Source organism: Embleya sp. NPDC020630, assembly GCF_044334985.1.
Classification (GTDB): domain Bacteria; phylum Actinomycetota; class Actinomycetes; order Streptomycetales; family Streptomycetaceae; genus Embleya.
In genome coordinates this window covers 516,461-573,764 of record NZ_JBIRUB010000001.1, presented here as the reverse complement: position 1 = coordinate 573,764, position 57,304 = coordinate 516,461, and the positions used below count along the sequence as shown (strand labels likewise).

At 72.4% G+C, this 57,304-nt stretch carries 49 protein-coding genes (2 of these 49 cut by a window edge); 28 read left to right on the top strand and 21 right to left on the bottom strand.

Annotated features, from left to right (window positions below; translation table 11 throughout):
- Positions 1–1,192: the 3' portion of a class I SAM-dependent methyltransferase gene (locus tag ACH4XV_RS02390; protein WP_395786336.1), read on the top strand. It extends 149 nt beyond the left edge of the window; only the last 1,192 of its 1,341 coding nucleotides appear in the window; its start codon lies off the left edge, out of view; its stop codon occupies positions 1,190–1,192.
- Between the two features lie 15 nt (positions 1,193–1,207).
- Here the strand turns inward: ACH4XV_RS02390 and ACH4XV_RS02385 are convergent, their stop codons facing one another.
- Together ACH4XV_RS02385 and ACH4XV_RS02380 are read right to left on the bottom strand one after the other, a co-directional pair.
- Entirely contained in the window at positions 1,208–1,603 is a 396-nt protein-coding gene (locus ACH4XV_RS02385) for a hypothetical protein (RefSeq protein ID WP_395786334.1), read from the bottom strand.
- Positions 1,604–1,915: 312 nt separating this feature from the next.
- The gene (locus tag ACH4XV_RS02380) at positions 1,916–3,136 is read right to left on the bottom strand and encodes a helix-turn-helix domain-containing protein (protein ID WP_395786332.1); all 1,221 of its coding nucleotides are present in this window, start codon (positions 3,134–3,136) and stop codon (positions 1,916–1,918) included.
- 128 nt (positions 3,137–3,264) lie between these two features.
- On the opposite strand from ACH4XV_RS02380, the gene ACH4XV_RS02375 reads away from it, so the two are divergent.
- Positions 3,265–4,380 carry a methyltransferase domain-containing protein gene (locus ACH4XV_RS02375; protein ID WP_395786330.1) on the top strand — a complete coding sequence of 372 codons (1,116 nt, stop codon included), beginning with the start codon at positions 3,265–3,267 and terminating at the stop codon, positions 4,378–4,380.
- A 77-nt stretch (positions 4,381–4,457) separates the two neighbouring features.
- Positions 4,458–5,015, top strand: coding sequence for a hypothetical protein (locus ACH4XV_RS02370; RefSeq protein ID WP_395786328.1), 558 nt, complete (start codon positions 4,458–4,460; stop codon positions 5,013–5,015).
- Between the two features lie 36 nt (positions 5,016–5,051).
- On the opposite strand, the gene ACH4XV_RS02365 is transcribed toward ACH4XV_RS02370, so the two are convergent.
- The 3 genes from ACH4XV_RS02365 to ACH4XV_RS02355 form a co-directional block, all read right to left on the bottom strand.
- A complete protein-coding gene (locus tag ACH4XV_RS02365; RefSeq protein WP_395786326.1) occupies positions 5,052–5,840 on the bottom strand; it encodes an SDR family oxidoreductase in 789 nt (262 codons plus the stop codon).
- Positions 5,837–6,592, bottom strand: a complete 756-nt coding sequence (locus ACH4XV_RS02360; protein WP_395786324.1) for an SDR family oxidoreductase — start codon at positions 6,590–6,592, stop codon at positions 5,837–5,839. Before ACH4XV_RS02360 ends, ACH4XV_RS02365 begins: the two co-directional genes overlap by 4 nt.
- Before the next feature lie 66 nt (positions 6,593–6,658).
- The gene (locus ACH4XV_RS02355) at positions 6,659–7,882 is read right to left on the bottom strand and encodes an acyl-CoA dehydrogenase family protein (protein WP_395786322.1); all 1,224 of its coding nucleotides are present in this window, start codon (positions 7,880–7,882) and stop codon (positions 6,659–6,661) included.
- 204 nt (positions 7,883–8,086) lie between these two features.
- Between ACH4XV_RS02355 and ACH4XV_RS02350 the strand changes: the two genes are divergently transcribed.
- A complete protein-coding gene (locus ACH4XV_RS02350; RefSeq protein WP_395786320.1) occupies positions 8,087–8,719 on the top strand; it encodes a TetR/AcrR family transcriptional regulator in 633 nt (210 codons plus the stop codon).
- A gap of 43 nt (positions 8,720–8,762) precedes the next feature.
- Positions 8,763–9,404 (top strand): GNAT family N-acetyltransferase, encoded by a 642-nt coding sequence (locus ACH4XV_RS02345; protein WP_395786317.1) that lies wholly within the window; start codon positions 8,763–8,765, stop codon positions 9,402–9,404.
- A gap of 465 nt (positions 9,405–9,869) precedes the next feature.
- On the opposite strand, the gene ACH4XV_RS02340 is transcribed toward ACH4XV_RS02345, so the two are convergent.
- The 5 genes from ACH4XV_RS02340 to ACH4XV_RS02320 form a co-directional block, all read right to left on the bottom strand.
- Positions 9,870–10,523, bottom strand: a complete 654-nt coding sequence (locus ACH4XV_RS02340; RefSeq protein WP_395786315.1) for an FMN reductase — start codon at positions 10,521–10,523, stop codon at positions 9,870–9,872.
- 43 nt (positions 10,524–10,566) lie between these two features.
- Complete coding sequence (locus ACH4XV_RS02335) at positions 10,567–11,679, bottom strand: LLM class flavin-dependent oxidoreductase (protein ID WP_395786313.1); 1,113 nt, start codon at positions 11,677–11,679, stop codon at positions 10,567–10,569.
- Between the two features lie 520 nt (positions 11,680–12,199).
- Complete coding sequence (locus ACH4XV_RS02330) at positions 12,200–12,892, bottom strand: FadR/GntR family transcriptional regulator (RefSeq protein WP_395786311.1); 693 nt, start codon at positions 12,890–12,892, stop codon at positions 12,200–12,202.
- Between the two features lie 60 nt (positions 12,893–12,952).
- Positions 12,953–14,782, bottom strand: a complete 1,830-nt coding sequence (gene leuA / locus ACH4XV_RS02325) for a 2-isopropylmalate synthase (protein WP_395786309.1) — start codon at positions 14,780–14,782, stop codon at positions 12,953–12,955.
- Positions 14,783–15,071: 289 nt separating this feature from the next.
- On the bottom strand, positions 15,072–15,293 hold the full coding sequence (locus ACH4XV_RS02320; protein ID WP_026218929.1) for a hypothetical protein: 222 nt from the start codon (positions 15,291–15,293) through the stop codon (positions 15,072–15,074).
- 331 nt (positions 15,294–15,624) lie between these two features.
- On the opposite strand from ACH4XV_RS02320, the gene ACH4XV_RS02315 reads away from it, so the two are divergent.
- The gene (locus ACH4XV_RS02315) at positions 15,625–16,329 is read left to right on the top strand and encodes a hypothetical protein (protein WP_395786307.1); all 705 of its coding nucleotides are present in this window, start codon (positions 15,625–15,627) and stop codon (positions 16,327–16,329) included.
- 99 nt (positions 16,330–16,428) lie between these two features.
- Here ACH4XV_RS02315 and ACH4XV_RS02310 read toward each other — a convergent pair whose 3' ends face one another.
- Positions 16,429–17,205, bottom strand: coding sequence for an SDR family NAD(P)-dependent oxidoreductase (locus ACH4XV_RS02310; RefSeq protein ID WP_395786305.1), 777 nt, complete (start codon positions 17,203–17,205; stop codon positions 16,429–16,431).
- A 233-nt stretch (positions 17,206–17,438) separates the two neighbouring features.
- Here ACH4XV_RS02310 and ACH4XV_RS02305 point away from each other — a divergent pair, with 233 nt between their 5' ends.
- The 5 genes from ACH4XV_RS02305 to ACH4XV_RS02285 all read left to right on the top strand — a co-directional run bounded on the left by ACH4XV_RS02305 (position 17,439) and on the right by ACH4XV_RS02285 (position 22,999).
- Complete coding sequence (locus ACH4XV_RS02305) at positions 17,439–19,070, top strand: MFS transporter (protein ID WP_395786303.1); 1,632 nt, start codon at positions 17,439–17,441, stop codon at positions 19,068–19,070.
- A gap of 137 nt (positions 19,071–19,207) precedes the next feature.
- Positions 19,208–19,894: a TetR/AcrR family transcriptional regulator gene (locus ACH4XV_RS02300; protein ID WP_395786301.1), complete on the top strand. Its 687-nt coding sequence runs from the start codon at positions 19,208–19,210 to the stop codon at positions 19,892–19,894.
- 127 nt (positions 19,895–20,021) lie between these two features.
- On the top strand, positions 20,022–20,261 hold the full coding sequence (locus ACH4XV_RS02295) for a DUF5302 domain-containing protein (RefSeq protein ID WP_395786299.1): 240 nt from the start codon (positions 20,022–20,024) through the stop codon (positions 20,259–20,261).
- 154 nt (positions 20,262–20,415) lie between these two features.
- The gene (locus tag ACH4XV_RS02290) at positions 20,416–22,188 is read left to right on the top strand and encodes an FAD-dependent oxidoreductase (RefSeq protein ID WP_395786297.1); all 1,773 of its coding nucleotides are present in this window, start codon (positions 20,416–20,418) and stop codon (positions 22,186–22,188) included.
- Positions 22,189–22,351: 163 nt separating this feature from the next.
- Entirely contained in the window at positions 22,352–22,999 is a 648-nt protein-coding gene (locus tag ACH4XV_RS02285; RefSeq protein ID WP_395786295.1) for a maleylpyruvate isomerase family mycothiol-dependent enzyme, read from the top strand.
- Positions 23,000–23,026: 27 nt separating this feature from the next.
- On the opposite strand, the gene ACH4XV_RS02280 is transcribed toward ACH4XV_RS02285, so the two are convergent.
- Positions 23,027–23,614, bottom strand: a complete 588-nt coding sequence (locus tag ACH4XV_RS02280) for a hypothetical protein (RefSeq protein ID WP_395786293.1) — start codon at positions 23,612–23,614, stop codon at positions 23,027–23,029.
- Between the two features lie 54 nt (positions 23,615–23,668).
- Positions 23,669–27,238, bottom strand: coding sequence for a BTAD domain-containing putative transcriptional regulator (locus ACH4XV_RS02275; RefSeq protein ID WP_395786291.1), 3,570 nt, complete (start codon positions 27,236–27,238; stop codon positions 23,669–23,671).
- Between the two features lie 183 nt (positions 27,239–27,421).
- On the opposite strand from ACH4XV_RS02275, the gene ACH4XV_RS02270 reads away from it, so the two are divergent.
- Both ACH4XV_RS02270 and ACH4XV_RS02265 read left to right on the top strand, forming a co-directional pair.
- Complete coding sequence (locus ACH4XV_RS02270; RefSeq protein WP_395786289.1) at positions 27,422–28,090, top strand: hemerythrin domain-containing protein; 669 nt, start codon at positions 27,422–27,424, stop codon at positions 28,088–28,090.
- Positions 28,091–28,182: 92 nt separating this feature from the next.
- A complete protein-coding gene (locus ACH4XV_RS02265; protein ID WP_395786287.1) occupies positions 28,183–28,728 on the top strand; it encodes a YbaK/EbsC family protein in 546 nt (181 codons plus the stop codon).
- A 251-nt stretch (positions 28,729–28,979) separates the two neighbouring features.
- On the opposite strand, the gene ACH4XV_RS02260 is transcribed toward ACH4XV_RS02265, so the two are convergent.
- Together ACH4XV_RS02260 and ACH4XV_RS02255 are read right to left on the bottom strand one after the other, a co-directional pair.
- Positions 28,980–30,815 (bottom strand): NAD-binding protein, encoded by a 1,836-nt coding sequence (locus ACH4XV_RS02260; RefSeq protein ID WP_395786285.1) that lies wholly within the window; start codon positions 30,813–30,815, stop codon positions 28,980–28,982.
- A 105-nt stretch (positions 30,816–30,920) separates the two neighbouring features.
- The gene (locus ACH4XV_RS02255; protein WP_395787039.1) at positions 30,921–32,030 is read right to left on the bottom strand and encodes a glutamate--cysteine ligase; all 1,110 of its coding nucleotides are present in this window, start codon (positions 32,028–32,030) and stop codon (positions 30,921–30,923) included.
- A gap of 480 nt (positions 32,031–32,510) precedes the next feature.
- Between ACH4XV_RS02255 and ACH4XV_RS02250 the strand changes: the two genes are divergently transcribed.
- The 6 genes from ACH4XV_RS02250 (at position 32,511) to ACH4XV_RS02225 (ending at position 43,105) form a co-directional block, all read left to right on the top strand.
- A complete protein-coding gene (locus tag ACH4XV_RS02250; RefSeq protein ID WP_395786283.1) occupies positions 32,511–37,157 on the top strand; it encodes a hypothetical protein in 4,647 nt (1,548 codons plus the stop codon).
- A gap of 959 nt (positions 37,158–38,116) precedes the next feature.
- Entirely contained in the window at positions 38,117–39,115 is a 999-nt protein-coding gene (locus ACH4XV_RS02245; protein WP_395786281.1) for an ABC transporter ATP-binding protein, read from the top strand.
- Between the two features lie 34 nt (positions 39,116–39,149).
- Entirely contained in the window at positions 39,150–39,944 is a 795-nt protein-coding gene (locus ACH4XV_RS02240; RefSeq protein WP_395786279.1) for an ABC transporter permease, read from the top strand.
- 99 nt (positions 39,945–40,043) lie between these two features.
- Positions 40,044–41,402 (top strand): sensor histidine kinase, encoded by a 1,359-nt coding sequence (locus ACH4XV_RS02235; protein WP_395786277.1) that lies wholly within the window; start codon positions 40,044–40,046, stop codon positions 41,400–41,402.
- The gene (locus ACH4XV_RS02230; protein WP_395786275.1) at positions 41,399–42,058 is read left to right on the top strand and encodes a response regulator; all 660 of its coding nucleotides are present in this window, start codon (positions 41,399–41,401) and stop codon (positions 42,056–42,058) included. Before ACH4XV_RS02235 ends, ACH4XV_RS02230 begins: the two co-directional genes overlap by 4 nt.
- 96 nt (positions 42,059–42,154) lie before the next feature.
- A complete protein-coding gene (locus ACH4XV_RS02225; protein WP_395786273.1) occupies positions 42,155–43,105 on the top strand; it encodes an ATP-dependent DNA ligase in 951 nt (316 codons plus the stop codon).
- A 24-nt stretch (positions 43,106–43,129) separates the two neighbouring features.
- Here ACH4XV_RS02225 and ligD read toward each other — a convergent pair whose 3' ends face one another.
- Entirely contained in the window at positions 43,130–44,011 is an 882-nt protein-coding gene (gene ligD, locus ACH4XV_RS02220) for a non-homologous end-joining DNA ligase (RefSeq protein WP_395786271.1), read from the bottom strand.
- Positions 44,012–44,114: 103 nt separating this feature from the next.
- Between ligD and ACH4XV_RS02215 the strand changes: the two genes are divergently transcribed.
- Positions 44,115–45,044 (top strand): Ku protein, encoded by a 930-nt coding sequence (locus ACH4XV_RS02215; RefSeq protein ID WP_395786269.1) that lies wholly within the window; start codon positions 44,115–44,117, stop codon positions 45,042–45,044.
- Between the two features lie 93 nt (positions 45,045–45,137).
- On the opposite strand, the gene ACH4XV_RS02210 is transcribed toward ACH4XV_RS02215, so the two are convergent.
- A complete protein-coding gene (locus ACH4XV_RS02210) occupies positions 45,138–45,410 on the bottom strand; it encodes a hypothetical protein (RefSeq protein ID WP_379998208.1) in 273 nt (90 codons plus the stop codon).
- A gap of 187 nt (positions 45,411–45,597) precedes the next feature.
- Positions 45,598–47,088: a pyridoxal phosphate-dependent decarboxylase family protein gene (locus ACH4XV_RS02205; protein WP_395786267.1), complete on the bottom strand. Its 1,491-nt coding sequence runs from the start codon at positions 47,086–47,088 to the stop codon at positions 45,598–45,600.
- Positions 47,089–47,241: 153 nt separating this feature from the next.
- Here ACH4XV_RS02205 and ACH4XV_RS02200 point away from each other — a divergent pair, with 153 nt between their 5' ends.
- The 5 genes from ACH4XV_RS02200 to ACH4XV_RS02180 all read left to right on the top strand — a co-directional run bounded on the left by ACH4XV_RS02200 (position 47,242) and on the right by ACH4XV_RS02180 (position 52,338).
- The gene (locus ACH4XV_RS02200; protein ID WP_395786265.1) at positions 47,242–47,787 is read left to right on the top strand and encodes a GNAT family N-acetyltransferase; all 546 of its coding nucleotides are present in this window, start codon (positions 47,242–47,244) and stop codon (positions 47,785–47,787) included.
- A 96-nt stretch (positions 47,788–47,883) separates the two neighbouring features.
- Positions 47,884–48,315, top strand: a complete 432-nt coding sequence (locus ACH4XV_RS02195) for a nuclear transport factor 2 family protein (RefSeq protein ID WP_395786263.1) — start codon at positions 47,884–47,886, stop codon at positions 48,313–48,315.
- Positions 48,316–48,480: 165 nt separating this feature from the next.
- Positions 48,481–49,950, top strand: a complete 1,470-nt coding sequence (locus tag ACH4XV_RS02190; protein WP_395786261.1) for an SDR family NAD(P)-dependent oxidoreductase — start codon at positions 48,481–48,483, stop codon at positions 49,948–49,950.
- 242 nt (positions 49,951–50,192) lie between these two features.
- Positions 50,193–50,807 (top strand): hypothetical protein, encoded by a 615-nt coding sequence (locus ACH4XV_RS02185; protein WP_395786259.1) that lies wholly within the window; start codon positions 50,193–50,195, stop codon positions 50,805–50,807.
- An 85-nt stretch (positions 50,808–50,892) separates the two neighbouring features.
- Complete coding sequence (locus ACH4XV_RS02180; protein WP_395786257.1) at positions 50,893–52,338, top strand: CHRD domain-containing protein; 1,446 nt, start codon at positions 50,893–50,895, stop codon at positions 52,336–52,338.
- 165 nt (positions 52,339–52,503) lie between these two features.
- Here ACH4XV_RS02180 and ACH4XV_RS02175 read toward each other — a convergent pair whose 3' ends face one another.
- Together ACH4XV_RS02175 and ACH4XV_RS02170 are read right to left on the bottom strand one after the other, a co-directional pair.
- Positions 52,504–53,523, bottom strand: coding sequence for an NADP-dependent oxidoreductase (locus ACH4XV_RS02175; RefSeq protein WP_395786255.1), 1,020 nt, complete (start codon positions 53,521–53,523; stop codon positions 52,504–52,506).
- A gap of 55 nt (positions 53,524–53,578) precedes the next feature.
- Positions 53,579–55,054 (bottom strand): MFS transporter, encoded by a 1,476-nt coding sequence (locus ACH4XV_RS02170; protein ID WP_395786253.1) that lies wholly within the window; start codon positions 55,052–55,054, stop codon positions 53,579–53,581.
- 147 nt (positions 55,055–55,201) lie between these two features.
- On the opposite strand from ACH4XV_RS02170, the gene ACH4XV_RS02165 reads away from it, so the two are divergent.
- On the top strand, positions 55,202–55,669 hold the full coding sequence (locus ACH4XV_RS02165) for a MarR family winged helix-turn-helix transcriptional regulator (RefSeq protein ID WP_395786251.1): 468 nt from the start codon (positions 55,202–55,204) through the stop codon (positions 55,667–55,669).
- A 151-nt stretch (positions 55,670–55,820) separates the two neighbouring features.
- On the top strand, positions 55,821–56,372 hold the full coding sequence (locus ACH4XV_RS02160; RefSeq protein ID WP_395786249.1) for a hypothetical protein: 552 nt from the start codon (positions 55,821–55,823) through the stop codon (positions 56,370–56,372).
- A gap of 13 nt (positions 56,373–56,385) precedes the next feature.
- Here the strand turns inward: ACH4XV_RS02160 and ACH4XV_RS02155 are convergent, their stop codons facing one another.
- A complete protein-coding gene (locus ACH4XV_RS02155; RefSeq protein WP_395786247.1) occupies positions 56,386–56,994 on the bottom strand; it encodes a TetR/AcrR family transcriptional regulator in 609 nt (202 codons plus the stop codon).
- A gap of 118 nt (positions 56,995–57,112) precedes the next feature.
- Here ACH4XV_RS02155 and ACH4XV_RS02150 point away from each other — a divergent pair, with 118 nt between their 5' ends.
- On the top strand, positions 57,113–57,304 hold the start of the coding sequence (locus ACH4XV_RS02150; protein ID WP_395786245.1) for a CDGSH iron-sulfur domain-containing protein. Its footprint extends 1,584 nt past the window's final position; the window shows 192 of its 1,776 coding nt (coding positions 1–192); the start codon lies at positions 57,113–57,115; its stop codon lies off the right edge, out of view.

Below are 57,304 nucleotides of genomic sequence, written 5' to 3'. Positions count from 1 at the left end.
CCTGTTGTGGTCGCCGGGCGAACTCGGCTTCGCCCGTGGCTGGGTGTCGGGCGACCTCGACGTGGACGGCGACCTCTACGACGCGCTGACCCGGCTGTCCGGGCTGGCGCTCAACCGCGAGGAGCCGGTTCCGGCGGGGCCGGTGGCCGGGGTCGCCGGGGCGGCCCGGCTCGGACCCGTCGCCCGGCTGCGCGAGGCCGGGCGTATCGCGCGCGACGCGGTCCGCCCGATGGGCACGATGCTCTCCCTGACCGGGCTGCCGGTGCCGCCGCCGGCGCCCGCCGAGGAGGTCCGGCGCCGCCGGGGCGTGCTGCACAGCGTGCGCCGCGACCAGGAGGCGATCCGGCACCACTACGACGTCGGCAACGACTTCTACGCCCTGGTCCTGGGTCCGTCGATGGTCTACTCCTGCGCCTATTGGGATCGCCCCGAGGCGACGTTGGAGGACGCCCAGCGGGCGAAGCTGGACCTGATCTGCCGCAAACTCGCGCTCGGCCCCGGCATGCGGCTGCTCGACGTCGGCTGCGGGTGGGGCTCGATGGCGCTGCACGCCGCCGAGCACTACGGCGTGGAGGTGGTGGGGATCACCATCTCGCACGAACAGGCCGACCTGGCCCGCAAACGTGTCTCCGAGGCCGGTCTGACGGGGCGGGTGGAGATCAGGATCCAGGACTACCGCGAACACGCCGACGGCCCCTACGACGCGATCTCCTCGATCGGCATGGCCGAACACGTGGGCCGCGTGCAGTTCCGCGCCTACGCCGACACGCTGTACGAACTCCTGCGCCCCGGCGGCCGGTTGCTCAACCACCAGATCTCCCGCCGCCCGGTACCGAACGAAGAGGCCTACCAGGTCGACGAGTTCATCGACCGCTACGTCTTCCCCGACGGCGAACTGGCCCCGATCGGCACCACGGTGTCGGTCCTGGAGGAAGCCGGCCTGGAGGTCCGAGACGTACACGCGCTCCGCGAGCACTACGCGACCACACTGCGCGCATGGGTAACCAACCTCGAATCCAACCAGGACGAAGCAGCCCGCCTGACCACCCGGGGCAGAGCCCGCGTCTGGCGCCTGTACATGGCCGCCTCGGCCCTGGCCTTCGAACAGAACCGAATCGGCGTAAACCAAATCCTCGCCGTCAAAACCCCACCCACAGGCCACTCCGGAATGCCCCCCACCCGCACCCTGTAGCCCCGGGCCGGGGGCCTATCGCCCCCGCACCCACCATGCCTCCTGAGCGGCCTTGATCCTCTCCCACACATCCCCAAACGGGTCCCCTGGGTCCGCCCCGGCCACAAACGGCGGCTCCCCCCACTCCGCCACCGCCCCCATCGGACAATCGACCCGCTCCAGATCCGACACCAACGCGAACCACGCCGCCCCTTCGGGCGGCTGAACAGTCGCCAACATGCCGCACTCCACGGCACACAACTCCATCAGCGTTCCCTCCGGCCGCAAGTCCGCCTCTCCCCCACCCACGTACCGCACCTCACGCCCCAAAGTCGGCGGCGGCAACCGGAGAACCACCAGGTCCCACACATCGGAAACGAATTCGATCCCGGTTCGCAGCCGCAGATACACCTGTCGCCCGTACACATCCATGAGCACACCTTCACGCCCCGAATACGCGTCCCGACACCACGCATACCGGTAACCCTCAAGGAACTCCCGCCCTTTGGCGACGTCTTCCTGCGTACTTCCCGAAACCCACCGCCGAGCCGTCGATCGATATGCCATCGCGTGCACGCGTCCCTTCTCGTGAGTGCGGCCGACGCCGACGTCCCCACCCCGCGCGGTCGCGGTGGGGACGCGATGTGCGTGGGCGGCTTGCCGCATCTGTGACCGTAGGGACGGTGCCGGGGGTGGGCCAGGGGCGGGGTGGGCGACTTTGTCTGCGGGGTGGGACGTCGTGTCCTACTCGGTGGCGATTTGCAGGCGGTCGGCGAGGGCGAGGATCGGGGCGCAGCGGCGGTGTTCGCGGGCGGTCAGGTCGGTGATGACTCGGCGGGATGTGGCGTGGTAACGGAGCCATTCCGGGGCGGTTTGTTCGGCTTTGAGGATGGCTTGTGTGGCTCTGGGGTCGTCGGCAAGGTCGATGTGGGCAAGGGCGCGGTCGACGTGGTGGCGGGCCTGCCAGGTGGGTGGGAGGTGGTGGAGGCCGGTGATGCGGCGGGCCTCGGTCAGGGCCTTTTCAGGGCGGTCCATTTCGACGTAGGCGTTGACCGTGGCGACGCCCGCGTTGGTGGGGCCGAACGGTGTGGCGTAGTCCGTGCGGTCCGTGCCGATGCGGGCTGCGGCGGCGTTGGCGAGGCGCAGGAACTCGGCGGCGGTGTCTTTGCGTTCGGCGCGCACCGCGGCCGAGGCGGCGCGTAGGAGGAGGATGCCCCACAGCGCGACGTCGATCAGAGGTGTCTTCGTCAGCGACGGCTCGATCTTCTCCGCCGTTGCCTGGGCGACCCGTTGGGCGTCGTCTATCCGGCCCTGCTTGCTGAAGATCCAGGACAGCGTGGACATGCCGATGACTTCGAGGCGGGGGTCGTCGGAGTTCCGGGCCGCCGCGCCGGCGCGTTCCATCGCCGTGTACGCCGCGTCCTCCTTGCCGAGCGCAGCCAACGTGGTTGCCGCGACCTGGTATGCCTCGGCCAGTACGGCGAACGACGCGGCGCGGTCGGCGCCGGCGTGTTCGCGCGTGGCGGATCGGGCGTCCGCGATCAGGCGGGGCAGGATCGTGGCGATCTCCGACAACCTCCCCTCGCGGCGGATCGCCTCCGTCGACCGCAACGCCTCGCGCAGATCGTGCACGGACGGCGATTCACCGTCGGCGACCGCCGCTTCGTCGTCGAGCAGTTCGGCGACGGGAGTCACCGCCCGGCGCAGTGCCAGCAGGCTCGGGGACGGATCCCGGTCCGCCGCCGCCCCCTGGAACGTGGTCGGCTGCCCGATCAGCGTCGACGTCTCCACGTCGAGCGCACCCGCGAGCGCGTTGAGTGTCGAAAGCCGGGCCGTGAGGCGCTGGTTCTGCTCCAGTTTGCGGACCACGTCGACGGACACCCCCGCGACGGCGGCGAGCGATTCCTGTGTATGCCCCCTCCGCAGACGCAACCGCGCGATGCGGTCCCCGATGCTCTCTCGCATGGTCAGACTCCCGGCAGGTTGGGCGCTGCCCACTACGGTACGCCCCGATACGCGCGGGTCGGCAGCGCAAGCCGTCGGCGGGCGGCGTGCTTGACCCTCACGTGGCGTCATGGCGCATTGTCGGGGGTGTGGAGGAGCACCTGACTGTGGGGCGTGTGGCCGAGTTGGCCTGTGTGAGCGTGCGGACGCTGCACCACTACGACGAGATCGGGCTTGTGCGGCCGTCCGCGCGGATGGGGGCCGGGTACCGGGCGTACGCCGCCGGGGACGTGGAGCGGTTGCGGGAGGTGCTCGCCTATCGGCGACTCGGCTTCGGGCTGCGCGAGATCGCGGATCTGGTCGACGACCCCGACACCGACGCGGTCGCGCACCTGCGCCGATTGCGCGGTCTGCTCCTTGAACAGCGCGACCGGGCCGCCGCCATGGTGACGGCCATCGACACGGAACCGGAGGCACGGGCGAGGGGGATCAGAACCACCTCGGAGGACCAACTGAAGGTATTCGGCGCGCAGTTGTACGACACGATCGGATCCGCGTACCCGGTGACGCGCCGCACCGAGCCGCGCATCGCCGCGCGGGTCTGGGAAGCACTCGGCGACGCCCGAACCGTCCTGAACGTCGGCGCCGGCACCGGCTCGTACGAACCCCCGGACCGCGACGTGACCGCGGTGGAGCCGTCGGCGGTCATGCGGGCGCAGCGTCCCGCCGGCGCGGCGCCGTGCGTGGCGGCCGAGGCGGAGAGCCTCCCGTTCCCGGACCAGTCCTTCGACGCGGCCATGGCCTTCAGCACCATCCACCACTGGCGGGACCCGATCGCCGGGCTGCGCGAGATGCGGCGGGTGGCCCGGCGCGTGGTGGTGTTCACGCACGACGCCCACGACACCGCGTGGCGGGACCGGTTCCGGCTCATCCGCGACTACCTGCCCGAGGTCACCGGACTCGTCGCCGGCCGGCCCTCGGTGCAGCGGTTGGCCGGCACGATCGGCGCCCGCCTGGAACCGGTGCTCATCCCGTGGGATTGCGCCGACGGCTTCTTCGAGGCGTACTGGCGCCGCCCCGAGGCGTACCTGGACGAACCCGTGCGCCGCGCGATCTCGCTGTGGACCCGCGTCGGGCCGGAGGTCGAGCAGCGGGCGGTGGACCGGCTCCGCGACGACCTCTCCTCCGGCCGATGGTCCGAGCGCAACGGCGACTTGGCCGACCTCGACGCGGCGGAGCTGGGCCTGCGTTTGCTCGTGGCCTGAACACGACCGCCGGGTCGGCGAATTGGTTGTCGACAGCATTTGATGGAAAGGCCCCCGGGTGAACGGGAGGGGGACCGATGGCCGTTCGTGGTGCGGCGCCCGTACGGCGGAAGGTCGCGGCGGTCGCGCTGGGGGTGCTCGCGATTGTTTCGGCGGGCTGCGGCGGCGATGGCGGCAATGCGGCATCAAGCTCTGCGGAGCAGGACTCCGTACCGGATGAAGGGCGACTGCGGAAGTACCTGGACGGCTACGTCGCATTGCTCAACGCGGGCGACGTGTCGAAGTTGGCCCGGCATCTCGACATCGGCGGTGACCGAGGCAAGCAGGACGCCGAACTGCGGATGAAGGAGCACGGCCGGCAGCAATGGCGCGACGTCACCTACACGTGGAATCAACCGGTCTCCGTCGACCTGTACGACGTCAAGATCAAGGCATTCGCCGCCGCCACGTCCTCGTGGGTGCACGTCGACGAGAAGGTGGTCTGGAAGCGTTCCCGCGATCGGTGGGTGATCGTGTCGCACATTCCGGCGACAGCCGACCCGAGGAAACCGCACTCGGTCACCGGGCTCAGTCCGGTACCCGACCTCGACCCGAAGAGCCTCGCGCCGAAGGCGTGGCGTCCGAACTCCGGTTGAGTTCGCGGCGGTTCCTTCGACGCGATGGCGGTTTCCTCAGTCCTCCCGGGCCTGGTCCAGTCTGCCCTGGAGTTTGCGCATGCCGGCCAGCCAGCGGTCCGGGTCGGCCGCTCGGCTTGCATACATGCGGGCCACGTCCGGGTGGGGCAGGATCAGGAACGGGGCGCCCGCCGCGACCGCGTCGACCACCATGTCGGCGACCTGCTCCGGCTCCACGGCGTCGTCGTCCAGGAGCAGGCGGGCGGCCGGGCCGGAGGCGTCCAGGAGGGCCGTACGCACGCCTCGAGGGCAGATCGCCTGGACCGTGATGCCCTTGGCCCCATACGTGATCGCCATCCACTCGGCGAACGCGTACGCCGCGTGTTTGGTGACCGCGTACGCCGACGCGTCCAACATGGTGAGCAGCCCGGCGGCGGAGACCGTGGTGACCAGGTGGCCGCGACCGCGCGCCAGCCAGGCCGGGGTGAGCAGTCGCGCGGCGCGTACGTGTGCCATCACGTTGACGTCCCAGGACTGCTCCCACGCCTCCTCGGGCGCGTCCAAGCCGACGCCCGCGCCGATGCCGGCGTTGGCGCAGTAGACGTCGATCTCGCCGCCGAGCGCCGCCCGGGCCCCGGAGACCAGCGCCGCGACGCCCGCCTCCGTGGCCGCGTCGCCCGGCAACGCGACGGCGTCGATGTCGGCGGCCACCGCGTGGCACGCGTCCGGGTCGAGGTCGTTGACCACCACCCGCGCGCCGCCGGCGGCGAAGCGGCGGGCCAGGGCCGCGCCGATCCCCGCGCCGCCCCCGGTGACCACCACGCCCGCCCCCGCGAGCACCGTCACCCCACACCGCCGGACAGGCTCACGCCGCCGTCGACCAGCAGCGTCTGGCCGGTGATCCACCCCGCCTGCTCGGAGAGCAGGAACGCCACCGCGCCGGCCACGTCCTCGGGCACGCCGAGCCGGCCCATCGGGTACGCCGCCGCGACCTCCTCCTCGCGCCCCTCGTACAGCGCGGTCGCGAAGACGGTCTTGACCACGGCCGGCGCGACCGCGTTCACCCGTACGCGGGGCCCGAGTTCGCTCGCCAGCTGCGCGGTCAGGTGGGTCAGCGCGGCCTTGCTCACGCCGTAGAAGCCGATCCCGTGCGCGGGCCGCTCGCCGGCCATCGAGGACATGTTGACGATGGCGCCGCCGTGTTCGCCCAGCCACGCCTTGTACACCCGCTGGGTCCAGGCCAGCGCGGCGAGCAGGTTGACCTCCAGGATCTTGCGCCCGGCATCGAGGTCGAGTTCGACCAGCGGGCCGTAGACGGGGTTGATCCCGGCGTTGTTGACCAGCATGTCGATCCGGCCGAACGCCTCCAGGGTCGCGGCCACGGCGGCGTCCTGGTGGGCCGGGTCGTGTGCCTTGCCCGCGACGCCGATGGCATGCTCCGGGCCGCCGAGCGAGGCGACCACCTCGGCCAGGGTGTCCGCGCCGCGCGCGGTCACGCAGACGCGGTCGCCGCGCGCGACCAGCGCCTGGGCGATGCCCAGGCCGATGCCGCGGCTGGCGCCGGTGACGATGGCTACGGGGCGGGAGGTGTCGGTCACTGGGCGGCTGCCTCTCGGTCGGAACGGGGTGCGCGGGTCATGGTCCGCGTCAACGGGGTGCGCGGTTCACTGGCCCGCGTCTCGGTAGGGCTTGAGTTCGCGGTGGGCGAGCGAACGACGATGTACCTCGTCCGGCCCGTCGGCCAGGCGCAGCGTGCGGGCGTGCGTCCACAGCGAGGCGAGGACGAAGTCCTGGGACAGGCCGCCGGCGCCGTGCGCCTGGATGGCCTTGTCCAGGATCCATTCCACGGTGCTCGGCGTGGCGATCTTGATCGACTGGATCTCGCGGTGCGCGCCGCGGTTGCCGACGGTGTCCATCAGCCACGCGGTCTTCAGCACCAGCAGCCGCAACTGCTCGATCCGCACCCGGGATTCGGCGATCCACTCCTGGATCACCCCCTGCTCGGCCAGCGGTCCGCCGAACGCCTCGCGCGCCAGTACCCGACGGCACATCAGTTCCAGGCCGCGCTCGGCCATCCCGATCAGCCGCATGCAGTGGTGGATCCGCCCGGGGCCCAGCCGGGCCTGGGCGATCGCGAAGCCGTCGCCTGCGTTGCCGACGAGGTTGGTCGCGGGCACCCGTACGTCCTCGAAGACCACCTCGGCGTGTCCGCCGTGCGGGCCGTCGGTGTAGCCGAAGACGTGCATCCCGCGACGGATGTCCACCCCCGGGGTGTCGCGCGGCACCAGGATCATGCTCTGCCGGCGGTGGCGCGGCGCGTCGGGGTCGGTACGCCCCATCACGACCAGGATCTCGCAGGTGGGCGCCATCGCCCCGGAGGACCACCACTTGCGGCCGTTGATCACGTAGTCGTCGCCGTCGCGCACGATGCTCGTGGTGATGTTGGTGGCGTCGGAGGAGGCCACGTCGGGCTCGGTCATGCAGAACGCCGAGCGGATGGTGCCGTCGAGCAGTGGCCGCAGCCAGCGCTCGCGCTGCTCCGGGGTGCCGAAGTCGTGCAGCAGCTCCATGTTGCCGGTGTCCGGCGCGGCGCAGTTCAGCGCCTCCGGGGCCAGGTGCGGACTGCGCCCGGCGATCTCGGCCAGCGGCGCGTATTGCAGGTTGGTCAGCCCCGCGCCCTCCTCGCCCGGCAGGAACAGGTTCCACAGACCCCGTTTGCGCGCCTCGGCTTTCAACTCCGCCAGCACCGGCGGGCGGCCCCACGGGTCGGCGCCCGGAGCGGCCACCTGTTCGTCGAACACGGCCTCGGCGGGGTAGACGTGTTCGGTCATGAACGCGAGCAGCCGCTCGCGCAGTTCCTCGGTCCGGGCGTCGTAGCCGAAGTCCACCGGCGTGTACCTCCTCCTGGGTCGTCACCGAGTCGACGGCGTCGAGTCCGTAGGGTTTCGCGAAACGTGCGCGAGACGTGCGCGGGACGTGCCCGAGACGCGTACGAGGCATGCACGGAACACGACGCACCCGATTCACGGTACCGACCGGTCGGTATCTTGGCTAGACTGGCGTGCGTACGCTCCCGCGAAAGGTTGAACATCATGGCGGCAAGAGGTCGCGGAAACGCGGCGCCGGTCGAGTCCGACGCCGACGGGGCGTCGCTGCCGCAGCGGTTGGTGCGCATCGCCTCCCGGATGTTCGCCGAGCGCGGCTTCGAGAGCACCTCGGTACAGGAGATCGTGGCCGCCGCGGGGGTCACCAAGGGTGCGATGTACCACTACTACGCGTCCAAGGACGACCTCCTCGTCGAGATCTACCACCGCATGCTGGCGATGCAGACCAAACGCCTGAACACCATCGCCGACGGACCCGAGCCGGTGCTCGACCGGCTGCGCGAGGCCGCCGCCGACGTGGTGGTCACCACCCTCGGCAACATGGACGACGCGGTGGTCTACTTCCGCTCGATGCACCTGCTCGCGCCCGACAAGAGCGCCGAGATCCGGGCGGAGCGTCGGCGCTACCACGAGCGGTTCCGCGCGCTGATCGAACAGGGCCAGCGCGAGGGCCTGTTGCGCCGGGACGTGTCGGCCGACATCGCCACGCACAACTTCTTCGGCGGCGTGCACCACCTGAACAGCTGGTACCAGTTCGACGGGCCGATGTCCCCGCGCGAGGTCGGCGACGCGTTCGCCGACCTGCTGCTGCACGGGCTGACGCCGACGGCGACGCGCTGAAAATCCCGTGGCATCGGCGTCCCGGCAGCGCCCACAATCGAACATGCTCACCGATCATTGGCCGGTATTCGGCATCCGCGTGACCACGCCCAGGCTCGAACTGCGCCCGGCGACCCAGGACGACCTGGTGGCGCTGGTGGAACTGGCGGAGCAGGGTGTGCACGCTCCCGACTACATGCCGTTCAGCCTGCCGTGGACGCGCGAGCCGCAACCGGCGAAGGCCCGGAACGCGCTGCGGTTCTACTGGGGTACGTGGGCCAACTGGCAGCCGGACGACTGGCGCCTGCTGCTTGCCGTCGTGCACGAGGGCCGGGTGATCGGGACCCAGGAGGGCTGTGCCAAGGACTTCGCCCACCGGCGCGAGATCGGCTCGGGCTCGTGGCTGGGCCTGGCCCACCAGGGGCAGGGCTTCGGCACCGAGATGCGCGCGGGGTTGTTGGAACTGGCCTTCACCGGCCTCGGCACACGATGGGCGATCTCGGCCGCCCGGTTCGACAACGCCCCGTCGCTGGGGGTCTCGCGCCGCCTGGGCTACGTCGACGACGGCATCGACGTCCTGGCACACGACGGCGAGCCCCGCCCTTTCCAGCGCCTGCGGCTGACCCGCGAGGCGTGGTCGGCGCACCGCACCATCCCGGTCGAGGTCACGGGCCTGGACGCCTGCCGGGACATGTTCGGCGCGTAGCCTTCCGGCGGCGCCGACCGGTGGCGCCGACCCGTGCGACGCTCGTCGCGGCGTCGCTCAGGCGGGGTCGAAAACCGGTTGTCTGCTCAGCGTGGAGCGTACGGGCGAGCGTTCGACACGCTCCACCACCGCTTCCCGATGGACCTCCAGGGCCGGGTCCAGCACGAGTTCGTAGCGGCCGCATCCCGGCCGAGCCGCCGATGCCCCCCTTGAGGGTGTCGGCCACGCCCTCGTTGTCGTCGGTCCGAAACCTGACCTGCCAGGGGGTCGGTAGCGCCGTCGCGTCGATCATGGTGCCTCGCAACCACCTCTCCGTAGGAATCCGATCAGGATCAGGAGGGAAACGACAAGCCCACATACCGAGAACGGGATTCCGAATGTCGGACCCGCCATCGGCACGCGCCGGGTTCGACCGGCGGACGTCGACGGGCCCACCCCGTCGACGGCCGCCTTGCCAGGGCCCGCTCAGCCCTGTCCGAGCGCCGCCAACTGCTCGGCGAAGGGCACGACTTCGTCGATCGCGACGGTCGCGGACGACGACGGCCGGGTCGCCGGGTGTGGCGGCGACCCAGCCACCAAGTCGGCCAGTTCGCCGCCTGCGCGAGCGATCCGCGTGCCCACTCCCTCGACGCCTTCCCCGGCCGCCGCGCCCCATTCGTCGGTGGCCACGTACACCGAGGTCGGTACGACCGTGGCCCGCAGGTAGGCGAACAGCGGGCGCAGCGCGTGCTCCAGGGCGAGCGAGTGCCGCGCCGTGCCGCCGGTCGCCGCGATCAGCACCGGCTTTCCGATCAGCGCGGTGTTGTCCAGGACGTCGAAGAACGACTTGAACAGCCCGCTGTAGGACGCGCTGAAGATCGGCGAGACCACGATCAGCGCGTCGGCCGCGACGACCGTGTCGATCGCGGCCCGCAACCCGGGCGGCGGGAAGCCGGTGACCAGGTTGTGCGCGATGTCGACGGCGAGGTCGCGCAGTTCGATCGTGTGCGCCTCGACCGCGACCTCCCGCTCGTCCAGGCGCCGGCGGGTCGCCTCGGCGAGCCGGTCGCCGAGCAGCCGGGTGGACGACGGTTTGCCGAGTCCGGCCGAGACGACGACGAGCTTCAGCGGTTCTGCCATCACTGTTACCTTCTCCCTTTCCACGCCGGTGGGTTCGCTGCCGTCAGGACGTCTGCGGGACGGCTTCCGCCGACACCGCCGCCGCGTCGCGCCGGGCGACCAGCGCCGCGTGGGTGGGGCCGTCCGGCACCTGGGCCGGCCGTCGGGCGGCGAACTCCTCGCGCAGCACCGGCAGTACCTCCTCGCCGAACAGGTCGAGCTGTTCGAGCACGGTCTTCAGCGGCAGGCCCGCGTGGTCCATCAGGAACAGCTGGCGCTGGTAGTCGCCGAACGAGTCGCGGAAGGTCAGCGTCTTGTCGATGACCTCCTGCGGGCTGCCCACGGTCAGCGGCGTCTGGTCGGTGAACTCCTCCAGCGACGGACCGTGCCCGTACACCGGCGCGTTGTCGAAGTAGGGACGGAACTCGCGCACCGCCTCCTGCGAGTTGCGCCGCATGAAGATCTGTCCGCCGACGCCGACGATGGCCTGGTCCCGCGTACCGTGCCCGTAGTGCTCGAAGCGGTCCCGGTAGAGGTTGATCAGGCGCACGAAGTGGTCGCGCGGCCAGAAGATGTTGTTGGCGAAGAACCCGTCGCCGTAGTAGGCCGCCTGCTCGGCGATCTCCGGGCTGCGGATCGACCCGTGCCAGACGAACGGCGGCACGCCGTCCAGCGGGCGCGGCGTCGACGTGAAGCTCTGCAGCGGGGTACGGAAGCGGCCCTCCCAGTCCACCACTTCCTTGCGCCACAGCTCGTGGAGCAGCGCGTAGTTCTCGATCGCCAGCGGGATGCCCTGGCGGATGTCCTGACCGAACCACGGGTACACCGGCCCGGTGTTGCCACGGCCCATCATCAGGTCCACCCGGCCGTCGGCCAGGTGCTGGAGCATCGCGTAGTCCTCGGCGATCTTCACCGGGTCGTTGGTGGTGATCAGCGTGGTGGAGGTGGAGAGGATGATCCGCTCGGTCCGCGCGGCGATGTAGCCGAGCATCGTGGTCGGCGAGGACGGCACGAACGGCGGATTGTGGTGCTCACCGGTGGCGAACACGTCCATGCCGATCTCTTCGGCCTTGAGCGCGATGGCCACCATCGCCTTGATCCGCTCGTGCTCGGTCGGCTCCCGACCGGTCGTGGGGTCGACGGTGACGTCACCGACGGTGAAGATCCCGAACTGCACGATGACCACTCTCTCAGTAGTTGAACTCTCAATCACCCCGTCCAAGCAGAATCCCACGCCGGGTATTCCCACCCCACCCGCACCCCCGGGGCAGCCCGGGCGCTGGGCGGCCCGGGGCGGGCGGGGCGGAGGCGACAGGGCCGACCGGAGGCTCCGGGCGGCCCTACAGCGAACGCCCGTCGCGGGTGGCGATCGGAAACGAGGGGCACGGGGGCATGGCCCGTCCGGCGTGCGGAGCCCACCCACGCACGATCCGCACGCCGGCCCCGGCCTCGCAGGCCGGACCGCGCCGAGCCAGGCGGTATGAGGTGCGTCCGCTCGCGCGGGATCCGCGTGCGGACCCGCGGGACAGGGCCCAGGCCCTGTCCGGCGGATCTTGCCGGGGCCGCGCCGCCCGGCACCGCACCTCGCCGCACCGGAGAAACAGCCGAAGAGAACCACTATGCGGCTGCTTCTCCGGCACGCCGATGCACGGCACCGGACGACGCGGCCCGATCCACCAAGATCCGCCGGACAGGGCCTAGTCGCGGAGGATCCGCAGGCCGATCTCGAGTTCCGTCTCGGTTACTCGGCCGGCTGCTGCCGGGTCGCCTGCTCGGATTGCGGCGACCATGGCCGCGTGGGCGTCGGCTCCCGGGTCGGGTGCGGCGGTTCGTAGGCCCTTTGCGTCCATCGCTGCCAGCAGGTCCAGGAGGCCGGGGCGCATGGTCACCTGGAATACCGCGAACAGGTCCGTGAGCACCTCGTTGTGTGCCGCCGCGACGATCGCCGCGTGGAACGCGATGTCGGCGTCGATGTACGCCTCGTCGTCGCCGAGCGCCGCGGCCCGTGCGCGCAGTCGGGCGTCCAGGACCGCCAAGTCCTCGTCCGTGCGCCGCTCCGCCGCCAACATCGCGGCCCGCACCTCGATCAGGTTGCGCACCTCGTACACCTCGACCGCCGACGCCCGCCGCAGCCGCGCGGTCAGGTCCTCCGTCGGCTCGGTCGCGATCACGAAGACGCCGGACCCCTGCCGCGACTCGACCAACCCGGCGCCGGCCAGCGCCCGGATCGCCTCCCGCACGGTCGACCGGCCGATGCCGAGTTCCCGGCCGAGTGCCACCTCGCCGGGCAGCTTCGTCCCGATCGGCCAGCGCCCGGCGGCGATCTGGTCCCGAAGCCGTTCGGCCGCCTGGCCGACCAGCGGGTTGCGGCGCAGGGGGCCGAACGTCATCGTGTGTGCCTTACGTCATGGCTGGTACATCTCAGGTTGTCTGAGAAATCCTATCCCGCGTCAACCCCGCGCCCGGTTCACCGCCGACAACGTCGCCTGCACCGAGGCCGCCAGGATCGACGTGTCGATCCCCACGCCCCACCGGGTCACCCCGTCCACCCGGCACTCGACATACGCCGCCGCCTGCCGATCCCCGCCCGCGCCGATCGAGTGCTCGACGTAGTCCAGGATCTCGACCCGGATCCCGGCCGTACCCAGCGCGGCCGTCAGGGCCGACAGCGGCCCATTGCCCTCCCCGACCACCGCCCGCGACTCCGCACTCGACCCCACACGCGACCCCGAAGGCGACCCCGAAGGCGACCCGACGAGCGTCCCGCTGAATCGGTGCCGCCCCGCCGCCGGCTCCTCGGCGCGCCACCCGGTGACCTCCACCGGCGTACGCCGCTCCAGATACTCCCGCCCGAACAGCGCCCCCAACTCGGCCGCGCCGATCTCCTCGCCGCTGTCGTCGGTGGCCTCCTGGACGACCCGGGAGAACTCGATCTGGAGCCGACGCGGCAGGTCCAGGCCGTGTGCGCTCTGCATCAGGTAGGCGATGCCACCCTTGCCGGACTGGCTGTTGACCCGGATCACCGCCTCGTAGTCGCGCCCGAGGTCGGCGGGATCGACCGGCAGATACGGCACGTTCCACGGCGCGCGGTCCTCCCCCACCCCCAGCCGCTCGGCCTCGCGCGTGTGGTGCGCCAGCCCCTTCCTGATCGCGTCCTGATGCGTACCGGAGAACGCGGTGTGGACCAGGTCCCCGCCGTACGGATGCCGGGCGTGCACATCGATCCGGTTCGCGTACTCCACCGTGCGCCGGATCTCGTCGATGTCGGAGAAGTCGATCATCGGGTCGACCCCCTGCGTGTACAGGTTCAGCGCCAGCGTGACCAGGTCCACGTTGCCGGTCCGCTCGCCGTTGCCGAACAGGCAGCCCTCGATCCGCTGCGCCCCCGCGAGCAGCGCCAATTCGGCGCACGCGACGCCCGTCCCCCGATCGTTGTGCGGATGCACGGACAGCACGACCGCGTCCCTGCGCGCCAGGTGGCGGTGCATGTACTCGATCTGGTCCGCGTACACGTTCGGCGTGGCGATCTCGACCGTGGCCGGCAGGTTGTGGATGACCGGCCGGTCCGGGCTCGCGTCCCACAGTTCGGTGAGGCTGTCGCACACCTCCAGGACGTAGTCGGGCTCGGTCAGGTTGAACACCTCCGGCGAGAACTGGAACCGGATGTCCGCCCCGGGTCGCGCATCGGCGCCGCGCGCCACGTCCTTCGCGCCGGCCAGGATCAGCGCGTGCAGCGCGGCCCGGTCGTGGCCGAGCACGACCTCGCGCCAGGTCGGCGCCGTCGCGGTGTACATGTGTACGACCGCGTGCGGCAGACCCTCGATCGATTGGTGCGTACGTTCGATCAGATCGGTCCGCGCGGCGGTGAAGACGACGACGGTGACGTCGTCCGGCACCGCGTCGCTCTGCGCCAGTTGCCGGACGAAGTCGAAGTCGGCGCGGCTCGCCGAGGGATAGCCGACCTCGATCTCCTTGTAGCCCATCGCCACCAGCAGATCGAACATCCGGCGTTTGCGTACGGGATCCATCGGCTCGGCCAGCGCCTGATTGCCGTCGCGCAGGTCCACCGGGACCCACAGCGGCGCCTGCTCGATGCGATTGTTCGGCCAACTCCGCCGGGCCGGGTCGACATCGACGCGGACCCGCTCGTGCGCCGGGCGGTAGCGGTGGTGCGGCATCGTGCCGGGACGCTGCCGATTCCAGTGCGGGCGGCCCTCGGGGATCGGGCCGGCGGGGGTGCGCAGGGTGGGGAAGGTGTGGTTGGTCATGCGGTCGGTCATGGTGCGGGATCGTCCTCGCCGCTCGGAGGGGTCGACCGGCGACACCGAACCCCGCGGCGGGGTGCCGGTCGGATCAGGCCCCGCCGCGGCGGCCGAGAAGAAGGACCACGCGCAGCTTCATGTCCGGGACGGTATCACAACTTGTCTGACAACCTGATGTCTTGGCGCATGGCAGGATCCGAAACAAGCCGCGCCCCACGACGCAAAGGAGGCGCCGACCCGGTTGCCCGGGGGCGCCTCCTCGTACCGACCGCGTGGTGTCGGGACGTGCGCAACGGTGTCGCGTGGTTCAGAGATTGCTCAGCTTCGCGTAGGGACGGCAGATGCGTTCCTGGCGCGATCCGAAGTCGACAGTGACCGCGATGTCCTCTTCGACACCGACGATCCGACCGAGTCCGTACTGATCGTGCGTCACTCGGGCACCGAGTTCGAAATCCTCGATGATCGGAGCGACCGGGACATTGAAGGGACTGGTGGGCAGAATGCGCCGGGTCACGGCTGAGGTCGTCATCTCCCTCAGTATGCGCCTGTCGGGTGACGCGTGGGGCGTTCCGGGGCGGTATAGGCGAAGCCGTAACCGGAAAGTGTCCCCACGATATGGCGGCTCGAATCCCCCATGCGCCCGCCGAACCGGACCGAAATGCCACATCGGCGCCGCTCCCGCAGGTCACGCGGTACCCGCCCGCCGGCACCCGCGGGGCGCGCTTCGCGCACAGCGCCCCGCAACTCCCGATTGGGCCGAGCGGGGGAATCCCGAACGGATCGCCGAGGCGGGACACGGGGTATCGGGCCCGCCGGCGGGGCGCCGGGCCTCGCGATGCCCCGGCGATAGGGTCGCCCACATGAGCGACAGCACTGCCCCGGTGGCCATCGAGCTGGTCAGGCCGCCCGAGATCCTGCTCGCGCACGACGAGGTCCGGGTCTTCCACGGCGGGATCCTGCGTACGCCGGCCGGCCTGTATACGACCATCGGCATGGAGGCCCTGGCCCGCCCGACCGGCCCGCGCCCGCCCGCGCCGCAGGTGTTCGGCCGATACGGGGTGTCGGTGACCCGGTCGGGCGACCGCTTCGCCCACTCGGCGCTGGCCACGACCCTGTCCGCCGGGCCGATCCGGTTCACCTCGTGCCTGTTCGGCCACGTCCCGGACGGCGACCTCGTGTTGGACGTGGTGTTGCCGACCATCCCGCGCCGACTGGTGCTGCGCTTCGACTCGGAACGCCACGACGGCACCGGGCTCACCCTGCGCACGCCGCCCGCGATCGTGCATACCGACGCGGGCGTGACGCTGTGGCACGCGGGCGTGCTGGCCACGGAGGCCGGCCTGCTCACCCATGTCGAGGCGACCTCCTCCGACGACCGCGCGCTCGGCGGGGCCAAGTGGGACGTCGAGCACAACCCGCTCGCGGTGACCTGGGCCGACCCGACCCCGGCCCGCGAAGCACACCAGCGCGGGCGGGACTTCGTCAGCGCCGACACCTGGATCGCCGCCCCCGCCGCGCACGGCAGCCTGCACTGTGCTCCGCTGGGCGTGACGCGGGACCTGTAGCGCGGCGATCGCGGCTCCGAAGTCGGCGGCCCCGGGCGGCAGTCGCCGGGCATACCGGGGGCCGGACACCACCCCGTTCGGCCCGCACCCGCCGCGCCGCTACAGCTCCGACCCGCCCGTGGCGTCCAGCGTCGTACCCGTCACCCACCGGGCGGCGTCGGAGGCCAGGAAGGCCACCGCGTCGGCGATGTCGTCCGGGCGGCCGACCCGGCCCAGCGCCGCGCGGCTCGCCGCCTGCGCCTGCGCCTGTGGGTTACCGCGCAGCCAGGACGCGTTGACGTCGGTGTCGACGATGCCGGGGGCGACGTTGTTGACGGTGATCCCGCGCGGGCCCAGGTGTTTGGCCAGGGCCAGGGTGAACGTGTCGAGGGCGCCCTTGCTCATGGCGTACGCGATCGACTCGGGGAACGCGATCCGGGTCGCCCCGGAGGTGACGGTCACGATCCGGCCGCCGTCGCGCAGCAGCGGCAGCATCCGCTGGGTCAGGAAGAACGGGGCCCGGGTGTTGACCGCGAACACCCGGTCGTAGCCGGCCTCGGTCTCCGCCTCGATCGGCCCGGTCGAGCCGATGCCTGCGTTGTGCACCAGGACGTCCAGGCCGTCCACCCCGAACTCGGTCCAGCCGGCCCGCAGCCCGTCGACGACGGTGTCCACGTCGCCCGGTACGCCCAGTTCGGCCCGTAGCGCGAAGGCCCGGCCGCCGGCCGCCTCGATCGTCGCGACCACATCCTTGGCGGCCGGCTCGTCGCGGCCGTAGTGCACCGCGACCAGCGCCCCGTCGGCGGCCAGCCGCTCCGCGACGGCGCGGCCGATCCCCCGGCTCGCCCCGGTGACGAGTGCGGTCTTGCCGGTGAGCGTGTGGGTGAGCGTGCGCATGATGGCGCCCCTTCCTCTCGTGTGTGCCGCTTCGTACGTCTCTTTCCGCGGCACATCTTTAGTGATCGCTACAGATTCTGCCGGGCAGCACCGTAGCGCAGGTTTATTAGCGATCGCTACAGAAGAGCCCGCGCCCGTCGATCGACTTTGCCACCCCTTGGCTTTACAGCTGTATGTCGAAGCTCTAGATTTACAGCCGTAAGGAAACAGGCGTTAATCAATGGGGGTAGCTCGTGAGCGGCACCGCATCGACCCGAACCACCGCATCACCGACACCGACCGACGTTCCCGATACCGCGGGGCATCCCCGTCGGTGGGCCGCACTGCTCGTGTTGTGCTCGACCCTCGTCGCGGTGACGCTGGACAACTCGGTGCTCAACACCGCGCTGCCGTCCCTCGCCAAGGGCCTGGACGCGTCGACCGCCGACCTCCAGTGGATCACCGACGCCTACACCCTCGTCTTCGCCGCCCTGCTGCTCCTGGCCGGCAGCCTCGGCGCCCGGTTCGGCGCCCGCCGCGCCCTCCTCGGCGGCCTGGCCCTGTTCGGCGGCGGCTCGGCCGTCGCCGCGGTGTCCACGACCGCCGGCGAACTGATCGCCTGGCGCGCGGTGATGGGCCTGGGCGCGGCCTTCGTGATGCCCGCGACGCTCGCGATCATCATCCGGATGTTCCCGCCCGTCGAGCGCGCCAAGGCGTTCGCCGTCTGGTCGGCCTCGGCCGGCGTGGGGGTGCTGATCGGCCCGGTTACCGGCGGCGCGCTGCTGATGCACTTCTCCTGGTCCAGCGCGTTCTGGATCAACGTCCCGCTGGTGCTCGCCGCGCTCGTCGGCGTCCTGCGGATCGTCCCGACCATCCCGCGCCAGGGCACCGCCCGACTCGACCTGCCCGCCGCCGTGTTGTCCGTGATCGGCCTCGGCATCCTGGTCGACGCGATCATCGAGGCGCCCGAACGCGGCTGGACCGACGCCGTCACCCTCGTCGAACTGGTCGTCTTCGTCGTGGTCGCCGCCGCGTTCGTCGTCTGGGAACTGCGTCGGGACGAACCCATGGTGCAGGTACGGCTGTTCGCCAACCGCGGCTTCGTGCTCGCCGCCGGCACGCTGGCGATCACCTTCTTCGCCCTGTTCGGCACGCTGTTCGTACTCTCCCAGTACTTCCAACTCGTCCACGGCTACAGCACGCTGAAGGCCGGGCTCGGCGCGATGCCGTTCGCCGCGGCGATGGCGGCGATGTCCGGACTGTCGCCGATCGTCACCGCCCGACTGGGCATTCGGGGCACCCTCACCACCGGGCTCGGCGCGATCGCGCTCGGTCTGGGCGTGATGGGCCTGACCACCGCCACCGACACCCCGTTCGTCGCCCTCGCCGGCGAAATGATGCTGGTGGGCGCCGGGATGGGGATGATGATGGCGCCCGCGAGCATGGAGATCACCGCGTCCGTACCGGCGCGCTTCTCGGCGATGGCCGGCGCGCTCAACAGCGTGGTCCGCGAACTCGGCGGCGTACTGGGCATCGCCGTGGTCGGCACGCTGGTCTCCTCGCACTACCGGAGCGAGATGGGTGACCAACACCTGACCGGCCCCGCCGCCATCGCCGGGCACGACCTGCCCAGCGCCCACGTGGTGGCCGGGCACCTGTCCCCGGACGCGGCCGGCCGACTCACCTCCGCCGCCGACCACGCCTTCACCACCGCGATGAACAACGGCGCGCTCGTCGCCGCCGCGGTCGCCGCGCTCGGTGTCCTGCTGGTCGGCTTCGGCCTCCCCCGCCGGGCCACACGGGCCACCACCCCCGCCGGCAAGCCCGCCGAATCGGTCGACGCCCCCGCCGAACCGATCAACGCCCAAGCGGTACAAACCGTCTGATGAAGCCTCAGTCCGCCACCCGACGACCGGCCCCCGCCGGCCGCCGGGTGGCGGACGTCATGCCATGCGCCGTCGACAACCCCCGAGAAGGCCCCATGCCGAACAACGCCGCTCCCACGCCTCGTACGCTGAGCGCCATGGACGACGACCACGGGCCGAATCGCCGACGCAATCGCCGCGGCCAAGGGGCGCTGCTCCGCGAGGACATCCTCGCCGCCGCGACCGAGCTGATCGAGCGCGACGGCCACTCCGGCGACGTGACGCTGCGCCGGATCGCCCGGGAGGCCGCGATCACCGCGCCGTCGATCTACGCGCACTTCGCCGATCTGGACGACATCCTCGACACGGTCCTCAACGGCTACTTCGACGACCTGCGCGCCGCCATCCTGGCCGCCTCGGAGGCCGAGGACACGCAGGCCCGCTCGCTGCTCGCGGGCTGCCGCGCCTACGCGCGGTTCGCGATGGAGCGCCCCGGCCGCTATCGGGCGCTGTTCCACCGGATGCGCCCGGGGTCGGAGGCATCGGGGGGGTCGGAGACGTCGGACGCGCCGAACCCGCCCGAGGCGCCGGTCGCACCCCCGCCGCTGCCCAGGCTGCCCAGCCGCATGGACGTCTTCCAGACCCTCATCGACGCGATCGCCCGGACCCAGGCGGCCGGCCAGGCCGCCGGCACCGACCCGTTCCAGGACGCGCTGGCGGTCTGGGCCGCGATGCACGGCGCGGTGCTGCTGCGGATGACCGCGCCGGTCTTCGAGTGGCCGGAACTGGACACGTTCATCGACACCCTGGTCATCCGAACGGCGCAGGTCACCCAGGTGGGCTGAACCGGTCCGACACGGTCCGAACCGACCGCCGTTGTGGCCGTTACCGCAACCGGGCGTGCCATCGCGGGCCCCGACATGGAAGGGTGGTCCTCACGGATCGCATCCAGTTCGAGAGCAGGAACGCACCATGGCTGACGAGACACCCGCGAACGAGACACCCGAGGAGACGGCCCCCGAGGCCGGCGAGGTCGCCGAGCCCGAGAGCGCCGAGGACGAGACCAAGCGCAAGTTCCGCGAGGCACTGGCCCGCAAGCGCGGCACCAAGACCGACGGCGCCGGTGAGAACCCCGGTGGCGACGGTTCGAAGATCCACGGTGCGCACGGGCCTGCGGCACAACAGCGCTCGTTCCGGCGCAAGAGCGGCTGACTCGACCCGCCCCCGAAACCGCGTCGGGCACGGCTCGACACACGGGTCGTCACCCGACCGGACACTCGGGTCGACACACGAGTCGGCTCGTCGAGGGGCTGCCTTCGCCGGGTTACCGGGGAGTAGGATCGCCGGGATCGCGAGATTTCACGGCATGCCTACTGCCCGCCCGGCGAAGGGTCCCCTCGTGTTCGACTACGACGTTCTGGTCATCGGCTCCGGATTCGGCGGCTCGGTCGCGGCGCTGCGGCTGACCGAGAAGGGCTACCGGGTCGGCGTACTCGAAGCCGGCCGACGGTTCGCCGACGCGGACTTCCCCAAGACGTCGTGGCAGGCCCGCGACTTCCTGTGGGCGCCGGCGATCGGGCTGACCGGCATCCAGCGCATCCATGTGCTCAAGGACGTGGTGGTGCTGGCCGGGGCGGGTGTGGGCGGTGGCTCGCTGAACTACGCGAACACCCTGTACCAGCCGCCCCAGCCGTTCTTCGACGATCCGCAGTGGGGCCACATCACCGACTGGCGCGCCGAACTCGCGCCGTTCTACGCCCAGGCCGAACGTATGCTCGGCGTGGTGCGCAACCCGCACATGACACCCGCCGACGAGCACATGAAGGCCGTCGCCGAGGACATGGGCGTGGGCGACTCGTTCCATCTCGCGCCGGTCGGCGTGCTGTTCCCCGAGGAGGGGCAGCGGCCCGGCGAGGAGGTGCCGGACCCGTACTTCGGCGGGGCGGGCCCGAGCCGGACCACCTGCACCGAGTGCGGTTCGTGCATGACGGGGTGCCGGGTCGGGGCGAAGAACACGCTGCTCAAGAACTACCTCCACCTGGCCGAGCGGGCGGGCGCGGAGGTACACGCGGAGCGCACCGTGCGCCGGGTGCGCCCGCTGGCCGCCGGTCCGGACGGAGCGCCCGGCGGCTACGCGGTGGAGACGATGCGCAGTGGGCCGCCGACGACCGCCCGCGCGCCGCGTACCTGGACCGCCGAACAGGTCGTGTTCGCCGCCGGCACGCTCGGCACCCAGCGGCTGCTGCACCGGATGGCGGCGGACGGTACGCTCCCGCGCCTGTCCCCGACGCTCGGCCGGTTGACCCGAACCAACTCCGAGGCCCTGGTGGGCGCGGTCGCGCCGACGACCGGGGTGATCGACGCGACGCGCGGGGTGGCCATCACGTCCTCGTGGCACCCGGACGCGGACACCCACATCGAACCGGTCCGCTACGGCAAGGGCTCGAACGCGATGGGGCTGTTGCAGACGTTCCTGACCGACGGGGACCGGCCCCGGGTACGGCAGTTGCTCGGCACGGTGTTGCGGGACCCGGCCAAGCTGAGGTTCCTGAGCGTGCGCAAGTGGTCCGAACGCGCGGTGATCGCCCTGGTCATGCAGTCCCGGGACAACTCGCTGACGGTGTACCGGAAGCGGGGCCTGTTCGGCCGCACCCGGATCACCACGCGCCAGGGCCACGGCGAGCCCAACCCGAACTGGATCCCGGCCGGTCACGAGGCGGTCCGCCGTATCGCGACCCGGCTCGGCGGCATGGCCGGCGGCTCGTGGGGCGACCTGGCCAACGTCCCGATGACCGCGCACATCCTGGGTGGTTGCGTCATCGGCGACTCGCCGGCCACGGGTGTGGTGGACCCGTACCAGCGCATCTACGGCCACCCGGGCCTGCACGTCCTCGACGGCTCCGCGGTCAGCGCCAACCTCGGCGTGAACCCGTCACTGACCATCACCGCCCAGGCCGAACGCGCGACGGCCATGTGGCCCAACCGCGGCGAGCCCGACCAACGCCCGGCGTTGGGCGAGCCCTACCGACAAGTCCCGTACACCGCACCGGTGTCCCCGACGGTCCCGGCGGACGCCCCGGCGGCCCTGCGGCTACCGATCGTGGAGATCCGCTCGGGCCCTCGGCCGACGAAGGACTGACGGCGGGTCGGGCATCGGGCATCGGGCATCGGGCATCGGGCATCGGGCATCGGGCATCGGGCATCGGAAAAGAATCTTTCGCGGGCTGTCGATCCGGGTGTCGCGCGTTCGTCGTGTTGATGTACGCGCCGAACGAGACGACACGACCCGAGGAGAGCCGGACATGGATCGCGACAGGATTCTTGCGTGGGTACGGGACGAGCGGCTCGGCCTCGCCGACCTCCTCGACGACCTCGGGCCGGACGACTGGAGCGTGCCCTCGCTCTGCTCCGATTGGACGATGCACGAGTTGGCCGCGCATCTGACCACGTCGACGCGTACGACGGTGATGAGCATGATCCGAGGCGCGATCCGGGCCCGGGGCGACTTCGACCGGATGACGTCGCAGGAGGCCCGGGCGCTGGCCGTCAGGTTCACGCCGGCGGAGTTGATCGCCCGACTCCGCGAGACGGCCGGCTCACCGCGTCGTGCGCCCTTGACGTCCCCGCTCGACCCGCTCGTCGACGCGCTGGTGCACGGACAGGACGTGGCCCGGCCGCTGGGTCGAAGCCGCGAGATGCCCACGGAACAGGCGGTCGCGGCCGTCGGCCATGTGTTGGCCAGTCCGTTCTACGGCGCCCGGAAGCGGTGTCGGGGCACCCGCCTGGTGGCCACCGACGCGGACTGGTCGGCGGGTACCGGGCCGGACGAGGTCCGCGGCCCGGTCTCCGAGCTTCTCCTGCTGAGCACGGGCCGCCCGGCGGGCCTGGCAGCCGTCACCGGCCCGGGCCGCGCCCGCATCGCGAGCGCGCTGTCGGGTGCGTCCGCCTGACGCGGCGCCGGTGGGACCGCGGCCGGGTCAGCCGCGGGCGATGCGGGCGCGGCGGGCCCTGGCCGCCTCCTCCTCGGAGTCGGTGTGGCGGGGGATCTTGACCCGCTTGAACACGTTGAACTCCCCGCCGTCGGGCAGCCGCAGGACGCCGCCGTAGACGGGATTGCCCGCGAACAGCACCAGTTCGCTCACGGGGTTGCCGGTCGCGTCGACCAGGTACCGCGCGGCCCCGACATACGAGCCGATCGCGCGTCGGGTCACCGGATCGACCAGCACGAGCCGAAGCGTCGCGCGCACGCCCTCGCCCTGCCGCTCCAGGCGGTAGCCGTAGCGGCGCCACGGGTATTCGCGCAGTATCCGCTTCACGGCCCGGACCGAGGCGTGCCGCCGGGACAGCAAGAGGCCGAGGTACACCGGAATCCCGACCAGAGCAAAGAGCAGGCCGAACGAGTCGTGAAAGACGACGGTCACCGCCACGATCACCGCCGCGCCGAACAACCCCGCCGCGTCGCGGCGGAGTTGCCGACGCCGTCGCCGCTCCAAAGCCACCCGCGTCGCCGAGTCGGCGAGCGCCGGCTGCTCGTCCTCCGCGCGCGGTTCTTCCGATTCCGACACCCTCGTCCCCCCGTCGACAGGACTTCGGATTCTGCCGGCAGCCGGGGCGACGCTTCAGCCGATCGGCGGCCCTCCTTCCGGCCGGCGCAGGGCCGAACGTGCCTGGGCGGCCCAGTCGTTGGCTCCCCAGATGTCGGCGATGGCGACGGCGCGGGTGAAGTGTTCGGTTGCTTCCTGTTCTCGGCCGAGGAAGCGGGCCAGCTCGCCCAGGGTCAGGGCCGGGGGGCGGATCGCGATGGACAGGCCCGCGCAGGCCGGGGGTGCTTCGGCCAGCGGGAGCAGGGTCGGGTAGAGCGCGGCGGCCTCCTCTCGTTCGCCGAGGGCGATCGCCGCCGTCGCGCGGAGCACGGACATCGGGGTGTGGAAGAAGTCGGGGCGGATCGGCTCGTTCAGCGCCCGCATCGCGCGGGCCTCGTCGATCCGGCCGGCGGCGGCCATCGCGAGCGCGCACAGGTCCGCCGCGAACGGGCCGAACGTCGCCAGCATCTCCGGGGCCTCTGCGGCGAGTTCGCCGATCCGGCCCTGGCCGAGCCGGATCGTGGACATGGCCACCCACCGGAACCCGAACGCGTGCGGCGAACCCTGGGCGATCATCGGCTCGATGGCCCGGTGGTAGCGCTCCTCGGCCTCCTCGTGGCGCCCCGCGATGTGCGCGAGGGTGGCGTGTGCGAGGGCGCCGACGCCGATCGCCTCGGGCATCCGGTACGCCTCGGCGATCGCCGCGCTCTCCTCGACCAGGCGCCGCGCGGTGGCGGGGTCGTTGCGGTCGGCCGCCGTCGTGGCCAGGTTGAACCGGGCGTACCAGCCGTAGACGGGCAGGTCGTATTCGTCGGCCAGGTCCCTGAGTTCGGTCGCCGCCGCGTTCCGGGCGGCCTCTTCCCGTAGCCGGCCCAGATTGGCCGCCAGCGTGGCCAGGGTCAGGCCGCGCAGGTCGGGGTCGCCGAGTTCGCGGGCGAGCACCACGGCCTCCTCGGCGAGGGCGCGCGGGTCGGGGACGATGCGTTCCTCGGATACCTCGGACGCGTATGCCTCCAACAGCCGGCAGCGGATCTCCGGGGTCGAATCGGTACGGGCCGACAGCCGGCGCAGCGCCGCCACGACGGGCTCGTCCAGGACGCCGTACGGCCGGCGCTGCCAGGGGGTGGGCACGGTCCAGGCGGTGAACGCGGCAACGACGAGATCGTCCCGGCCCGCAGCCTCGGCCGCCTCGAAGGCGAGTTGCCGGGTGCGCCGGGCGCCCGAGACGTCGCCGGCGCGGACCCGGGCGCGCAACAACCGGCCGTACAGGTCGGCCCGTTCGGCGTCCCGATCACCGGGGGCCGCCGCCGGGACGCGGTCCAGGCATTCCAGGGCGCGGGCGAGCAGGTCGGCGGCGGTGTCGTGGGCGAAGCGACGTTCGGCCAACTCGGCGGCGGCGATGTGTACTTCGACGGCCCGAGCGGCGGTGGCGGCGCCGACGCCGTGGCCGTAGTGGTGGGCGAGGGCCGACACGTCGGGGGTGCCGAGGCGTTCCAGGGCGGCGGCGATCCGGGTGTGCATCCGGGTCCGGCGCAGGCCGCTGAGGTCGGCGGCCATCGTGTCGCGGACCAGCGCGTGCACGAACCGGACCCGGCCGGGGGCGGGTTCGGTGAGCAGGCCGGCGATCAGGCCGGCGTCGAGCGCGTCCAGCACGCCGCCCTCGTCCACCTCGGCCGCGTCGACCAGGACGTCCACGTCCGCCTCACGGCCGACGACCGAGGCCAGGCGCAGGACGGCGACGGCGGGATCGGGCAGCCGCGCCAGCCGGCGGCGCAGCACGTCGCGAACCCCCTCGGGGACGTCCGACAGCGCGACGAGGGCGCCCTCGCTGTCCAACAGGCGGGCGCTCTCCCGGAGATAGAAGGGGTTGCCGCCGGTACGCTCGGCCAGCGCGGTGAGGGTGGCGGGGTCGACGGCGGTCTGCGACACCGAGGCCACCACGCGGGCGGCGGCGTCCGCCGACAGCCCACCCAGCGCGAGCCGCACCGGCGACCGGCGGGCGAGATCCGCCAGCGTCTCGGTCAGCCTGCCGTCGACCTCGTCGGGCCGATAGGCGGCGACGACGAACAGCCGTACCGGCGCGTGCTTTCCGTCGGCCGCCCCCATCGGTCCGGCCTCCGCCCGGACGCCGGCGGCGAGCAGGGCCAAGGTCTCGGCGTCGGCCCGGTGCAGGTCGTCGAGCACGACAGTCAGCGGCCGGCGTCGGGCGACGTCCGCCAGCCAGGCCCAGACCGCGCGGTGCAACCGGAATCGCCCCGCCGAGGTGTCGGGACCGGGCCCGCCGGCCGCGTCGTCGGCCAGCAACGGCGCGAGCGCGTCGAGGAGTTCGTCCGGCGGCGGCTCGATCGCGGCGACCGCGCGCAGGGCCTCGACCCAGGCCCACGCGGGCGGCGCACCGTCGACCTCGGGGCAGCGGCCGGTGGCCACGAGGCCGCCGTCCCGCTCCAGTTCCGCACCGAGTCGGCCCAACAGCGCGGACTTCCCCAGTCCGGCCTCACCGGTGACCAGCGCGGCCCGAACCCCACCAGCCGCGGCCTCCCGAGCCGCCCGGAGCAACGCGGCCAACTCCTCGTCCCGCCCGACGAAGGTCTCCCCGGGGCCCGAGCCGGGACCCGAGCCGGGACCGATTTCGGAACCGAAGCCGGAGCGGATCTCGGAACCGAAGCCGGAACGCATCTCGGCGCCGGGATCGAAGCCGATGCCGGAACCGCCCCCGGAGCCCAGACCGGGTCGAGGAGTGGACGCGGAGCCGGTCCCGGCCCCAGCCCCGGTCCCAGCCGCCGCCCCGGCCTCCACCGATGCGCCGACACCGAGACCCTCACCCCCCGACCCCACCGCCGCCCGCAGTACCTCCATCCGTTGCCCCAGGATCGCCTCCTCGACCTCCGTCAACGCCGGCCCCGGGTCCAGGCCGACATCGTCGGCCAGCACCGCGCGGGCTCGCCGCAGCGTCGCCAGCGCGTCGGCCTGGCGGTGGCCCGCCCACAGCGCCAGCGCATGCAGCCGCCAGCCCTCCTCGCGCAGCGGCGCCTCGCGGGTGAGGCGTTCGGCGTCGACCGCCGCGCCCGCCGGGTCGCCGGTGCGGAGGCCGGCGGTGATGTGCAATTCGCGCGCGCTCAGGTGCAGTTCATCCAGCCGCGCGGCCTCGGCGACGGCCCACGGCTCGTCCGAGGCGGCGGCGAAGGCCGGTCCGCGCCACAGCGCCAGCGCCGTTTCGACCAGCTTGCGGGCCTCGGCGGGCTCGGCCTCGACCCGCTCGCGCGCGGTGTGGAGCAGGTGTTCGAAGCGCCACGCGTCCACCGCGTCGTCCGGCAGTCGCAGTGCGTAGCCGGGTGCCGCGCTGACCAGGATCGTGGCCGGCGCCCGGCGCGGCCGACCGGGTTCGAGCAGTCGGCGCAGGTTGGACACGTACGCCTGGAGCGAGGTGACCGCCTGCGTGGGCGGCTCGCCGCGCCACAGGTCCTCGACCATGCGGTCGATCGACACGACCCGGCCGCGCGCCACCGTCAGGAGCGCGAGTACCGCACGCTGCCGCGGACCGCCCAGGGGCACGGTCACGTCCGCCACTTCGGCCTCGAACGGGCCGAGCACGCGCAGGTACACCATTCCAACCCCAACCCGAATTCGTCGACGTCCGCCCGGTGACCGCCCGTACCGGTCCTGGGACAACCCGGCCGGGCCGCTCCATGTTCCTTCCAGGTGCCTTCCAGGATTGTTCCAAGACGGCGGGACGAGGCTTGCACCACTCCCCACGACGACGGGTCGGGGGTCGCCGAAGGGATCATCGCCATGACCACCACGCCCATCACCCCCGCGCAGGCCGGCTTCGACACCCGCGAGATGGTCGTCGTGCACCGCGGGTTGCGGCGCGAGTCGCGGCTGCTGATCGAGCTGATCGGCGCGGTCGAGCCGGGCGACACCGCCCGTGCCAAGGTGCTCGCCGAGCACTTCGACCTGTACCGCCTCGGCCTGCACGGCCACCACACCGGCGAGGACGAGCTGCTGTGGCCGCCGCTGCTGGCCCGCGTCGACCTGGAGGCCGAGCTGGTGTTGCGGATGGAGGCCCAGCACGAGCGGGTCGCCGGTTCGCTGGCCGTCGCCGAGCAGATGGCCGGCGCCTGGGCGGCGGGGGCCGGGGTCACCGAACGCGACGCGCTGGTCGCGGCACTCGTCGAACACCGCGCGGCGCTGATCGAACACCTGGACGACGAGGAGACCGAGCTGCTGCCGCTGGCCCAGCGCCTGCTCACCGCGGCGGAGTGGCATGCCCTGGGCGAACACTTCGTCGAGTCGACGCCCAAGCCGCAGATCCTGCTGCTGCTCGGCATCGTCCTGGAGGATGCGACGGAGCAGGAGCGGGCGCAGATGCTGGGCGGGCTCCCGCTCCCGGCCCGGATGATCTGGTACGTGATGGGCCGGCCGATGTACGCCCGCATGGTCCGCCGGGTCCGCGGCTGACCCGGTGCGTGGCGCCCGCCGCACCCGGGGCCGGGTGGCGCCACCGGGCCGGGGTGCGCGCGTCGCCGCGTCGGGTGCGTTTGGATGGGGTCATGACCACCGCACTCGACCTGCATCCCGCCCTGACCCGACCCGAGTTGCTCGCGGAGCCCGTGGCCCGCGCGCTGGCCGGTTGGCCGCCCGCGTCCGCCGAGTTGGTGAAGGTGGCCGCGATCGATCCGGAACTGGCCGACACCGCCGCGTTCTGCGACCGCTACGACGTGGCCCCGGCTGACAGCGCCAACTGTGTGGTGATCGCGGCCAAACGCGGCGGCACCGTCGGCTACGCGGCCTGCCTGATCACCGCCACGACCCGCGCGGACGTCAACGGCCTGGTCCGCCGCCGACTCGACGCCCGCAAGGCCTCGTTCGCGCCGGTGGACGTGGTGTTGGCCGCGACCGACATGGAGTACGGCGGCATCACCCCGATCGGCCTGCCCTCCGGCTGGCCCGTCCTGATCGACGCCGCCGTCGCCGCACATCCGGGCGTCGTGGTCGGATCCGGGATCCGCGGATCGAAGTTGTGGGTCCCGGGTCGGCTGCTGGCCGAACTCCCGGGCGCGGAGGTCGTCTCGGACCTCGGCGTCCCGATCACCTGACCGACACCGGAGCCCACGCCCTGCCCGGCCACGATCACGATCCGGGCAGGGCATCCCGCCTACCGCAGCCCGAACGGCGGCAGTGCGGCGCAAACAGGCTCAACCCCACGCCCTCCGGAATCGGGGCCGACGCCGAATCCCCCGAAGGCGGCGTCGGGTGGACCGTCCGCCCCGCCTTGATCGTCTCCTCGATCGTGATACCGCGGTTCCGGTGTCGCGCAGGACCACCGCTGCCCGGGGCCGGGTGGCGTCTACCCGGGCCCGGGGCCGCCGCTCGGCTCACGGGCGGTCCGGCTCACGTCCTCGCGCAGGAGTTCGGCCAACCCCTGGCGGGTGGCGGCCAGGACGACGCGATCCGTCGGGAGCAGCCGGTGGTCCGAGGGCGGTACGGCGACCGACCGGCCCGCGCCCGGCGACGCGGCGGCACCGGGCGCGGGTGACTCGGTGGTGTCCAGGGCCAGGACCCGCCAACGACCCGCCCGAAAGGATTCCGCGACGGTGTGGCCCTGGAGTTCCGGGTGGCCCGCGACGTCGACCGCCGCGAACAGCAGCACCTCGCGCTCGACCGAGACCGCGCCGAGGATCTGCCGCCCCATCAGCGCGCCCGCGAACGCCGGTGCGGACAGTGACGACACGCTGCGGCTGCGGGTGCGCGCGAGCGGATAGGACTGGCGCAGCGTCCCGTTCACGGACTTGGCGAAGTCGTCGTCGAACAGCCGGAGCACCACCCGCAGTTCGGGGTCCACCTCACGGGCGTACAGGACCGCCTCCAGGTTGATCGCGTCGTCGCTGGTGAGCGCGAGCAGGGCCCGGCTGGTCCCGATGTGCGCGGCCTCCAGGACGCCTTCGCGGGTCACGTCGCCGATCACCAGCGGTACCCGCCGGGCGTGTGCGGTCGCGATGCCGAGCGCCTGCGGGTCTCGTTCCACGCACACCACCGGGATGCCCAGGTCGCACAGCCGATCCAGCACCCGCGTACCGATCTTGCCCAGTCCCAGCAGCACCACGTGATCGGCGATGGCGCGCGGTGGCGGTCGCTGGATGGTCGCGGTACGGAACGTGCCCAGGCTCTCCAGCACCACCGCGAACAGCAGTGGCAGCAGCGCCATCCCGGCCATTGCGGACAGGACCTGGAGGATCTGGCGCCCGGCGTTCTCCCCGATTGCGGGTTCGTTCATCCCGAACACGTCCAGGATCGAACGGTACGCGGCGCGCATCGGCGGATCCCGGGTGACCCACCACGTCAGCCCCGCGAACACGAACAGCAGCGCCACCAGGCCGACCACGGCATAGCGCAGCCGGCGCGGGAAGAGTGTGGCCACCGGCAGCGCCTGGGGCATCCGGGGGCGGTTGACGGGCTGGCCGGCGGTCTCGGCGAGGCCGATCGCCTCCAGTACGGTCCGCCCCCGGGTGGTCCCGGCGGCGACCACGTCGGCCTCGTCCGGCAGCAGGTCGGGACTGCCGCCGGAGCCGTCGGCGGCCAGCGCGAGGGTGTGCAGGCACGGCGCCGGGTCGGGTTCGGCGGGCGGGCGCTCGGCCACCCGCAGCAGCAGTCCGTCGGCCTGAACCACCTTGTCCGCGCCGGAGATCGCCGCCGCGACCAGCGCGGGTGTGGCGGTGTCCGCGTCGGAGAGCACGGTGGTGGTCACGTCCCGGGCCGATCCGTCGTCGGCCCGGGACGCCGCCCGATCCAGCAGGTCCTCCAGATGCCGGCCCAGTTTGCGGTTGTACAGCCGCACCACCAGGCGGATCCGCGGATCGAGTCGGCGCGCCCGTAACGCCGCGTGGATGTTGGCCCGGTCGTCGCGATACACCAGCGCCAGTGCCGCCGCGCCCGGGACGCCCGCGGAGCGCAGCGCGTCGTCGTCCGGTTCGGCGGCCTCGACCACCGCCACACCGCCAGCCCGGGCCAGATCATCGATCTGGGGGCCGTGATTGCGGTGCACCGAGGGCAGCAGTACGGTCACGTGCTCCCCGTAGACGCGCGCCAGTTCGTAGGAGAGTCGTTGCGCGAGCGCGTCGTCGCCGCACACCACCAGGTGTCCGGTCCGAGGCGCGGGAGTCGGGTGGTGCGGAGGAGTCGACACACCCCCACCCTGCCCGCCGGGCCGTCCCCCCGTCAGCCCCTTTCTTCCCGGCCGTACCCACCGAGCCCCCGACCGAGCCCCCTACCACCGGCGCCGGCGCTGCTCCTACCTCGGCGAAGTGTCCGAGATCAGCAGGTCCATGACGCTCTGCAGCCCCCCGGCGGCGAACGCCGCCCGCTGGCGATCGGCCCCGGTCCCCTCCAGGATCAGCCGGTCCACCAGCGCGAACACCTGGGCGGTGTCGCCGAATTCGTCCAAAACCGGGGCGACGTGCCGCAGCAGCTCGCCGACCAGGTCCCCCGCGTCGATCCGCCGGGCGACGCCCGCCGGCCCCACCGGTCCGAACAGTTCCGCTTCCAACCCGTCGCGCGCGGCCATCCAGCAGGCGGCGCGCAGTAGTTCCTGGTCCGGCGCGGCGTACGGCGCCTTCTCTTCGTGCTGTTGCAGCGCGGTCACCACCAGGGCCCGCACCAGCCCCGCCAGCATCACCGCCTCGTCCGCCCGCAGTTGCACGTCGGGGCAGCGAATCTCGATGGTCGGGAAGCGCTCGGACAAGCGCACCTGCCAGTACACCTGCCCCCGATCCAACATCACCCCCACCGCGAGCAGCGCGTCCACCCGCCGCTCGTACTCCTCCAGGTCCACGAACACCGGAGGTTGCCCCTCCACCGGCCAGCGCGCGTAATGGATCGTTCGCCAACTGGCGAACCCGGTGTCCATGCCCTGCCAGATCGGCGAGTTGGCGCCCATCGCGACCAACACCGGCAACCAGGGCCGGATCCGGTTGACCACTTGCACGCCGGTCTCCCGATCGGGCACGGCGACGTGTACGTGCATCCCGTGGATCAGTTGCACGTCGGCCAACCGCCGGGCGTTCGCCCGGATCGCCAGATAGCGCGGGTGTTCGCTGATCTCCATCATCTTCCCGTTGCCCACGGGCGCGGTCCCGCAGGCGATCATCCGGCAGCCGCTGCGTTCGGCCGCCGCCGACAGTTCGCCGCGCATGCGCTGCAGGTGTCCGCCGATCTCGTCGAGCGAGGTGCAGACGGGGGTCGCCACCTCCAACTGCGCCTTGAGCAACTCGGGTTGTACATCGCCGACATCGAGACCAGGCCGCAGGCACGCCTCGGCGCGGACCCGTTCCGCTGCCGGCGCCGGTAGGCCGCTGACGGGGTCCACGAGCAGGTACTCCTCCTCGACACCCAGGGTGGTGATCACCGAACCGTCCTTTCGAGCGGGCGCGAACCCGCCGGGCAGGGCCTCCACCAGGACCTGACCCACCGGCGGCCGGTACGCGCCACGACCCGTGCCCCGGTACCCCGTAGCCCTCGGGAATATCCCCGAACCCCACACGGTGCGGCATCGCGACCCACGACGTGCTCGACCAAGATCCGGACAGGTCGTATTACTTGGGAGGACTCGATCGGTTGTACCCGTAACCACCACAGGTCGACACGTCCGGCCGGGGTCGGGACCGATGTGGGGCCGGGGGTGGGGGCGGTGTGGGGCACTGCTCGGGGCCGGTTCGGGGCCGCTGTCGGGGCCGGGTGTGGCGGGGTCGGCGCGCCCGATGTCCGGCCGTTGTGATGGGGTGGATGCCGGTAGCAGAACAGGTGAGTGTGGGGGCGTGTGGTGTCTGGGGTTCAGGTAGCGAACAAGGCCTTGTTGGTCGGACTTTTGTTCGAAGGGGCCGCGGTGGGCGACCTCGGCCGCGTCCGTCATCGCCTCGGCGACGAGGTGATCGCCACCCTGCTCGCCGACGAAGGGCTCACCTCGCGCCTGCGCTCGTTGGCCGCGCTCGACCCCGATCCGTGGGTCCGCCGGGCCGTCGCGGCCAACTCGTCGGCGCTGACCGCGGCCGATCTGGGCGCGCTGCTGGAACAGCCCGACCCCGTCACCGATCGCATCGTGTACGCGCACCCCGAGGCGGCCGCGTGGATGCGTCGGGTGGTGCTCACGCCGGGCCGGTATCCCGACGAGCCGCATCCGTTGGCCGCGTTGCACACGGAACTGCTCGCGTTGTCGGCCGAAAAAACCGCGCTGCCGCGCCGGTTGGGCGCCGCGGTGGTGGCCGATCGGCCGGAGTTGGTCGCGCACGCGTTGCGGGTGTGCGCCGGGGCGTTGACGGTCGCGGAGGAGCTGAGGGGGCTGCTCTCGCTGCAACGGTTCGGTGGAGAGGGGCTGTTGGCGGAGGCGGTGCGGTATGTACGGCCCGAGGTCGCCGCGCTCGCGGGGTCGGGTGCGGAGGGGGCGGGCGGCGCGGAGGGGTCGGCCGAGGCCGGAGCGGATCTGGCGGCCGCCGTTGCCGAGGCCGAGGGGGCCGTGGGGCTGATCGCCGAGTTGCGGGCCGGGATCCGGCCGACGACCTGGCGGCGCGGGGTCGACTGGGCCGCGGTGGCCGAGGCGCATCGGGACGAGCCGCTGCCGGAGGCGATCGCCGTGGTGCTGGCCGCCGACGCCGAGTGTCCGGAGGAGCTGCTCGTCGCGCTCTACACGGCGTATCCGACGGCGGTCGGCCCGGTGGCCCGGCCCGCGCCGGCCGTACTGCGCGCGGCCATCGATCTGCCCAAACACCCTGCGCTGGCCCGGATCGCCGTGCTCACCCGCGACTCGGCCGAGCCCGCCGACGTGGCGCGGATCATCCACGAGGTGACCCCCGCCCGGACCGCCGTGGCCACCCTGCTCGAACTCCCGGAGCACGCCGAGTTGCGCGATCTGCTGCACCGTCACCTGGGCGCGCACGCCGACCGCTGGCACACGCTGCGTACCGCGCTGCCCCGGTATCGCGCGACGCTGCCCGCATTGCTGGCCGAGATCGCGGCGGGAACGGTCACCGCACCGGCGGAACCGGTCGGCGGGCCGCCGCCGAGCCTGACCAAGCCGTACCGCTACCTGCTCACCTCGGCCGACCCCGACGACCTGCGCGAGGTGCTGCCCGCGCTGCCCGACGCGCTGGTCCGCGACCTGCTCTCCAGCGGCTCGCTGCCGCGGCGCGTGCACGAGGCGGCGATCACCTCCACCGACCCGCGAGCGTGGGAGGCGCTGGCCCGCAATATCGGCCTGGACGTCCGCGAACTGGCCCGCCTGGTCGACAAGCGGGTTCCGGCGGTGGACGCCGCGGCGTACATGAGCATGCGCTCGACCCCGTCGCTGCGCCGCACCATCGCCCGCCGCTCGCCGCTGGATCCGGGCCTGCGCAGGGAACTCCTCGCCGGTGGCGACCGCCGTACGCTGCTGCCGCTCGTGGCCTGCGGGGAGCCCGAACTGGCTGCGAGGGCCCTGGAGTTCGGGTGCCGCAAGATCGCCCAGCAATACGCGTACATCCAGGTCTGGGAGCGGCACGGCCCGGAAGGCGCCCGCGCGTTGCTGGCGGCGACCGGCAAGGGCACCGCCGCGCAGATCCGCAAGCGGGTGGAGGCCGCGCTCAAGGCCGAGGACGGCTTGGCCGACCTGCGCGCGAGCGGTGAGCCGTACGACGATCCGGCCACGCTGCCGAACCGCCTCCAGACCCGGACCAGTCGAACCACCGTGCGCGACCTGGTCCACGAGCCGTACGCGCACGACTTCCCGCTGCTGATGGCGGCCAACCGGACGGAGCCGTTCGCGTACGAGGCACTCGACGACCTGATCCGGCACGAGGACGCCACCGACGCGGATCGGGCTGCGCTGCAGCTGGAGTTGGTCAACTTCCTGCGCGCGTACGACCGACGCGCGGTCGACATCTCGCCGCAGGAGTGGCTGCGCACCAAGGCGTTCAACCGCGACGAGGACTGGGCCGGCGCGGCGGTCGAGAACGGCCTGCTCGACCCCGTGCACCTGGTGGACATCGCCTACCCGGCGCATGCGGTGATCGCGAGCATCAACCGGATGAGCCCGACCCTGGTCGTGGACCCGATGCGGGAGCGGCTCACCGAACTGACTCGGGATCACCTCGCGGGCCACACCGAGGCGTTGGCGATCGCGGTGGGTCTGGTCGAGGAGTTCAACGGCTCGCTCGCCGAACTGGTCACGCTGGCCGGGCAGGCGGCGGGCCCCCGACCGGACGCCGAGGAGGTGGCCCGGGCCGACGCCGCCGCGCTCGCCCGGGCCCGGCGCGAGGCGGCCGAGACCGCGCTGACCGCATCGGTGCCGGCGACCGCGGATCCGGCGACGACGCCGGCGACGAACGCGCGGCGGGGCCGGGAGCGGACGACCGAGCCGGACCGCACCTCGCGCCTGGTCGCGGTGGACCTGCTGCGCACGCTGGCCGGGGCCGCCACCGGTGATCCCGAGGCCGCGCCGGTGCCCGACGATCCGGCCGTGCTCGCCGCGCTGGCCTCGCTGTCGACGTTCGACGCCCCCGGCTACGAGTATCCGAGCTGGCTGTACGAGGCGTGCTTCGCGAGCGAGTCGGTCGAGCCGCGGGTGGCCCTGGGCCGCCGGGTGTTCGACGAGTCGGTCGCCAACGACCTGATCGACCTGGGCGAGCCGGAGGTGCTGGCCGCGCTCGGCGAGAACAAGGGCCTGGAGAAGCCGACGGCCGACCGGGTCGCCGCGATCGTGGCGGGCACGCCGACCGAGCGCCCCGCGCAGTACCCGTCCCGGGACACCTGGCCGGGCGCGGCCGCACCGGCCGCGTTCCTGCGCTGGATCCGTGAGTACTTCGAAAAAGGCCGCGGCGGTGGCGGCGAGTACCTCGCCGAGGGCGCCTACCGGCACGGCATCGTCGGGCCGACCGACATCCTCGGCATCCTCCCGACCCGGGCACTGACCCCGCTGCCCCGAAAGTGGCGACACCGAATCGTGGCGGACCCGATCAGGCGGGCGGTCGGCACGCTGGTGGCCGACCGACTGGGCGTCGACCCGGACCGGTGGTTGCGGGCGCTCACGGCGATGGGGACGGAGGGGGATCGGCCGATCACGGAACTCCTGGACGCGGCGGTGGGGTCGGGGTCCGTCGCGGAGACGGGCGCCGGTGCCGTCGCGGAGACGGAGGCGGAGGCGGATCGGGAGGCCGCTTGGCAGCGCCTCGAATCCCCGCACACGATCGAGGCCGCGGTGGTGCGGGAGGCCGAGTGGCGGATCCGGCGCGCATGGCGGTGGCCGGCCGCCGACCTCCTGCTGCACGCCTCGCCCGAGGCGCTGGTGGCGATCCTGCCGCGACTCGGCCCGCACGCCTATCCCTCGCTGTGGGCGTACTCGCGGCGCGTGGAGTACGCGTCCCGCGCGCTGGACGAGTACCCGTTCCTCGCCAACGACCACGCCGCGCTGCGCATCGTCGCGACCCACACCGAGAGTCCGGCGCTGCTGAAGCGGCTGTTGCAGCTCGACGACCCCGAACTCAACCGCGACCTGTACGGCTCACCCCTGGAGGACGAGGGCGCCTCGATCCGACGTGTGGTGCTCTCCCGAGTGCCGCAGGGCCGGCCCACGACCGGCCCCGACGATCTGCTCCCGCTCGACCCGGATCTGCGCGCGCAGTTGCTGATGGACCACCGGCCCACCGCCTCGCTCCTGCCGGCGCTGCGCCTGAAGGTGGAGGCGGCCGACCCGGAGGTGGTCGAGCACGCGCTGCGCCAACTCGGCCGAAAGCTCGCGCTGTTGGATCGGCTCATCGGCGTACGCGGCCTGCTGCGGCACGGCGGCGCGGACCGGATCGGGGCATTGGTCGAGGAGGGCGTACTCGGCGCCACGGCCGGCCGGTTGGTGGCCAAGGCCCTCACCGATGCCGACCCCGACGCGACGCTCACCGCCCGCATCGACCGCGAACGGGGCGGCGACAAGTTGGTCGCGAAGCTGCGCCGCTGCGCCGGGGTGGCCGACACGGACGAGGCACTGGACCTGCCGTACATCCAGGACTGGGACCTGATCCTGGCCGAACACGAACGGGAGCCCTTCCCCCGGCACATCCTGAGCCGCCTCGTCCTCCAGCGCGACTCCCCCGCGAGGCTCCTCGAACTCGGCCCGGTCGACGCCGGCGCCGCCCGCCGCTCCGCCCTCCTCGACCCCGCACACGCACTCGCCTCGATCGCGTCCGGCGAATCCTCCCTCGGCGACGCCACGTGGTATGCCCACATGGACGACCTGGTCACGAGGGGACACGTCACCGGAAGGGACCTGGTCCACAAGGCCAGAGGCGCGGCCACGATCCTCCGCTGGATAGCCGAGTCCACCCACCGCCTCGAGGCCCCCACCCAAATCCACACGGCCGGCCACGAAGCCGAAGCGGAAATCAATTCCATCCTGACCACCACCAAGCCCCAATGGCCCCACATCTACGCAGCCCTGACAGCCCAAGACCCGACGTGGCACCCGGAGTCCCCAACCTCAACCATCCACAACCTGCTGACGCGCACCGTGTAGCGGGAGCGGAGGGGCCGGCGGGGCCGGAGGGGCGACACGGGAGGGCAGTCGGGTCCGGTTCACCGGCCGCCTTCCCGAGTGGGCGAGGATGCTTCCGGCGAGCGTCGCGCCAGTGGCTGCGGGTGGCCGGTGCGGGGCGGGTCAGAGTCGGCGATGGGCCGCCGCCGGCGTGCGGGGCTCCGAACCCCGAAGCTCCCGACGAGACGCGCGTGTTGCTCGGCAAAAAACCGGCCGGCAGCGGGGAGCAGGGAGGGTAGTCGGGCCGGGTACCCCGGGTAGCCTTCCCGAGTGCGCCAGGCGTTCCGGCGGGCGCTGCGCCTTGGGCTGCGGGGTGCCTGGTGCGGGGCTGGTCTGAGTCGGTGACGGGCCGCCGCCGGCTCTGACCAGCCCCGCACCAGCCCACGCCACCACGAGCGCAGCGCGCGCCGGAAACGCCCAACCCACCCGGGAAGATCAGCCAGCAGACTCGACCCGAGCACCCACCCGCTCCCCCGTCGCCGGCCGGGTTTCGCCAAGCAACGCGCCCGTCTCGCCGGAAGCCCCAGATCTCGGAGCCCCGCACGCCGGCGGCGGCCCATCGCCGACTCTGACCCGCCCCGCACCAGCCACCCGCAACCACGAGCCCAACGCACGCCGGAAGCATCCCAACCCGGTCCGGCGGGTCCTCCCCTCCGCCGCCGTCACCCGGCAAGGCAAGGCAACCGGCCTGCACCGCATCGGGCGGGCCGCCCGCCGGTCGCCCGGCTCCAGGTCGCGTCGGCATTGTCCTGCGCGTCTGCCGCGACGAGAGCGTGGCGGCTCCCTTCCGCCTTCCGGTCATCCACCGATCGGTGGATGGGGGTCCACCGGTGTCTGCGCCGAGTGCGGCTCGTCGGTGGATTCGGGGGTGCCTGCCTCGGTCGCATTCTCGTAGGGGTCGGCACGAGGTCGGCTCGGAGTGCGGGGAGTGGTCGGCCACCATGGCGAATGTCGAAGCGGTGCGTGTCGAGGGGTTGAGCAAGTCGTACCCCGGCAAGTCCGTCCTGCGGGACGTCTCCTTCAGTGTCGACGTCGGCGAGATCTTCGGCCTGGTCGGTCCCAACGGAGCCGGCAAGACCACCACCGTCGAGTGCGTGACCGGGCTGCGTCGGCCCGACGGTGGTACGGCGCGCGTGCTTGGGCTCGACCCTCGGACGCAGCGCGACGAGGTGCGACACGTGCTCGGCGTGCAGCTGCAACAGAGCGCGCTGCCGGACAAGTTGCGGGTGGCCGAGGCGATCGAGCTGTACGCCGCCTGCCACCGCGCCCCGGTCGAGCCGGGCCCGCTGCTCACCCGGCTCGGCCTCGACGCGCACCTGCGCACCCCGTACGCCAAGCTCTCCGGTGGCCTCCAGCAGCGGTTGTCCATCGCCCTCGCGCTGATCGGCGCGCCGCGCGTGGTGATCCTGGACGAACTCACCACCGGACTCGACCCGCAGGCCCGCCGGGACACCTGGTCGCTGGTGGAGGAGATCCGCGATGCGGGGGTGACGGTGCTCCTGGTCACCCACTTCATGGAGGAGGCCGAACGGCTCTGCGACCGCGTCGCGGTGCTCGACGGCGGCCGGATCGTCGCCCTCGACACCCCGCAGGCGCTGATCGAACGGGTCGTCCGCCACCAGGTCGTGCGCTTCCGCCCCCGGACCCCGCTCACCCAGGAGCTGCGCGCCGACCTGGCCGCACTCCCCCAGGTCCGGGAACTGACCGAGATCGACGACCGGGTCGTGATCACCGGCGCCCCGGACGTACTCACCGGCGTCACGGCGCTGCTCGCCCGCGCCGGCGTGATCGCCGAGAACCTGCGCGTGGACAGCCCCGACCTGGACGACGCCTATCTGGCGCTCACCGACACCGAAGCCGACACCGGCACCGGCACCGGCACCAGCGCCGGCGCATACAGCGACACAGACACACGCGCCCGCACCGTCGACCACCACTGACCACCCCCACCACCACCCCCACTCGGGAGCCCGCATGTCCACCGCGACCACCCCCGCGCGCATCACCCTCACCCCCCGCCGCCCCGCACGCGGCCTCCTGGCCCAAGTCACCCGCACCGAGCTGCGGCTGTTCCTGCGCGAACCGGTCGGCCTGCTGTGGGGTCTGCTCTTTCCCGTGGTGCTGCTCATCGTGCTCGGCTCGATCCCCGGCACCCGGGGGCACAGCGACGACCTCGACGGGCAGAGCGTGGTCGAGGCGTACGTCCCGATCCTGACCGCCTTCACCTTCGCGATGCTCGCGCTGAACGCGATGCCGCCGGCGCTGGCCGGCTACCGGGAGAAGGGTGTGCTGCGTCGGTTGTCCACCACGCCGCTGCCGCCGAGCCGGGTGCTGGGTGCGCAGATCCTGATCCACGGCGCGGTCGCCACGCTGGCCACCGCCGTGATCACCCTGGTCGCGCGCTTCGCGTTCGGCGTGCACCTGCCGCGAGCGCCGTTCGCGTTCGGGGTCACCGTCGTGCTGACCGCCCTCGCGCTGTTCGCGATCGGGCTGTTCGTATCCGCCGTCGCCGCCGACACCAAGGTCGCCAACGGCGCGGGCGCGGTGCTGTTCTTCGTGTCGATGTTCTTCGCCGGCCTGTGGCTGCCCCGGGCCAAGATGCCGGACACCCTGCGCACGATCGGCGACTGCACCCCGCTCGGCGCCGGCGTCCGGGCCCTGGGCGATGCGACGGCCGGTCACTGGCCGCACGGTTCCGCGCTCCCGGTCCTGGCCGGCTACGCCCTGGTCTTCGGCATCGCCTCGGCCCGCTGGTTCCGCTGGGAGTGACCCGGCCCGGGCGAACCGCGTCCGGGCCCGGTGAGAGGATCCCGTGAGGATCCCGGTGGTACATACCCCCTCCGAGAGAGGAAGGAAGGAACGATCGACGTGGCGACGGCGGACGACACCCCCGGCCGGGTCGGCCCCGGGCACTCCGCCCTCCGGGACCGCACCGAGCGCGACGACGCGCGGATCGCCCGCTACCGCAGGTTCGCCCCGTTCTTCCTCCTCGCTGCCTCGGCCGTACTCGCCACCCTCAGCGTCGCGCACGGCTACGGCTCCACCGGCGAGTACCAGGCCGCCCTGGTCCTGACCGTCGTGGCCGGCGCCTGGTCGTGGTGGATGGACAGCCGGCGCCCGATCGGCCCGGAGCGACCGCGCCTGTTCCACCTCTACTTCTGGGTCCGGTGGGGGTTGAGCGCGGTCCTGGTCGCGCTCAACCCCTGGTACGCGGTGTTCGCCTTCCTCGGCTACGTGGACGCCCGCCGCTTCGGCTTCGGCCGACTCGGCTCGCTGGCCACCGTCGCCACCGCCGCCGTGATCACCCTGGCCCAGATGGGCGGACGCGCCGAGTTCACCGTCGGCAACCTCCCGCTCTACGTCTCGCTCACCGCGATCAACGCGATCATCGCGTCCGCGATCGTCCTGGTCGCCAACGCCGTGCAGGTGCAAAACGACGAGCGCAAGCAGGTCATCGACGCACTCGCCGACGCCAACGCGCGCCTGGAGACCGCGCTGCGGGAGAACACCGGCCTGCACGCGCAACTGCTCAACCAGGCCCGGGAGGCGGGTGTCCTGGCCGAGCGGCAGCGGCTGGCCGGCGAGATCCACGACACGATCGCGCAGGGCCTGGCGGGCATCGTCACCCAACTGGGCGCGGCGCACGAGCAGGCCCGCCGGCACGGCGGCGTACCGGCCGACTGGCAGCGGCATCTCGACCAGGCCCGCGACCTGGCCCGGGACGGCCTGAACGAGGCGCGCCGCTCGGTCGAGGCGTTGCGGCCCGCGCTGCTCGCGGAGCGGGTACACCTGCCGGAGGCGATCGCCGAGTTGGTCGCGCGCTGGTCCGAGAGCACCGGCACGCCGGCCGCCGCCGGGACCGACGGTGTCGTACGGGAGCTTCCGGTGGACTGCGAGGTGGCTCTGTTCCGGGCCGCGCAGGAGGCGCTGGCCAACGTCGCGAAGCACGCCCGCGCTATCCGCGTCGGGGTCGCGTTGACCTACCTGGACAACGTGGTCCTGCTCGACGTCCGCGACGACGGCATCGGCCCGACCCGCACCGACGACACCCGGTTCGACCGAGACGGCGGCTACGGCCTGCACGCGATGCGCCACCGGGTGGCCGGGGTCGGCGGCACCGTCACGATCGAGGGCGCCCCCGGCGAGGGCACCACGGTCAACGTGGCCGTCCCGACCGGTCCGCCCGCCGCCGGCCCCGGCACCGCCCCGAAGGAGACGCACGCATGACCGCCGCACACCCCACCCCCGGCGAGGCCCCGATCCGCCTGTTGATCGTCGACGATCACCCGGTGGTCCGGGACGGCCTGCGCGGCATCTTCGCCGGCGACCCCGGCTTCGACGTGGTCGGCGAGGCGGGCGACGGCGCGGCGGCGGTGGACCGGGTCCGGGTGGGTGGGGTGGACGTGGTGCTGATGGACCTGCGGATGCCCCGGATGGGCGGCGTCGAGGCGATCCGGGCACTGCGCGAGGTCGCCCCGGACGTCCGCGTGTTGGTGCTGACGACGTACGACACCGACCGCGACGTACTGCCGGCGGTGGAGGCAGGGGCGACCGGCTACCTGCTCAAGGATGCGCCGCGCGACGACCTCGTACGCGGGGTGCGGGCCGCGCACGCGGGGCAGGCGGTGCTCTCGCCGTCGGTGGCCGGCCTGGTGATGGGCCGGGTCCGCGCTCCCGAGCCGGCCCCGGCGGTGCTCAGTCCGCGCGAGTCGGAGGTGCTGCGCCTGGTCGCCGGCGGCGCCACCAACCGGGATGCCGCGGCGGCCCTGTTCGTCAGCGAGGCCACGGTCAAGACCCACCTGCTGCACCTGTACGGCAAGCTCGGCGTCCGCGACCGCGCCGCCGCGGTGGCCGAGGCCTACCGCCGCGGCCTGCTCGTGTGAGCCCTGCGCGCCCCGGACCGGCCCCGGTCGTCGACCGTTGCGCCGTCCGGGCGACGCCGGGTGTATATCCGCGGCGGCGCGACCACGCTCACCCCCATGCCCGAGCTGCCCATCTACCCGCCCATGCTGGCCACCCCGGGCACACTGCCGCCCCCGGCCGAGGACGAGCGCTGGGCGTATGAGACCAAACTCGACGGTCAACGCTGCCTCACCTACCTCCCGGGCGACGGAACGGTGTCGTTCCGGGCCCGTTCGGGCGCGGACATCACCGGGGCCTACCCGGAGTTGCAGGGGTTGCGCGACGTCCTGGGCGCCCGGCCGGCGATCCTGGACGGCGAGGTGGTCGCGCCGGATCGGCACGGGCACAGCGACTTCGAGCGGTTGCAGTCCCGGATGGGCCTGGTCGACCACCCCGCCGAGGCCGCCCGGATGCGCGACGTGGTGCCGGTCCGGCTGCTGCTCTTCGACGTGCTGTTCCTGGATCGGCGGACCACGGTGGACCGCCCATACCTGGAGCGGCGCCGCCTCCTCGAGGGGCTCGACCTGCACGGATCGCACTGGGCGACGCCGACCGCGCTGATCGGACACGGCGAGACCGCCCTCGCGGCCACCCGGGAGGCGGGCCTGGAGGGCCTGGTCTGCAAGCGCCTGGATTCGGTGTACACCCCCGGCGTGCGCTCGCCGAACTGGGTGAAGATCCGGCACGCACACACCCTGGACGTGGTCGTGGGCGGCTGGCTGCCCGGTCGCGGCCGGCTGGCCCACCTGCCCGGCGCGCTGCTCGTGGGGGTACGCGAGGCCGGCCTGCTGCGCTTCGTCGGCGCCGTCGGGTCCGGCTTCGCCGATCGGGAGCGGACCATGCTCGGCGAGTTGTTGCGGGTTTCCGCGATCGACGAGTGCCCGTTCACCCCCGAGCCGGTCGTGGTCGACGCCCACTGGGTACTGCCGCGCCTGGTCGGCGAGGTCCGCTACGCCACCCGCACCCGCGCGGGCCTGCTCCGCCACCCGGTCTGGCACCGCCTACGCCCGGACCTGGCCGAGGACTGAGCGCACTACGCGGCACCGGCGCCGCTACGGCAGCCGCCCCGTGGTCCGCGCCGCCAGCAGGGGCGCGAAGCCGTCGCCGTCCCGGGCCACGCGCTCCAGCACCTCGTCCGGGCCGAAGGCCAGCTCCGCGGCCGAGTCGATCTCGGCCCAGGTCACCGGGGCGGACACGGTCGGCTCCGGGCCGGCCCGCAGCGTGTACGGCGCGGCGGTGGTCTTGGCGGAGGCGTTCTGGCTCCAGTCCACGAAGACCCGGCCGGCCCGCAGGTTCTTCGCCATCCGGTGCACGACCAGCTCGGGCCGCTCCCGTTCCAGGCGTTGTGCGAGCGCCTTCGCGTAAGCGCTCGTGGCCGCCTCAGGAGTCGGCTTCAGCGCCGCGTACAGGTGCAGCCCCTTGCTCCCGGACGTCTTGACCACGCAGGTCAGCCCGTCCTCGGCGAGCACGTCCCGGGCCAGCAGCGCGACCTCGCGACACTCGGCCATTCCCGCGCCGGGCCCCGGGTCCAGGTCGAGGACCAGCCGGTCGTGGGCGTCCGGGTCCGTGCCCCACTGCGGCACGTGGATCTCGATCGCCGCCAGGTTGGCCGCCCACATGAGCGTGGCCAGGGAGTCGACGTCGACCTGCCGCCTGGTCTCCTCGTGCCCGACCACCTCGATCGTGCTCACCCACTCGGGCGCACCGGGCGGCACGTGCTTGGCGTAGAACCGGGTTGTGCCCTCGACGCCGTCGGGGAGGCGGATGAACGACGCGGCGCGTCCGGCGACGTGCGGAAGCAGTACGGGGGCCACCTTCGCGTAGTAGTCCAGCGCCTGGCCCTTGGTGTACCCGGTCTCGGGCCACCAGACCTTGTCCAGGTGGGAGAGGGTCAGGGTGCGTCCGTCGACTGTCGTGGCGATGCGGTCCGGCATACGGTAAAGGTCCCCCTGTGCCCGTTTTCGATGCATTTTGTGGCACATCGAAGCAAAGACGTACAACAGCGGACCATGCCCGCCCCGCGATTCTGGAGAGCCGATGCGCAGCAGCTGGAAAGGCGCCATCACGTTCGGACTGGTGAGCATCCCGGTCCAACTCTTCCCCGCCACCGAGGAGCACAACGTGCCCCTGCACCAGGTGCACGAGACGGACGGCGGCCGGATCCGGCTCAAGCGCTACTGCGAGTTGGAGGAGCGCGAAGTCCCGTACAAGGAGATCGCCAAGGCGTACCAGGCGCCCGACGGCCGGCAGGCGGTGCTCACCGACGCCGACATGGCGGAGTTGCCGCTGCCCAGCAAGAAGGTCATCGACGTGCTCGCGTTCGTGGCCGACGACGAGATCGATCCACTGATGCTCTCCAAGGCGTACTACCTCCAGACCGCGACCCCGGCCGCGGCCAAGCCGTACGTGCTGCTGCGCGAGGCGCTGACCAAGGCCGGCAAGTCCGCCGTCACCAAGATCACCCTGCGCACCCGGGAGAGCCTGGCCCTGCTGCGGGTGCACGACGACATCCTGATCCTGCAGACCATGTTGTGGCCGGACGAGGTGCGCGCGGCGGACGGACTGGCCCCCGAGGGCAAGTTCGACATCCGGCCGCAGGAGCTGAAGATGGCCACCTCGCTGATGGACACGCTCAGCGAGGACTTCGACATCCAGTCGCTGCACGACGACTACAAGGAGGCCCTCGACTCGCTGGTGGTCGCCCGCCTGGAGGGCGCCGAGCCGGTGGAGGGAGGCGAGGAGGCCGCCGCGACGCCGGACAACGTGGTCGACCTGATGGCCGCGCTGACCGCGAGCGTCGAGGCGGCCAACCGCAGCCACGGCCGGGCCCCCGCGAAGAAGGGCACGGCCCGCAAGTCGGCCGCGAAGAAGACGTCGGCGGGCGGCTCGTCCGGGAAGGGCAAGTCGGCGTCGACCGCGAAGAAGGCCGCCGCCAAGAAGACCACCCGCAAACGCACCAGCGCCTGACGCGGACCCGGCCGGCGGCGGCCCACCGTCCGGCGTCCCGACGCCCGGCGTCCCGGCTCCCGGCCCGGCGGGCCGCGACGCCGGCGGGTGCGCTCAGGCTGTGGGGAACGCCGCGATCCGCTCCGCCAAGGGCACCGGCTCCTCGGCGATGCCGTCGGCCGAACCGCTCGCCAGGCGTGCGCACACCCCCCGACAAGCGAAGGTCTGCCGCTCCTCGACGTGGCCGACCGGCACCGCGTCGGGCGCCGGCTTGTCGGCGGGGGCGCGCAGATCGCGCCCGCACATCGTGCAGGCCAGGCCGTAGGTCATCTCGACCGTGGGGCGGGGGCTTCGGCGGTGTCCAGCGATCGAGTGCTGTGAGTACATGCGTTCGAATCCTCCGGTCGGCCTGGTGCTCGAATGTCCGAATCACCGCAGACGACGCCGGCACGGACAAACGGCATACGAGGTGCCCTCGGTCTCCTCAAAGTACTCCCCCCATTCGCCCACCCGGACCCCTACGCGGAATCGTTTCGACATCGCGTCCGGATCGCCGCGACCCACCCGCGTGGCGCTAGGCGTCGCCGGCCGCGGACCTTGCACCGCGCGACTCGGCCGCCACCCGGGCGCCGATCTCCCGCACCACGGCCGCGAGCAGATCGATATCGGCCGCCGACGTACGCCAGTTCACGATCGCCGGGCGCAGCGCCACCCGCCCCCGGTACACGGTGGTGCCCACGTACACCCGGCCGTCCGCGTTCAGCTCGGCCCCCAGGCGCCGGTTCAACTCGTCCAGTTCGGCCTCGGTGAGCGGTTCGGTGCGCGCATCCGGGCCCGACTCGGCCGGTCGATACCGGAAGCACACCACGCACAGCTTCACCGGCGCGAGCAGCTCCAACTCGGGTGCCTCCTCGACCAGTTCGCCGAGCCGGCAGGCGAGGTCGTGGTGGCGTTCGATCATCTCCCGGTAGCCGGACCGGCCGTACGCGCGCAGCGTGGCCCAGATCGGCAACGCCCGGGCACGGCGCGAGGATTCGGGCCCGAGCCGGTTGTAGTCGAGGTGCGTGTCGCCGGTCTCCGGCAGGTACGGGGCGTTCCAGGACCCGAACGCCCGCCCGAGCATCTCGGCGTCGCGCACGAACACGAAGCCGCTCTCGTAGGGCACGTTCAGCCACTTGTGCCCGTCGGCGGCCACCGAGTGTGCCCGCTCGACGCCGTGCACCAGGTGGGCGAGTCGGGGCGAGACGCCGGCGAACAGCCCGAAGGCGCCGTCCACATGCAGCCAGGCGCCGTAGCGTCGGGCCAGGTCGACGAGCGCGTCGATCGGGTCGAAATCGCCGGTGTTCACCTCGCCCGCCGAGGCGATCAGCACCGCGGGCCCGTCGATCTCGATCAGCGCCCGCTCCATCGCGTCGATGTCCACCCGACCGGCGTCGTCGCGCGCGCAGATGTGGACCGTATCCCGCCCGCAGCCCAGGATCTGCAACGCCTTGCGGTTGCTGGGATGTATGTAGCCGCTCGCCAGGACCGGCATGGTCGGCAACCCGGCCAGCCCGTCGGCGGTGACGTCCACGCCGTGTTGTGCGGCCCACCAGTGGCGTGCGCACGTGAGCGCGGTGAGGTTGGCGAACGTGGCGCTGGGCGTGAGTACCCCGCCGTACGTGTCGGGCAGCCCGAACAGGTCCTTGAGCCAACCGATCACCACCGTCTCGGCCTCGGTCGCCAGCGGTGACGCGATCCACAGGCCCGCGGGCTGGTCGAGCAGTCCGGTGACCCAGTCGCCGGCCTGCGCGGCGGGGGTGGCACCGCCCACGACGAGATGGAAGAACCGGGGCCCCGAGGACTGGATCGCGCCGCGCGTACCGATGTCGAGCAGTTCCTCGATACTGGCCAGGGTGCCGTCGCCGCGCTCGGGCAGCGGGCCGCCCAACCGGTCGAACACCACGTCGGCGGCCTCGTCACGGACCGGCAGTTCGGGCAGCGCCTCCAGGTAGCGTCCGGCGGCCCCGGCCACCAGATCGAGGGCGGCGCGGGCGAGATCACGTTCGTGGAGGGGATCAGCCATCCGAGCAGGGGATCACGACCGGCCCGCCCGCGTCGAGTATTTCTGGACCCCGAACGGCTTTTGACGGCCCATCAGGATCGCCGCGCGGGCGTGGTTCGCGGCGCCCCGGGGAAGTCCCCTCTCGGAGACGGACCACCCCGACCGGGAGGAAGCGTGGCGACCGAGATCGAGCTGACCCACCACCGCGGCGGTGACCTCGACGAGATCCGCGAGGTACTGCTCGACGTCTACGCCGAGGTGTACGCGGCCGAGTCGGCGCAGCCGTTCCAGTCGGTGGACGCCTTCGCCGAACGGCTGGCCGCGTACGCCGCCTCGCCGGGGTTCGAGTGTGTGATCGGGTGGAGTCGGGACATCCCGGTGGGCTACGCGTTCGGCTACACCCTCCAGCCCGGCGCGCGCTGGTGGATCGGGCTGACCGAGCCGGTGCCGGCGGTGGACATCGAGGAGGACGGGCGGCGTACCTTCGCGCTCAACGAGTTGATGGTGCGCGAACCGTGGCGGGGCTCGGGCGCGGCGCGGGTGATCCACGACCGGCTGCTCGCCGCCCGCACCGAGCAGCGGGTGACGCTGCTGGTCGACCCGACCCATCCCAGGGTGTTGGCCCTGTACGAGCGCTGGGGCTACCACGTGCTCTGCGACCTGCGCCCGGCGTGGCCGAACGCGCCGCTGCTGACCGTGCTCCTGCTCGATCGCACCTGAGCGGCCGGGTGTTCCGGACCCGGCCGCGGTCCTGTTCCCGATTTCGAGAAACCTTGCCTCTGTTCAGTTTCGGCGCTCGTACATAGTGTTCGCGCCATGAGTGACGCGACCGCGAACAAGCGGCTGATCGAACAGTTCTGGCAGGACCTGTACGCCCGCGACTTCGCCAAGGTCGCGGCCTGCTTCGCCGCCGACGGCCACTACACGGACGTCGCCGCGCCCGGGCCCGGGGCGACCGGCCCGGTGGCGATCGAGGCCCGGCTGCGACTGGGCCTGGACATGCTCACGGGCTATATCCACCACCACAAGAGCACCGTCGCCGAGGGCGACCTCGTGGTGACCGAGCACGCCGAGGAGTGGCACTGGAAGACCGGAGAGCAGGTGGTGCTGCCGTTCGTGTCGGTGCACGAGTTCCGTGACGGGCTGATCGTGCGCTGGCACGACTACTGGGACTTCGGCACGCTCATGAACGCCGCACCGCAGTGGTGGCTGGAGCACGTCGCCCAGGGCTACGCGCAGGGCGCCTGACGCCGAGGCGAAGCCGCAAGGCCGACGAGCCCGCCCGCACCGACGACCGCTTCGGTACCGACTGCCCGACCACCGGACCGGATGAAAATTGGCCCACGTGTCGGCACGACGTAGAGTTCCGCCGGGGTTTTGTGGCACCGGCGAGCACAGGAAACGGCAACGGCGATGACAGCGAGTAGCGAGATTCAGGCGGACACGGGCGTGGCGGAGGGGATCGACCCCGCGCGTATGGAGTTGTGCCTGAGCGTGCTCGCCGAGGTGGAGGACCTCGACGTCGAGCATCCCGACGCGGTGCGGATCCGTCGGGCCACGGCCGCGATCTACAAGAGCGTCAAGGAGCGCCGCCGCAAGGAGCGCCGGGACCGGGTGCTCGCCAACGACGAGGCGGTCACCGCCGCGACCGCGACCGGCGCGCCGGGCCGGATCGACGACGAGACGCTGGGGATCGCGCTGACCACGGCCACCACCACCGAGATCGCCGGTGTCCTGGAGCGCGCGCGGGCCTGCTACATCTGCAAGCAGCGCTACCGCGAGGTGGACGCGTTCTACCACCAGCTGTGTCCGGAGTGCGCCGCGTTCAACCGGGCCCGCCGCGACCAGCGCACCGACCTGACCGGCCGCCGTGCGCTGCTCACCGGCGGCCGGGCCAAGATCGGCATGTACATCGCGCTGCGCCTGCTGCGCGACGGCGCGCACACCACGATTACCACCCGCTTCCCCAACGACGCGATCCGCCGCTTCGCCGCGATGCCGGACAGCGCCGACTGGCTGCACCGGCTCAAGATCGCCGGGATAGACCTGCGCGACCCGGCCCAGGTGGTCGCGCTGGCCGATTCGGTGGCCGAGGCGGGGCCGCTGGACATCCTGATCAACAACGCCGCGCAGACGGTACGCCGGACCCCGCAGGCGTACGCGGCCCTGGCCGCCGCCGAGGCCGCGCCGCTGCCCGCCGGCGAGTTGCCGCAGATGGTGTCGTTCGGCCACGTCGGCGGCAGCGGCCACGTGCTGCTGCCGGGCCAGTCCCGCGGCGACGACCAGGCGCTGACCCCGCAGGCGCTCACCGCGCTCGCGCTGACCAGCGGCTCGGCCTCGCCCGCCCGGATCGAGACCGGCACGGCGATCGACGCGGGCGGCCTGGTCCCCGACCTGGACCCGGTCAACAGCTGGGTGCAACGGGTGCACGAGGTGGACCCGGTCGAGCTGCTCGAAGTGCAACTCTGCAACGTGACCGCGCCGTTCGTCCTGGTCAGCCGGCTGCGTCCGGCGATGGCGGCGGCCAAGGCGCGGCGGAAGTACGTGGTCAACGTGTCCGCGATGGAGGGCCAGTTCAGCCGCGGCTACAAGGGCCCCGGCCACCCGCACACCAACATGGCCAAGGCCGCGTTGAACATGCTCACCCGCACCAGCGCCGAGGAGATGTTGTCCGACGGCATCCTGATGACCGCCGTGGACACCGGCTGGATCACCGACGAGCGCCCGCACCCGCAGAAGATGCGCCTGGCCGACGAGGGCTTCCACGCACCGCTCGACCTGGTCGACGGCGCGGCTCGGGTCTACGACCCGATCGTGCGCGGCGAGGCCGGCGAGGACCTGTACGGCTGCTTCCTCAAGGACTACGCGCCGGCTGCCTGGTAGGCCGCCGACCTGCGCTTTTCGGCCCCGGCGAGGATTCTCGCCGGGGCCGTTTCGGGTCCGGTCGGAATTCGTCGAAAAAACTTTCCCGACCGTTGAACCCTCTTCGACCCCTCCCCCGTACTGCTGGATGTCGACGCACCACCGACCGGCAGCGCACCGGTCGACCCGCCCGGGATCGGAACCAACAACCGTTCCGCGTAGGGCAGTTCGACTCATTCATCGATCTTTTCCGGGGGTTCACCATGTCTGTCTTCAGCACGCGCGGCTTCGCCGCGGTCGCCATCGCCGGTGCGCTCGGGCTCGGTCTGTCCGCCTGTGGCGACGACTCGAAGAGCAACACGTCCACCGGCACCACCCCGCCGGCCGCCACACAACCGGCGCAGTCCGCGCCGAGCGCGCCCGGCACACCCGGTGGGGCCGCGAACGGCGGGGTGGGCAAGGCCGTCCTGAAGGCGGGCACCGATGCCAAGCTCGGCCCGATCGTGACCGACGGCAACGGATTCACCCTGTACCGCTTCGACAAGGACACCGCCAAGCCGTCCAAGTCGAACTGCGACGGCGCCTGCGCCACCCAGTGGCCCCCGGTGACCACCACCAGCGGCGTCACCGTGACCGGCGTCGACCAGTCCGCCGTCGGCAGCGTCACCCGCAGCGACGGCAGCTCCCAGGTCACCATCGCCGGCTGGCCGGTGTACCGCTTCGCGCCCGACACTCAGCCCGGCGACACCAAGGGCCAGGGTGTGAACGGGACTTGGTTCGCGGTGACCCCCGACGGCAAGAAGGCGGGCGCGGGCGCGACCGGCGCACCGCAGACGAGCAAGGCGCCGACCACGAGCGGTGGCGGCTACGGCTACTGATCGACCCGAGCGGTAGGCGCCGACGCCCGTCGGCGCCGCTCACCCGGCACGCATCCATCCCACCCAGTCTTCGGGGAGACTCGTCATGTCCGCACGCAGGTATCCGCTGCCCGCACTCGCCCTCGCCGCCGGTCTCGTGTTCGCCGTGGCCGGCTGCTCGTCCTCGGACACCAAGTCCGGTGCCACGCGCCCCGATCCGGCCGCCGCGGCCAAGGGCGCCAACGATCCCGGTACGGTCCACGGCGCCGAACACGGCGGCGCCGTGCCGGCCTCCGACGCGACCACGACCGGCGCCGCCGAGCCCGCGACCGGCGAGGAGACGTTCTTCGCCGCGGGCCTGACCGGGGCCAACGAGGTCCCCGGCGGCAACGCGCGGGTCGGCGACCCCGACGGCAAGGGCACCGCGCTGGTCCGGGTCAAGGGCGACCAGGTGAGCTTCGGTATCCGGTGGGAGGGCATCGGCGCGCCGACCGCCGCCCACCTGCACCTGGGCGGCAAGGGGCAGAACGGCGAGGTCAAGGTGCCCTTCTTCGCCTCGCCGCTGCCCGACTCGGCGACCGCGGTCACCGGCGCCGTCAAGGTCACCGACGCGGCGCTGCTCGACCGGATCAAGAGCGACCCGGCGAGCGTGTACTTCAACGTGCACACCGGCGAGTTCCCCGGCGGCGCGGTACGCGGGCAGTTGGTCAAGCTCGCCCGCGCGGCCGACGTGAACAGTGTGCTCAAGACCGGCACGCTGCCCGCCGAGGCGACCGGCAAGCAGGAGGTGCCGAACGCCGAGGGCAAGAAGACCGCCGACCCGGACGGTCGGGCCGACACCTCGATCCGCCCGTGGGGCAACTGCATCGACTGGTCGTTCAGCTGGACCGGGATCGCCCCGCCCACGCTCGGCCACCTGCACCGGGCGGCGGCCGGGGCCAACGGCGACGTGGTCGCGCCGCTGTTCGACGCGAAGACCGGCCTGCCGCAGTCGGTGACCGGACTGGCCGGCACCGTCGAGGGCATCGACCCGGCTCTGGTGGAGCGGATCAACGCGACGCCGGCGAACTACTACACCAACCTGCACACGGGCGAGTTCCCGGGCGGCGCCGTGCGCGGGCAGCTTTCCCGCAAGGTCACCCCGAAGTCGCCGGCGCTGAACCTGTCGGTGGTCGCGGGCAAGCAGATCTACCAGTGCACGGCCAAGGACGGCGGCACCGCGTTCACCCAGCTCGACGTCGCCGCCAAGCTCCAGGGCGACCTCAAGCACACATTCGTGACCCCGACGGCGGGCCCGCCGCAGTGGGTCGCCCCCGACGGCAGCTCGGTCACCGGCGCGGTGGCGAGCAAACTGCCCAACGGCGACGGCAACATCCCCGAACTGGTGCTGAATGCGACCCAGACCGGGAAGCCGGACGCGCTGCTGTCCGCGACCACGCAGGTACTGCGCCTGAACACCCGGGGCGGCGTGGCGCCGGCGGGCGCGTGCGACCCGGCCACCCGGCCGACGGCGGAAGTGCCGTACCAGGCGGACTACCTGTTCCTGGGCTGAGTCGAACTCCCCTCCCCCGAGGGTGAGTCACCGGCCCGCACCACCCCGAAGGGCCGCGCGTAGACCCCCACGCGCGGCCCTTCGGCACGTCTGCGTCCGATCACCGCGGCTGATCACCGCAGCCGGTCGCCCCGGCCGCCGGCCCCGCCCGTTCACTCCGGCGGCTCACTCCGGCAGCGCGACGACCATCTTCCCGGTGTTCTCCCCGCGCAGCATGCCGAGCAGCGCGGACAGGTTGTTCTCGATCCCCTCGACCACCGTCTCGCGATACTTGAGTTCGCCGCTCCGAAGCCAGCCGCCGACCTCGGCCAGGAACTCGTCGCGCCGGCCGAAGGAGTCGATCACGATGAAGCCCTGCAACCGCAGCCGCTTGCCGATCGACAGCGCGAGGTTGCGCGGCGCGGGCGTCGGCTCGGTGGCGTTGTACTGCGCGATCGCGCCGCACATCGCGACCCGGCCGTGCGTGTGCAGCGCGCCGATCGCGGCCTCGAGGTGCTCGCCCCCGACGTTGTCGAAGTAGACGTCGATGCCCTCGGGCGCGGCCTCGGCCAGCTGCTCGGCGACCGGCCCGTCCTTGTAGTTGAACGCCGCGTCGAAGCCGTACTCGTCCTGGAGCAGGGCGACCTTGTCCGCCGAGCCCGCGCTGCCGATCACCCGCGAAGCGCCCTTGAGCCGGGCGATCTGGCCGACCTGGCTGCCCACCGCGCCGGCCGCGCCGGAGACGAACACCGCGTCGCCCTCGCGGAAGGACGCGATGTCGAGCAGCCCCACCCAGGCGGTCAGGCCGGGCATGCCCAGCACACCGAGGTAGGCGGACAGCGGGGCGAGGTCGGGATCGACCTTGACCGCCCCGGCCCCGCGGCCCTCGACCACCGAGTACTCGCGCCACCCGAGCCAGTGCTGCACGTGGTCGCCGACCGCGAAGGCGTCCGACCGGGAAGCGACGACCCGGCCCACCGCGCCGCCCTCCATGGGCTCGTTCAGCGCGAAGGGCGGGGTGTACGACTTGACGTCGTTCATCCGGCCGCGCATCGCCGGGTCGACGGACAGGAACAGGTTGCGGACCAGGATCTGCCCGTCCGCGAGCTCCGGAATCTCGACCTCGCGCAGGGCGAAGTCCTCCTCCTTCGGCCAGCCCTTCGGGCGGGCGAGGATGTGCCATTCGCGGCTGGTGGTGGGGGTCATCTCGGGTGGCCTTTCTGAGGTGGGTCGGACGGGCGGAGGGGACGGGCGCGGTCGGTCAGGCGTCCACGGACTCCTGGGCCCGGGGGTGGGGCACGGCGACGGGTTCGGCCCTGGCGGGTACCCGCTGGAGGCCGAGCAACGCCACCCCGACGACCAGGACCAGCATCACGCCGGCGATCACGAAGCTGAGCGTGAATCGGCTCTCCGCCGGGATCGGCGGCAGGCCCGGGGGCAGGCCCTCGACCGACTTGGACGCGAGCAGCGAGGTGATCACCGCGCTGGCGATCGAGCTGCCGACGCTGCGCGAGATGGAGTTGATCCCGTTCGCGATGCCGGTCTGGTGGTGCGGTACGCCGGCCACGATCAGCGCGGGCATCGCCGCGTAGCCGAACGAGATGGCGATACCGGTGAGCATGCCCGCGAGGATCACCGACGCGGACGCGCCGTGCCCGAAGGCGAGCCAGGCGAAGCCGGCCACCCCGACGGCCGAGCCGATCGCGAGCGTGGCCCGGGCACCGATCCGGCCCACGAGCAGACCGCCCAGGGGCGCCGCGAGCAGCGAGATCAGCGCGCCCGGGAGCAGGTATTCCACCGAGGCCCGCAACACCGAGGCGCCGAAGCCGTATCCGGCCACCCGCTCGGGCATCTGGACCAGGTAGGAGATGCCGATGAACTGGCTGAACGCGGCGAAGCCGACGAACAGACCGGCCAGGTTGGTCAGCAGGACCGGGCGGTGCACGAACATCCGCAGGTCCACCAGCGGGTCGGCGACCCGGCGCTCGACCCAAACCCACACGAAGGCCATCACCACCGCGCCGACGAAGGAGCCGATGGTGCGGCCGGACGCCCAGCCCCACTCGTGGCCCTGCGAGATGCCCAGGAGCAGCAGGACCAGGAACAGGCCGAGGGTGGCCGCGCCCAGCAGGTCGATCCGGCCGCCGGCCTTGACCCGGCTCGCCGGCACCCGGATCAGCACCGCGACCAGGGCCACGACGGACAGGATCCCGGAGAACCAGAACACCAGGTGGTAGTTCGGGTCGTCACCGCGCGTGAGCAGCCCGGTGGCCACCAGGGACAGACCGCTGCCGAACGCGAGCGTGCCGCTGATCAGCGCCATCGCGCCGGGCAGCTTCTCGACCGGCACCTCCTCGCGGATGATCGACAACGCGAGCGGGAAGATCGCGGTCGCCGCGCCCTGAAGCACCCGGCCGACGATCAGCAGCGGCAGCGAGGACGTCACGGCCGCGAGCACCGAGCCCGCGATCATCACGATCAGTACGCCGATCAGGGTCGGCCGTTTGCCGTGCTGGTCGCCGAAGCGGCCGAGCAGCGGGGTGAACACCGCCGCCGACAGCAGCGTCGCGGTGGTCACCCAGCCGACTCCGGCGGGCGTGGTGTCCAGTTCCTGCTGGAGCAGCCCCAGGATCGGGATGACCTGCGTCTGCGCCATCGCGACGACCATGGCGGCCAGGCCGAGGGCCAGGATCAGCGGTCCACCGGATCGTCGCGTGTCGGGCGGGGTGGGGGTCACGGGTGTTCTTTCTACGAGCGAGAAGCTTGTCGGCCTCGATGGTTGAAGTCTTCAAGCAATAGGACGAGATCGACCGTAGACACCCGGAAATTGCTACGTCAAGTTCAATGGTTGAAGTCCTCAACCTTTTTGCACTACCTTGGGGTCATGAGCAGTCTTGGCGTCATGAGCAGTCCTGAGCCGACCACCCCTGAGCCGAGCACCGCCGAGATCATGGACGCCATGGCCGCCGTGGGTACCGCGTACTTCCACGACTTCGCCGCGGTGGTCAGCCGGCACGGGCTCACCTCCGTGCAGGCCAAGACGCTGTCCCTGCTGCGTCGCCCGCTGCCGATGCGCGGGCTGGCCGATCGGCTGGTGTGCGACGCCTCCAACGTCACCGGCATCGTGGACCGGCTCGAATCGCGGGGCCTGGTCCGCCGCGAGGCCGACCCCGCCGACCGGCGGGTCAAGAACGTGGTGGCCACCGAGGAGGGGCACGAGACGATCCGCCGGATCCGGGCCGAGATGCACACCACGCGCGCCGCGCTCGACGCGCTCACCCTCGACGAGCGCGCCGCGCTGTACCGCCTGCTGGGCCGGCTGCGCCCGGCGATGGAGGCCCCGCACGCCTGACCGCGCCGGCGGCGGCTCCGGTCCGCCCCGGGCCGACCGCGCGAATCGGCTTGCCCGAAGGTGCGCGCGCCCGGCACGCTCGGTCGGTGACCGCGATTCCCGAGATCGAGTTCCCCGCGGCCGCACCGGCCCGGCACCGGTTCGGCAGCGCATGACCACCGATCCCGAAGACGCCCCATCCGGCCTGCACTTCGTCTCCACGCCCCTCGAACTCGGCGACCCCGCCTGGGTCTTCCCCTCCGTCGCCAAAGACGAGGCGGCCGGCGTCCGGGCCGCGCTCGCCGAGGCCGATGCCCGGCTGCGCGAGACGGGCGCACACCTCGGCGTCCCCGGCTCGGTGCACTACGTCGGCCAACACTTCGACGGGATCCACTGCGCGAGTGTGCAGGGCCGGCTCGAACTCCCCAACGGCCGGAGCTTCCTGGCCGCGCTGTACTTCCCCCGGCGCTGCGCCTTCGACCTGCGCTGGGGGCCGCCCTGGGTGAGCGAGATCGAGATCGCCCGCGCGTGCCCGCCGCCGGCGGACTGCGGCGGTCATCCCGAGGCCGAGTGGTCCGGCGAGTACGACACGCCCCCGGCCGCGGCCCGGGCCTTCGCCGCCCACGCCGCTCGGCTGCGGGACAGGGTTGTGGCCCGACCCCGGTCCGCGTGGCTCGCGGCCGAACCGGATGCCGGTTGCCGACCGTTCGACCCGGCGACGTGAGCGGGCCGATCCGCTACCGCGCGTCGGGGTCCGCCGGTGGGACCGTGCCGCCGAGGGCGCGCCAGAGCAGCGCCGCGGTGCGATACGGCCAGTTCGTCGGGACCGGCGCACCGGCCAGTTCGCGGCCGTACCAGGAACCGGTGCACATCGTGAGGGCGACCTCCAGGTCGGCGTCGGGGGCGAGTTGGCCTTGGCGGCGGGCCGCTTCCAGCGCGGCGAGCAGGCGCGCGCGGCGGGGGGCGATCACCCGGGAGCGGTAGCGGGCGCGCAGTTCGGGGTCGGTGGTGTCCTGGAGCATCGTGCCGACCAGGGACATCCGGCCGGGTTTGCCGACGCCGCGCTGGAAGTCGGCGAGTTCGGCCACCAGCGTGCCGAACGGGTCGGCGGCGCCGACGTCGTGCTCCTCCTCGGCGAGCGCGGTCACCACCGCCGCGGCCAACTCGGCCTTGCCGGGCCAGCGTCGATACAGCGCCTGGCGGGTCGTGCCGGCCTCCTGGGCGACCGCCGCGAGCGACATCGCGGCGTATCCGTCCCGGGCCAGATGTTGTCCCGCGACGGCCAGGATGCGGGCGTCGATCGCGCTGTCCCGCGCCCGACCGGCACCGCGACTGGCACTTTCCATTCCAATACACTCCTGTATTGTATTGATCGGCAACGCACCGAGAAACAGGGGTAGCGAGCGTGATCATCGTGTTCAACCGTCCCATCATCCCGCCGGGCCGATCCACCGGCGGAACCCCGTGACCGGCGCACCGATCCCGAGCCGGTTGCGGGCGCTGCTGACCCGGGCGCACACCCTCGACCACGCGCTCACCCGACGGATGACCGACGCCGACGCGGGCGAGCCGCTGCGGGACACGGTGATCCGACCGCTCGCCGAGGCACTGGTCGAGGTCGGCGGGAGCGCCGTCGAGCCGGAGCCGATCGACCCG

Coding starts and splice junctions, on each gene's coding strand:
- ACH4XV_RS02380 (WP_395786332.1), bottom strand. CDS start 3,136: ATGCGAGAGAGCATCGGGGACCGCATCGCGCGGTTGCGTCTGCGGAGG.
- ACH4XV_RS02155 (WP_395786247.1), bottom strand. CDS start 56,994: ATGGAAAGTGCCAGTCGCGGTGCCGGTCGGGCGCGGGACAGCGCGATC.
- ACH4XV_RS02245 (WP_395786281.1), top strand. CDS start 38,117: ATGGCGAATGTCGAAGCGGTGCGTGTCGAGGGGTTGAGCAAGTCGTAC.
- ACH4XV_RS02185 (WP_395786259.1), top strand. CDS start 50,193: ATGTCTGTCTTCAGCACGCGCGGCTTCGCCGCGGTCGCCATCGCCGGT.
- ACH4XV_RS02265 (WP_395786287.1), top strand. CDS start 28,183: ATGACCACCGCACTCGACCTGCATCCCGCCCTGACCCGACCCGAGTTG.
- ACH4XV_RS02160 (WP_395786249.1), top strand. CDS start 55,821: ATGACCACCGATCCCGAAGACGCCCCATCCGGCCTGCACTTCGTCTCC.
- leuA (WP_395786309.1), bottom strand. CDS start 14,782: ATGACCGACCGCATGACCAACCACACCTTCCCCACCCTGCGCACCCCC.
- ligD (WP_395786271.1), bottom strand. CDS start 44,011: ATGCCGGACCGCATCGCCACGACAGTCGACGGACGCACCCTGACCCTC.
- ACH4XV_RS02225 (WP_395786273.1), top strand. CDS start 42,155: ATGCCCGAGCTGCCCATCTACCCGCCCATGCTGGCCACCCCGGGCACA.
- ACH4XV_RS02180 (WP_395786257.1), top strand. CDS start 50,893: ATGTCCGCACGCAGGTATCCGCTGCCCGCACTCGCCCTCGCCGCCGGT.
- ACH4XV_RS02165 (WP_395786251.1), top strand. CDS start 55,202: ATGAGCAGTCTTGGCGTCATGAGCAGTCCTGAGCCGACCACCCCTGAG.
- ACH4XV_RS02230 (WP_395786275.1), top strand. CDS start 41,399: ATGACCGCCGCACACCCCACCCCCGGCGAGGCCCCGATCCGCCTGTTG.
- ACH4XV_RS02340 (WP_395786315.1), bottom strand. CDS start 10,523: ATGGCAGAACCGCTGAAGCTCGTCGTCGTCTCGGCCGGACTCGGCAAA.
- ACH4XV_RS02205 (WP_395786267.1), bottom strand. CDS start 47,088: ATGGCTGATCCCCTCCACGAACGTGATCTCGCCCGCGCCGCCCTCGAT.
- ACH4XV_RS02295 (WP_395786299.1), top strand. CDS start 20,022: ATGGCTGACGAGACACCCGCGAACGAGACACCCGAGGAGACGGCCCCC.
- ACH4XV_RS02210 (WP_379998208.1), bottom strand. CDS start 45,410: ATGTACTCACAGCACTCGATCGCTGGACACCGCCGAAGCCCCCGCCCC.
- ACH4XV_RS02300 (WP_395786301.1), top strand. CDS start 19,208: ATGGACGACGACCACGGGCCGAATCGCCGACGCAATCGCCGCGGCCAA.
- ACH4XV_RS02310 (WP_395786305.1), bottom strand. CDS start 17,205: ATGCGCACGCTCACCCACACGCTCACCGGCAAGACCGCACTCGTCACC.
- ACH4XV_RS02175 (WP_395786255.1), bottom strand. CDS start 53,523: ATGACCCCCACCACCAGCCGCGAATGGCACATCCTCGCCCGCCCGAAG.
- ACH4XV_RS02270 (WP_395786289.1), top strand. CDS start 27,422: ATGACCACCACGCCCATCACCCCCGCGCAGGCCGGCTTCGACACCCGC.
- ACH4XV_RS02350 (WP_395786320.1), top strand. CDS start 8,087: ATGGCGGCAAGAGGTCGCGGAAACGCGGCGCCGGTCGAGTCCGACGCC.
- ACH4XV_RS02195 (WP_395786263.1), top strand. CDS start 47,884: ATGAGTGACGCGACCGCGAACAAGCGGCTGATCGAACAGTTCTGGCAG.
- ACH4XV_RS02345 (WP_395786317.1), top strand. CDS start 8,763: ATGCTCACCGATCATTGGCCGGTATTCGGCATCCGCGTGACCACGCCC.
- ACH4XV_RS02275 (WP_395786291.1), bottom strand. CDS start 27,238: ATGGTGTACCTGCGCGTGCTCGGCCCGTTCGAGGCCGAAGTGGCGGAC.
- ACH4XV_RS02370 (WP_395786328.1), top strand. CDS start 4,458: ATGGCCGTTCGTGGTGCGGCGCCCGTACGGCGGAAGGTCGCGGCGGTC.
- ACH4XV_RS02320 (WP_026218929.1), bottom strand. CDS start 15,293: ATGACGACCTCAGCCGTGACCCGGCGCATTCTGCCCACCAGTCCCTTC.
- ACH4XV_RS02240 (WP_395786279.1), top strand. CDS start 39,150: ATGTCCACCGCGACCACCCCCGCGCGCATCACCCTCACCCCCCGCCGC.
- ACH4XV_RS02190 (WP_395786261.1), top strand. CDS start 48,481: ATGACAGCGAGTAGCGAGATTCAGGCGGACACGGGCGTGGCGGAGGGG.
- ACH4XV_RS02215 (WP_395786269.1), top strand. CDS start 44,115: ATGCGCAGCAGCTGGAAAGGCGCCATCACGTTCGGACTGGTGAGCATC.
- ACH4XV_RS02385 (WP_395786334.1), bottom strand. CDS start 1,603: ATGGATGTGTACGGGCGACAGGTGTATCTGCGGCTGCGAACCGGGATC.
- ACH4XV_RS02315 (WP_395786307.1), top strand. CDS start 15,625: ATGAGCGACAGCACTGCCCCGGTGGCCATCGAGCTGGTCAGGCCGCCC.
- ACH4XV_RS02330 (WP_395786311.1), bottom strand. CDS start 12,892: ATGACGTTCGGCCCCCTGCGCCGCAACCCGCTGGTCGGCCAGGCGGCC.
- ACH4XV_RS02285 (WP_395786295.1), top strand. CDS start 22,352: ATGGATCGCGACAGGATTCTTGCGTGGGTACGGGACGAGCGGCTCGGC.
- ACH4XV_RS02290 (WP_395786297.1), top strand. CDS start 20,416: ATGCCTACTGCCCGCCCGGCGAAGGGTCCCCTCGTGTTCGACTACGAC.